The following is a 57,671-nucleotide window of genomic DNA, read 5'->3' as shown; positions in this document are numbered from 1 at the left end:
TTGGGATGACCGAACAACTCAACTGACAAATCATGAAACTCTGGGGTACCACGATACTCAATCATACTAAGTACGGTTTTATATTCAGTACACATCTTGCTCATGTATTGGGCAATAGGATTTAGCTGCCCTAACTGGCTGATGATATCGCGATTTAAATCAGAAAACGCGCGACGCAACTCGCTTGGTACAAAACCAAGATCACGCTGTTGGTAATAGGCTTGATCAACCGTTGGGTTCTTTTGGCATTTATGCTTAAAAAACTCTTCTTTGATTTGTTTATCCCAGTTGATCGCATCAAGAATACGAATGGGTGTTTGCAATGCGATTAATCGGTCAGATAACTCGCGTGTTTTGGCTAATAATGCCTTATCTATCATGCTCTAGGCTCACTGTTAAATGAGCCTTGAGGATAGGCTAAATTTTCATAATTACAAAGTAAAATTAAGCGGTTTTGAGCTAAAATTCAGCATGCTTAGAAACTAATTTTCCATCGTTGTAGAGAAGTAAACTGGGTACCGAATTAATACTATTTTCGATAAATAAATCATTACCATAATCGATAGAAACCGGCATAGTTGCAGCGAATTTATCAACATACTCTTGCACTGCACTTTGATCAGTCCACAGCTGACTCACTTTAACCTCGACATCAACTCCTTGCTCTGCCAGCTTATTAATGTGTTGCTGTGCTAATACACACTGTTTTGCCATTGCAGGGCGCGTGTCGACTAAGTACCAGTCGCACCACGTTGCGGTGAACAGCACGGCTTTTTTGCCCTGTTTCGGAATAACCAAAGGAGTCGCTTGGCCGTGCTTTTCGCCTAGTAAACGCGCTTTATCAACTTTGCCATTGTGTGATAACAAACGTAACGTGTTATCAAGCGGTTTATCAGCTTCGTGGCCTTGAAAAATCACCTTTTCATCACTATCAATCAACACATGAAACGGGGTGCCCATAAATTCATAATGTTTAGCAACCTGGGCTGTGTGATCAGTAAATAGTGGCATAGTGAGTGAAAAACGCTCTTTAACCTTAGCAACAGCATGTGCGTCATCATTAAGGTCAATATTAATAGCCACAAATTGAATTTTATTACCATACTGCTCATAAGCATGCTGAAAATGCGGCATTTGCTCCATACATGGCTTGCACCAAGTAGCCCAAAACTTTATGTAAACGGGTTTTTCGCCCAAGTAACTGTCAAGCTTGACTATTTTCCCTGCTTCATTTTCTAAAACCAAAGGGGCTGTATTTGCCAATGTGCTTTGGCTTACAAGCAACAAGCCTGTTAGTAGTATCAGGGGTATAAACTTATATTTCATTGTGTGTCCCTCAAATAAAATCTATCTTAAGTTTAAGGTACGAGAAAATATTGTAAATTTTCGACATCTGCTATCTAAATATGATTTTAGTGATTTATCGCAAAGTAAGGTTTTAAAAACACACAGCACGTTTAATACCTGCATAAAATAACACTAAACTTTTTATAGATCTGAAACGTATTACTTCAAAAAGGAGTCATCATGAAAAATGAGCTAGACGGTAAATTAATTCTATCTGTGTATGAAAAAATCATTCAACACGGTGAAGATCATGAAGATGGAAAGCTGTATGAGGGTATTTGCGCTTTTTCGGATATCGATGGTTATACGGTATATCTAAAAGGCAGTGGTGTGTTACTGCGATTTGGCTTTCATAATACCTATCACCTTGACTATCAACATGAAAAGAACAAAGAAGACTTTTTAAAGAAAGTGCTTTATATCGCAGAACAGGAACTGTAAAGAAGTAATGAAACGACGGGTGAAAGCTGAATCAAAGCAACAGCAGGCATTTATCAACCAAGTTATTAATGAACTAAAATCTAACCCAGGTAAGTTAGATATTATTCGCGAAAACCTTAGCTACTATCGCGAACAACAGTTCCTCAAGCGTGGCTTTTTGCTTGCTATTGAGCGCTTTGATTGGGTATTTGAAGCAAGTAACGATGTAGAGCAAATCTGTGCGCAAATTTTAGCCGATGATTACATTGGCAAACGTTTGCGCCGCTACCCCTTGCTATATAAGGGCGTATTGGAACGTACCTATTAGATATCCCACCGCTAAAACATGATCTGTTCGGTAAAAAATGCTAGGTTAGCGCCATTTTGAAATAATGAGAACTGGACATGTCAAAAACTATAAACTCTCACAACACCCATGAGGGTGGCAATAATGGGTTGTTTAACCGATTTTTAGCCACCGTTGAATTTTTGGGTAATATGCTACCCCACCCTATCACTTTATTTGCAATGTTCTGCGTTGCCATTATAGTTTTTAGCGGCATTGCCGATTGGTATGGTTTAAGTGCTATCGACCCACGCCCAGAAGGCGCTGCAGGTCGAGACCCTGATGGTGTTATTGAAGTTGTCAGCCTACTTAGTGCCGAAGGCCTTCAGCGCATCGTTACAGGCCTTGTTACGAACTTCACCAGCTTTGCACCACTTGGTACGGTACTGGTTGCTCTATTAGGCGTTAGTGTTGCAGAGCACTCTGGTTTACTCTCTGCTGCTATGCGCGGCATGGTAATGGGCGCATCTAAGCGTTTAGTTACTTTTATGGTGGTGTTTGCTGCTATTTTATCAAATACGGCATCGGAACTTGGCTACGTCGTACTAATTCCATTAGCAGCCATGATATTCCATAGCCTTGGTCGTCACCCTCTTGCCGGTCTTGCTGCGGCATTTGCCGGCGTTTCAGGTGGTTACAGTGCCAACTTATTACTCGGCACCATTGACCCGCTACTTGCAGGTATCACCACACCTGCAGCACAAATGATTGATCCAAATTACCAAGTTGGCGCTGAAGCAAACTGGTATTTCATGATGATTTCAGTATTTCTAATCGCTACTCTAGGTACGTTAGTTACAGAGAAAATCGTTGAGCCTCGTCTTGGCAAGTACAACCCAGATGAAGCAAGCAATGATTTGCCAAAGAACGACATTGCAGGGCTAACTGATAAAGAAAAGTCAGGTCTTAAGTGGGCAGGTGTTTCTCTGTTAGTGGTTTCATTATTACTTGCTTGGACAATTGTTCCTGAAGACGGCATTTTGCGTAACCCAGAAACAGGCCTTGTTGCACACTCGCCATTTTTAAAAGGCATTGTGGTCTTTATCTTTGTGACTTTCGGTATTCCGGGTTTTGTTTACGGCCGTGTCGTAGGCACCATGAAAAACGATAAAGATGTCATCGATGCCATGAGTAAAAGCATGAGCTCAATGGGGATGTACATTGTGCTGGTTTTCTTTGCAGCACAGTTCGTTGCTTTCTTTAAATGGACCAACCTAGGCACAATTTTAGCTATTAACGGCGCCGCTCTGTTACAAGCATTAAACCTTACTGGCCCAGAAGTATTTGTGCTCTTTATTTTAATGTGTGCTTTAGTAAACTTAAGCTTAGGTTCTTCATCTGCACAATGGGCTGTAACGGCACCAATCTTCGTACCAATGTTAATGCTCATCGGCTATGCACCAGAAACTATTCAAGCGGCGTACCGAATTGGTGACTCGGTAACTAACCTTATCACCCCAATGATGAGTTACTTTGGCTTGATACTGGCTGTTGCCACTAAGTATAAGAAAGACATGGGTATTGGTACATTGGTTGCGACCATGCTTCCATACAGCATGATCTTCTTTGTTGGTTGGGTTGCATTATTCTACTTATGGGTATTTGTTCTGGGCTTCCCAGTTGGCCCTGAATCACCGATTTACTATCAGCCTTAATCTTCTTAGAGAGGTAAAAAGCCAAGCATTAGCTTGGCTTTTTTGTACCTGAGATTGTTGAAAGCTAACTTTACGACTATTATTAAGACATTAATTTTTATTGTTATTTTATATGAAAAAGCTATTTAAGCTGTGGTTTCTATTGCACGCATTAAGTGTATTTAATTTATATGCCAATCCAACAAAGCAACTCGAAACCGCATTTGCAACGTCGTTGGTTTTAACGGATGGGGACAGTATTACCTTAGGTATGGGGGATTTTGATCCGCAAGCACTATTTGACCCGCAACATAGCAGTAAAGATGAAGACAGTATCGCACTTAGGAAGGAGCTTAAACTCTACAGTATTCCTTACACTTGGCAGCTTGATGAGCCAATTTATCAGCACCAACTAAGTGTAACCAGCAGAATAAGTTATTTAAATCAATCAGATTTTATCTCACTGTATGAGAATGTCGCTGACGACTATATTTCAGAAACAGTGTATAACGGGATGCTCGGTTTTAATGCCGAAAAAGCACTTGGCTCTAAATGGTCATATCAATTTGGTTTTAATACTCACTACTTACATTACAACAATGATTACGATTACAACTCCTCTGAATCCAGACGCGACTTGCAGCCTTTAGCTGAAAATCTTTACACCAACCTCAATAGTAATGCACTGGTGTTAAACCCAAATGCGACCATGATCTATCGCCTACCTAGGCATTGGGGCTATTACGAGTACAAGCTTAACTTCAATTACTACTATGGCTGGGCACTCTCTCACCCTGATGGGGTAAGTAATGCAGCACCTGAAACATGGCGCACACTTAATGGTATTAAAGCTAAATTTAACATGTTCAAAATAGGGCTTTTTGAGCAAGCTTTTTACATCAAAGGCCAGCGAATCGATTTAGGCGGCGATAGTCGCGTAGCTTTTGGGACCGATCACTTTTATGAATACGGTATTGGCTTTTTATGGGACAGTAGAAAGTGGACGTCATGGTTTGACAACTTTGGTATCGGCATCAACATTCACAACGGTAGTAGCCTCGATGGTGCAGCTATTGTCTTGTACTTTAACGAAATTTAAGTCCATTTTTTAAAGACAAAATTTTAAAACAGACTATATTCTTAGCATAATCAAAATTCATGGAAGATTTATATGAAACATCACCTCGCAATCGCTTGTTCATTACTTGCATTAACGGCTTGCGATAACCCCCCTGAACAAACAGCTAAAACGCTACCACTGCAAGTGAGTGCTGCAGATACCATTTATTATGGTGGCGATATTCTTACAATGGCTGGCGATGAACCAGAATATGCGCAGGCTATTGCTACCCAAGGTGACAAAATCATCTTTGTGGGTGATAAAACTAAAGCCCTTGAGCATAAGTTTGGCAAAACAAAGCTAATTGATTTGCAAGGAAAAACCTTAATGCCAGGCTTTGTTGATGGCCATAGCCATGTCTATGGTGTTGGTTTGCAAGCCATGGTAGCCAATGTATTACCTAGCCCAGATGGAGATGCCAATAGTGTTGAGCAAATCGTTAATATTCTTACCGCCGCACAAAATAACCCTGACTACACCACATTTATTGAAAAAACGGGTGCTATTTTAGGCTTTGGTTACGATGATGCTGAGCTTGATAGATACCCAACTAAAATGGACTTAGACCGCGTTAGCACCGAAAAGCCAGTGATCATCATTCATACTTCTGGGCACTTAAGTGTTGCAAACAGTAAAGCTTTAGCCATGGCCAGCATCGACGAAAACACAGACAATCCTGACGGTGGGCTAATTCGTCGTATGGCAAACTCACAAGAACCCAATGGGGTGCTCGAAGAAAACGCGCACTTTGGTTTACTGTTTAAGCTCATGCAGTCGTTTGATCCTGACTTACAAGATTTAATGCTGCATGAAGGGCAAAAACTCTACACAAAATACGGCTACACCACAGCACAAGAAGGCCGAGCAACTCAAGAAGCCTACGATTCGATGGTAAGAGCATCCAAAGCCGATAAGTTCGTCATTGATGTGGTTGCCTATGCCGATATGGCCACCAGCAGCAGTTTTATGGACTCACCCTATAACAGTAAAAACTACACAAATCATTTTCGTATTGGTGGTGTAAAACTTAACTTTGATGGCTCACCACAAGGGAAAACCGCTTGGTTATCTCACCCATACTTAAAAGCACCTGAAGGACAAGAGCAAGGCTATGCAGGCTACCCTACTTTTAATGATGAACAAGCTTATCAGTATATTGAAACTGCCTTTGCCAATGACTGGCAAGTGATGACTCATGCAAATGGTGATGCCGCTATTGAGCAATTTTTAAATGCCGTTGAAAATGCCAATAACAAGCTTGGTAAAAAAGACCGCCGCCCGGTACTTATTCATGGCCAAACTATTCGTCAAGATCAGGTAAACCGTCTTAAAGAATTAGGCATATTTCCATCGCTCTTCCCAATGCATACCTTTTATTGGGGCGACTGGCATGTAAATTCGGTGCTTGGTCACCCCCGTGCAGATTTTATTTCACCCACCCATGCGGTTCGCAAACAAGGATTAATGTTTAGCACCCATCATGATGCACCTGTAGCTCTGCCCAATGCACTGCGTGTATTAGATGCAACGGTTAACCGTACGACTCGAACAGACCAAGTATTAGGCCCAGATCAACGCGTTTCTGTGTATACTGCACTACAAGCAATGACGACATGGCCGGCTTATCAACACTTTGAAGAAAGCTTAAAAGGGCAATTAAAACAAGGGATGCAAGCAGATTTAATTATCCTTGATAACAATCCGTTGAAAATAAAGCCTGCAGAACTACATAATTTACAAGTGCTAGAAACCATTAGCCGCGGTGAAACCGTCTACAGCAAAAACTAAACACTTTTCAAGGAGTAACATGAATAAGTTTATACAATTAGCCTGTGCTGCGCTGCTGTCATTTTCAGCGTTAGCAGCACAAACAGCTGCTACAAAACTGGATATTTTAAATCTTAAGGCGCAGTCTGAGCATGTGCTAACTTCTGGGCAGCCAAGTCAAACTGATTTTGCGAAATTAAAACAACTTGGTGTTGAGAACATTATCAACCTTCGTGGTGATAACGAAACGAATTGGTCTGAGCAAGAGTTAGTCACTGAGCTTGGTATGAACTATTACCATATTCCTGTGCAATCTAAAGCTGATATTACCATTGAAAATGCTACGAAACTTCAGGCTTTGCTCAATGAGCACCAACAGCAAACCACCTTACTGCACTGTGCGAGCAGCAACCGTGTCGGCGCTCTTGTAGCGCTATACAATGCCATAACCTTGAAAAAGCCAGTTGATGAAGCTGTTGAGATTGGTAAGCAATGGGGCTTAAAAAGCCTTGAAGGCGTGGTAAGAAGTAAAGTAAACGAAGAAGTTGGTCAGCTATAAGCTGACCAACATGCTGCTTTATATTGCCTTTTTCTGACTTTCTTGTTGTTTCTTAGCTTCAACTTGCTGAAACATCGAATCAACGAGCTCAATGATTTTTTCGTTCGCATCAATAAACTTATCTAAACCACCACCCGTGCGATAGCTTGCCTGAGCAATTGTTTTAGTTTGGTCAACATTAGTGACCCAAATATTGGCATATGCCATATAAAGGGCTAAATCCCAACGCCAGTTAGCAACATAAAACGCAACAGCATCACAACCATCTGTGTTAGCAGTTGAGATGTCTGTTTGATACGTTTGATGTTTCATAACATAGTTGGCTGGTATCACACGCGTTTTCACGTTATGTTTTGCAAAGCCTGATTGTAGTGATGTTACAACACCTTCTTTTACCGCTTGATGCTCTGCAATACACACGGTTTTTGGTTTTTCCGCTTCAAAACGACTTACATCTTGTTTCGCTGCACAACCCGCAAGTACGGTTGCTGCAACTGCAACAGCTGATATTTTTGCAATATTCATTATGATTTTCCTTTTTTATAATTTTTAAAGCTGCCATGCATAGCTTAGCTTAGTGAAGAAGGTACGCTGATCTCGCTCAAGACTCTTCAACGAATCATCTTGATATCCTTTATCAGAATACCCTAAATAAAACAGTGTCTGTGAGTTAATTTTATACGAGTACACTAGCTGACTACCATAATCGCGGTTAGTTTGGCTTACATCAAATCGATAAGCTTCGTTGTTCCGATCTACATCTTCAAACTGTAAAACGAGTTTCAGCATTGAGCGCATATTAAATTTATAATAAACGCGTAGATCCGTTAAGTTTGCAGTATAAACACGTTCATTTTGTTGGTTATCTAAATAGCTGTAGCTGTGCTCTAATTGAACCTGCCAATGATCGTTTATGTCCCACGTCATCTCAGGCTCAATGCGAACCATAGTACCTAAAGCTGCATTACTGTAATCAATTTTACTGCCATATTGAGCATACAATAAAAAGCTAATGTCACGAATGGGTCTAAAACCGCCGTAGATATAACCTATGTTTTGATTAAAAAACTCGCCAGCATAAAACTCATTACGATGGATAAAGCCAATTTCTGTTTGCGACTGCATCTTACCTTTAAAGGTAAAAAAGCCATCGTATTCTTCTTCGAGTAGGTCGCCATTTTGCGCCCATGTTTTATCCCACTCAACATTGTAGCTGTACTCTGTGATTGCATCATCAGCATCGCGATACCATGTTTGCCCACCACCTAATTGTACTTGCTCGTAATCAACTTTAGCTTGGTAACCTAAGTCTGAGCGGTATTCTTTACCTATATTTTCGTAATTAGCATAAACTTCGTAATCACGCTTAGTTCTAGTAAATTCAATAGCATAAGCTTGATCTGATTGATTTTTATCAATGCCATAATAATCAACTAAAAATTCTGAGTTAGTGGTATCTGTGCTTGCTACTTGATACTGCAAACTATCTGATTGATTAAACCAGTAACTACCATCTAAAGATAACACCGTATTATGATAATCATCATTTTCACGGTGCGTACTCATCACACCAATTGTGCCTTTTTGGCCAATATCAAACTGATAACGCCCCGCAACTGCTTGCGTTTTATCTGCCAGATTAGCAAAGCCCGAACCTTGATTTGTCGGAAGTAAGACACTGGTATTCTGATCGTCAGCGTACATAAAGCCATAGCTGTGCGCGCCAGTTTTACCTGTTAATTTTAAACCCACATCAGGTTCAGCAATCATTCGCGTGTATAAAAGCTCTAGTTGGCTGGTATCAAAATAAGACGCACCATCTAAAAAGAATGGGCGCTTTTCAGCATAATAAATTGAGTAGGTGGTATTTACGTCAAGCTCAAGTGAATCAGCCTCGACCTGCGAAAAGTCAGGGTTAATGGTGGCATTAATAACCGCATCTTGCGTCACCCCCCAACGTAAGTCCAAGCCCGCTTCAGTATCAATATCACCATTTTGCCAATCACCCGGCACTTTATCTTTGGTATCATGGCGAAGCGCAGTTAAAGTGGGCGTAAGCTGAATGTTTTGGCTTTCTGTCATGTTGGCAAAGCCTGTGAGTTTATCAAACTGGCAAAAGCTACATTTCACATCTCGGTCAAAACCAACATTCGACATTTGATAATACACATCACGCGGATAATTTCGCCAAACTGCAAAACTCCACGTCAACTCTGTTTGATCTTTTGGAAAGCGAAGTGCAGTGAATGGAATACGCATTTCAACCACATAACCGTCGTCGGTAATTTGCCCTGCACTATCCCAAATGGCATCCCATGATGGATCTTCCACCCAATCATCAATATCCGTCATGCGCATATCGCCTTGCGCACCCAGTGGGTTTACATAAAACTCATAGCCGGTTCGTTCATCATTGAAGGTATCAATCATCAAGGCAACATTGTCGTCTTGCCAAAGCGTATCACGATCTCGAAGGGCGGCACGAATTTGAGAAGGGTCATTATCTTTTGCAATAAAACCAACATACAAGTATTTACCATCTTCATACATGTAGGCATCGGTTTGTACGAGCGGCGTGCCTTTTTCGGTTGGCTCATTCTGATATTTTAATGGTACTTTTGTGGCGTATTGCCAATGCGACTCATCCATCACACCATCAACGCTAATAGACTCTTTAATATGGGCAAGGGAGAACTCTGCTTTATCAAATGCATTGGCAGAAAAAGGCATACAGGCAACACTAAGTAAAAAAGTAGGGGCGACTATTTTATTTATTATTCTTTTTAAGTACTGCATAAACATCCATTTAGACACTGACGCGCTAGAAACGCTACTTGACTGATTTCAAAGCGATTGTAATTCAGTAAGGTACATTTGTTAATCTAATTTTCAGTTTTGTGTCATAAAATTTAACAAAATACTCCATTTGTACTAATAAAAGAGCCAAAAAAGCCCCATTGCCAAACAGCAATGGGGCTTTTCATACGTTTGTTATCGAAACCTATTACTTTTTAAGGCTTAATTTATTGCCTTTCAAAGATTTGCGAACATTTGCGATTCGTGAACGGTTCTTTGCACGCGCTTCACCCGTTGCCTGACCCGAAGCCTTATTTGTACGGCTACGACGTAAGTGCGACGGCTTCTTACCAATTTTATCAATCAGTACTTCACGGCTGCTTACTTCGTAACCTGGTAAAACAACACGCTTGATGCGCTGTCCGATTAGCTTTTCGATATCGAATAAAGTGTTTTCTTCTTCACGGCTGACAAACGAAATTGCTTGACCCGGCTTACCAGCACGACCTGTACGGCCGATACGATGCACGTAGTCTTCTGCAAGCCAAGGTAGATCGATGTTGATCACACGTGGCAACCCTTCAATATCAATACCACGAGCAGCTACTTCAGTTGCGACCAGCACGCGAACTTTACCTTCTTTAAACTCGCGTAAAGCGCGGCGGCGGTTACCTTGGGTTTTATCACCATGACAAACAACAGCAGGAATACCATCAAGGTTAAGCTCTTTTACAAGCTCATCGGCAGTTTCTTTCATGTTTACGAAAACAAGTACCTGCTGCCAGTTTTTCTTACCTATCAATTCAGATAAAAGCTCTTGCTTACGGCGCTCTTCAACTGGATAAACAACGTGTTGCACTGTTTCTGCGGTACTGTTGGTTTGATCTACACGAATAATTTCAGGCTGCTTTAGTACTTTACTCGCAAATTGTTTAATTGCCGCCGGGAAAGTGGCAGAGAACAATAAGATTTGACGCGCTTCATCACAGCCATTAATAACGGTTTGCATATCGCTGATAAAGCCCATGTCTAGCATACGGTCAGCTTCATCAAGCACTAAATGCTTAACATTGGCTAAGCTGATGTTACCTAAACGAAGATGATCAAGTAAGCGCCCTGGCGTTGCAACTACGATATCGACACCTGCTTTCAAATCGTTAGCTTGACCCGCTAGATTAATACCACCAAACAAACACACTGTTTTGAGTTCGGTGTATTTTGCAAACGCTTTAAAATTATTGGCGATTTGCTCAGCTAACTCGCGGGTAGGTGCAAGCACTAATGCACTTGGTGCATTATTTTCACTAACCGCTGATTCTGATAATTTTTGGATAAGTGGTAAAGCAAATGCAGCGGTTTTACCCGTGCCTGTTTGCGCACTAACAAGTACGTCTTTGCCTTTTCTTACCGCAGGAATTGCACTACGTTGAACGGGAGTAAGCGTTTCGAAATTAAGCTCTTCTAATGCCTGTAAAAGCTCAGAAGAAAAACTAAATGATTTAAAATTCATGCTGTATAACCTGCGGCCATCATATCAAGGGTCGCAAATTATACAGAAAAAAAATGACTTTAGTTAGTTATAACTTAACTAAAGTGCCTTTTAATGCCACGCCAGCAACAAATGTGCCCGCACCACATTGATATTCGGTTTGGCTAACGAACTCACGTTTTTTGTAGTACGATTGAATATTTACAACTGCATTCATGCCTTCACGAACAGCACGCTCTTGTAATGCTTTTAAAGCACTCAGCATTACCCACTCACACGCTTCTCGGTCAGTTTTATTAAATGCGTTGGTTTTCTTATTGGTGATCACTTCACCATAATTGGTTTTAATGCTGTTATGACTTTGATCAGCAAAATACAGCGGAACATCTAACAGCGCTTGTTTCGCTTTGGTAGTTTCAAGTAATGCTTGTACAGGTAGCGTTTGTAAATCATCACGTGCAAAACTGTTTGTTGAAAACAAACAAGCTGCTAAAACACAGGCAAGGGTCAATAACTTCATTTAAAAATTCCTTCTATAAAATTTCCATGCAACACCAAAACCAACCGAAACATTATAATCTTGCTTAACGAGTGGGCTTGCATCTTGTTGACTGTTAGCAAGGTGATGATATTTAACAAAACCACCTAACCAATACTTTGGTGTGTCAAAATGTACCCCAATTGATACATCAGCGCCAGAAAAACCTGAACGACTTGAGTATGCTTGGCGAGTTTCATTGCTATGTAAGTCACTCACTCCATAGTAGTAATCAAGGTATTTGTCGCTAGCAAAGTTGATATTGCCACGAAACGCTAATGAAAATTGTGAATCCGCCTGTTCGATGATCGGCACTCGATAATACACACTTGGCCCATAACGCCAGCCAATATCATCAATACCTGAGAAATCTGTCGCAATGGCTTTGCGTGCAAACAGGCTTAAATACAAATGCTGTTTAGCGTTTGGTTCACCTATTAGGTAGTAATTAAGTGAAGGCCCTAATTCAAATACCCAATCTAGATCATCCATACCTTCTCGGGCTTTGTTGTCTTCACTGTCAACTGCAAGACCTACGTTGGCAGATAAATCTAAATGGAGATTTTCTTGTTGCCACAAAAAGCCAGTGAAGTTATTACGGTCGATGGCCATTTTATCACTTTGATAACGAAAATAAGGCACAGGCAATAGGTATTGCTCACTTTCATCTGAACCTAAATAATGCGGGATATCTGCATAAAAAAGGCCTGCACCGAACTCCATTTTTGCAGTGCCCTTTTCTACACTGTCTTCTGCAGCATAAGCATTAAAAGTTAGAATAAATAAAATACTTATGATGCAGCGCTTGATCATGCTTGCCACTTTTTAAAAATTAACGAGGTATTGATGCCACCAAACGCAAAGTTATTACTCATAATGTAATCTGTTTGCATTTCACGGCCATTGCCCTTGATATAGTCTAAATCAGCACACTCAGGATCGACATCCGTTAAATTGATAGTAGGTGCAAACCAACCATCATTCATCATATTGATACTTGCCCATGCCTCAATGGCGCCACACGCTCCTAAGGTATGACCTAAATAACTCTTTAATGAGCTAATAGGTTTCTTGCCAAGGGCATTGAAAGTCGCCAGAGACTCCGCAATATCACCCCGATCTGTTGACGTACCATGAGCATTCACATAGCCAATTTGGTCAGCAGTAAGCTGTGCATCATTAAGGGCCATTTCGATAGCCACTTGCATAGTTTCTGCGGTAGGTTGCGTCACATGTTGACCATCTGAGTTACAACCAAAACCGACGAGCTCCGCATAAATGGTCGCTCCACGGGCTAGGGCATGCTCATACTCTTCTAAAATGAGTGTGCCCGCACCTTCACCAATAACCAGACCATCGCGATTTTGATCAAATGGTCGTGGCGAGCTTTTCGCAGCATCATTTTTTGTGCTGGTCGCGTATAAGGTGTCAAATACCGCAGCTTCTGTGATGCATAACTCTTCTGCGCCACCAGCCACCATGGCTTTTTGGCGACCATACTTAATCGCTTCATAAGCATAACCAATACCTTGCGAGCCTGATGTGCACGCAGAGCTGGTAGTGATCACCCGACCTTTTAAGCCAAAAAAGACACCCACATTCACAGGCGCTGTATGCGCCATCATCTGGATGTAACTGGTGGCCGTTACGCCTGTCATTTCGCCTGTTTCCATCATTTTTGCAAAAGCCAATAATGGTGGCGTTGACCCCGTAGATGAGCCAAAAGCAATGCCTGTAGAGCCGTCGGTTAGACTTGAGTGCTCTAATAGCCCGGCTTCTTCTAAAGCAAGCTCTGTAGTACGGGTCGACATCATAGCAACACGTCCCATTGAGCGAACTTGTTTACGCTTATAGTGGCTTGGTTTAGTAAAATGAGTAACAGGTGCTGCTAGTCGAGTGTTTAATTCTGGCGCCACATCCCAGTCAGTCATGTACTGAACGGCATTTTCACCTTTTTGCAAAGCGGTTTTAAATTCACCCCAGGTATCACCTAATGCAGTAATGGCAGACATGCCTGTAACAACAACGCGCTTCATTACACCATACCGCCATTCACAGAAATAACTTGGCGGGTGATATACGCGGCGTCATCGGAACACAAAAACGACACAGTACCCGCGACTTCACTAACTGACCCCATACGTTTTAATGGGATCATTTTTAGCATTTCATCAACCGGTAAATCGTCTGTCATTTCAGTTTCGATTAAGCCAGGTGCCACGCAGTTAACGGTGATCTTACGTTTTGCAAGCTCAAGCGAAAGCGCTTTGGTCGCACCAATAATGCCCGCTTTAGCGGCACTGTAGTTAACTTGCCCGCGATTACCGGCAATCCCTGACACTGACGCCATAGTGACAATACGGCCACCTTTACGACCTTGCACCATTGGCATCACCGTTGGATGAACCACATTATAAAAACCGTCAAGGCCAGTACGGATCACTTTATCCCAATCATCACCTTGCATCGCTGGGAACGCCATATCATTCGTGATACCTGCATTACAGATCACCCCATAATACGCACCGTGCTCGGCAATATCAGCTTCAATTTGTTGTTTTGCAAGCTCTCTATCGCAAACATCAAATTGCAATAAGCTAGCATGACGACCAAGCGCACTGATTTCTTCACAGGTTTGCTCTGCTTCAGCCACACCACTGCGACAATGAACAGCAATATCAAAGCCATCGTTAGCTAATCTAAGTGCGATTGCTTTGCCAATACCACGGCTTGAGCCGGTGACTAAAATACGTTTTGTCATTGATTTTCTCTTATAAACTGCATTGGGTCTTGTGGTTGAAACACATTAATTTTTGCTTCTGCTAAGCATGTTTCATCGCTATGTATTTGACACTCAAATACGCTTAACCCTGATTCTTCTTGATATAATTTTGTCACCGAGACTTTAAGCGTTTGCTCGTTTTTAAATACCGGTGCATAGGTTTTATATTTGCGTGTACCAATTAAAAAACCAATTTGTACTTCATTTCCTTTGTCTTTTGCTAGCGCACCAGCATACGCTGCGATAGTTTGCGCCATATATTCACAGCCAATATAACTGGCAACGCCATTTAAGCTCTCGTCATAAAACGGGCTGTGTGAACTAATATCCACTTCACAGCAACCTGACTCTTCGCTGAAATTGGATAGGCGATTGAGCAATATCATTGGTTCGCTATGAGGGACTACTTGCTCAATTTTATAGTGATTCATTTAGATGTCCTAGTACTACACTGACATTATTGCCACCAAAGGCAAACGAATTTGATAAACAAGTGTTAATTTCTGCCGTTTCTGGTTGTGTTATTAAACCAATTTCAGCCAATGATTCGTCTTTTATAACCTGATTGCATACTAATTGATTAAATTCTGGGTAAGCCAAATAGAGCCAACATAATCCAGCTTCTAAGGCACCTGCAGCGCCTAAGGTGTGGCCGGTCAAATGCTTAGAAGAGCTCACTTTAGTATCTTTGCCAAATACCTCACTGATTGCCAGAGATTCCATCGCATCATTTTGCGGTGTGGCTGTTCCATGGGCATTAATGTAGTCGATATCTGAAGGCGTTAAATTCGCGTCTTGCAATGCCATTGTCATAGCTGCGATTGCGCCAGAACCATCTGCAATCGGGGCTGAAATATGGTGGGCGTCGGAGCTTTCTCCACCACCTAAAAAAGCAATACTTTGTTTTGTGTGCTGCTCTTTACTCATAACAAATAACGCTGCGGCTTCACCAATATTGATGCCTGCTCTGTCGCTGCTAAACGGCTTACAAATTTCATCGCTAATAGATGATAATGAATCAAAGCCATTGATAGTGAGTTGGCACAAGCTATCTACCCCACCACAAATTACCACATCGGCTAAATCGGCACTGAGTAAGGCGCGCGCACTAATAAGCGCCTTGGCACTTGAACTACACGCAGTTGAAATACTGTAACTTGGCCCCTTCGCAGCGAGTTTTTTGGCAATATAATTGGCGGGTGCGACGAGCGCTTGGTCGTAATAATCAAATTCCTCTGGCCACTTTCCCTCAGCTGCATGGGCAATTCGGCCTCTTTCACCTTCTTGAATTGCAGCAGTACTGGTACCAATCACCACAGCAATACGGCTGCTCGGAATGTCTATGTTTGCTAATGTGTCAGCAAGTTGCGCCAGCGCTAAATCGATTAGCTGATAAAATCGCATTGATGCTGTTAATGGCAGTTCATTAACCAAACCCACAAAGGTTGGGCGCTGCTCAAATGCAAGCGACGTCACCTCTGTGAGTGTTTGTTTAGGTTGTAAGCTGATACTTTGCATTGTTTGTTGATGACCAACCCCCAATGCACTAACAATACCTAAGTCGTTAAGCCAAAATGGCATAATCAATTAACCCTTTGAAATTTAATTTTGTAATCCCGCTGAAAGTTTACAAGTTCTGTTGCACCGTCTAAATAGCGAATTTCACTAATTAACTGTTCACCTTGATATAAACGCCGTGTCGAGCCTTGTTCAACCAAGTTCAAACCATAAAGTTGCGAGTTCAGCACAGTAACCGGCCAGTGTACTAGCATGATATCAGCAAGAATATAGCGAGGATCAACCGCGTTGATAGGGAGCATTTTTTCGCTTTTAATCGGCCCTAGTGGCGCTTTTTCTAACTGAAAGATTGGCATACCTTGAGCCGTCATAACAGCCAAGTTAATACCCGTTTCACTGTTTAAACTCAGCTGCGCTAGTAATGTATGCTGCTCATCGCCATGGTGTACTTCAAGTACTTGCTGCCAATTATCGGCAACTAATGACGGCGGTGGGTCAAGCAAATAAATCCCTGCATTTGGCGCTAAATCAACGCCCGTTTTTACTGCAAATTCACTGGCACAACTTGCCACTAATATGCTCAAAGATAAGAGCAAAGAGCGTGTTAGTCGCGACATAATTCAACCAGTGTATTTAAGCGTTTGTTGCTTTGTTTTACAAATGGGTTTTGTAAATCCCATGCATAACCAGCAAGAATAGCACTGATCATCTCGCGCACTTGTTGGTTTTTCTCACTGTAAAAAATCACGTCCTGAAATGAGCCATCATACCAAGCACTGACGTAGGTTCTAAAGCAATTAACCCCTTGTTGCAAAGGCTCACTGTAATCGTTTTTGAAATCAACTTGCTCACCACGTAAGTAGCTATCAACTAAAGGAGCGACCAATGAGGCTGATTTTAATGCAATCGTCACCCCAGATGAAAATACCGGATCTAAAAACTCACCAGCATTACCAAGTAGTGCAAAATGCTCACCATACAAGCTCGACACATTAGCCGAATAGCCTTTGATAGCACGCGCTTCACCAATAGCTTCTCGATTGGCTAATAACTCACTTAAATAGCTATCTTGTTCAATAAATTCATTTAAACCAGCGAGTGGTTGTTTATCCTCAAGCTGCTCTGGTTTACCAACAACACCAATGCTTGCCGTACCATCACTAAATGGGATCAGCCAATACCAAATATCTTTATGCTCTGGATGAACATTAATTAAGATTTTTTCGCGGTCAAACTGGGGATCGCTAATATTATCTTTAAAATGGCTGAAAAAAGCCCAACGTACAGGGAAATTTGATGCTGACTCTAAATCAAGTAAGCGAGGTAATACCCTGCCAAAACCACTGGCATCAAGTACAAAACGCCCTTTAATTTGATAGCCTTGCTGGTTTTCATCCGTAACATCAAGTAAAGCGCCATCCTCACAATCGGTGAACGCTAACACGCTATGTTGGTAACGTATTTCAGCCCCTTGCTGCATGGCACCATCGGCTAAGCATTTATCAAAGTCAGCGCGTTTTACCTGAAAAGTCGTGCCAGGGCCTTCGCTAAATTTCTCGGTAAAATCGATTGTGGTGTGGTCGCCACGACGCTGAAACGCCGCACCATTTTTAAACTGAAAACCAAGTGATTGTGCCTGTGCTTGCACCGCTTGCTCAAGGCCTGCTTCTGCTAAAAAGCTCATGCACTGGGGTAATAAGCTTTCACCAATCGAAAAACGAGGAAAGGTTTGCTGCTCTAACACCACTACATGCCAACCTTTTTTCATCAGTAAACTGGCAGCCACGGCACCTGAAGGGCCCGCACCAATAATAACAACATCAGCCTGTTGAACTTGATTATTCACCTATTATTTTTCCTTATTTTTAGGTAATGCAATACTGAGCGGCGCCAGGATATAGATACAAACTAGCCCCACTAATACCGTTAATCCGAAACTGAAAATGGCCGGTGTTTTCGAAACGGCCAACATGCCAAATACCCACATCGATGATGCCGCTGACAAACTAATTGCGAGTACATTGCTCGGGCTTAAATTATTGACTTGATAAAACACCAAGTAATCGATTGCCAACGCTAATATCAATAAACAGCCTAACAAATTAAAAATCGATAACTGAGATTGCAGCGCACTGCATAGTAGCAGTACAGCTGCGGTAGTTAGTACAAGTACTAACGTTTGTTTACACGCCGTTTTAAAACCAAATTTAACGCTAAAGAGTAGTAACGCAAAGGTCATCGCAATGGCCAGTGTCACCAGTAACGAATTTGAGTAATGACTTAAACCTTCGCTTATCATCGCGACTTTATCGTAAACAATTAAATCTGGGTCAGCGTTGGCTAAATCCATCAGCTCGGATTTATTTACACCGGTTACCATAAACCAGCTTGCGGTTAGTGTATTGTTTGAGATCACTTGGTTAGCGATTAACGGCGCTAACGGTGAATTAAGTGCCGCGTTTAGATCAAGCATTGATGTTGAGAGCTCAACAGGCATCCCTGTCATTTGGCTAACTACACTCATAGCTTGCTGGGCTGAATGCAACTGCTCATAGTTTTGCTGTTGCAATTGTTTACTAGGCACTAAGTCACTAAGCATCACTGCAGTGCCATTAAGGCCGAGTATAGTTGCTTTTACTGCTTCTTGTTGTACTAATAACTGCTGCGCATTATCGGCAAATAAAATCATGATTTGGCCATTATCTTTACCTAATAAAGACATATGCAAAGCTTCGTTTTGCATTAAGTCAGCAGGACTTGCATTTAACAGCTTTACATCATCATTTATCACAGGGGGTTTTAGTAAAGCAAAAGCACTCAGAAACACTAGCATCAGCATACTGAGTGCGACGCGATAATGCGTTAAGCGTTTTAAATAACCACTTAACATGCTTGCTAACTGATGCGCAGCAGTGTTAATGGTTAAACCAGCTTGCCAATAAGGCAATAAAATACGTGTGCAGAGCCAAGCTGTAACTAGCCCTGCAACAACAAACACGCCCACTTGACTGAGTAACTGCACCGGTGAGAAAAACAAACTCGCGTAACCGAGTGTGGTGGTTAGTAACGACAACAACAGTGCCAGTTTGAGCCCTTGGCTAAAACCTTGTGACTGCTCGGTTAAATCAAGCATGCCATGAAATGCATAATCAATGGCAATACCAATCAGCGTCACGGCAAACACCATGGTTAATACATGGACTTGACTAAAAATACTGATCAGCGCAATGGTGCCGCCAATAGCGGCGCTTATCACGGTTACAGAGGCCAGCCACAATGCATTTATCGAGCGAAACACCCATACCACCATCACAATAAGTGCCAGCAAGCTCACCGAACCAAACAAGGTCATTTCAAATTTGGCTTGCTGCGCATTTGCTGCGGTATGAAATAAAGCACCAGCATAGCGAATTTGTGTATCGGGATAGCGGCTTTCAAGCTCAGCGATATAGGCAACTATCTCATTGCTTAAAGCTATTGATTGATTTATTGAAAAGGCATTGTCAGCACTTTGCACGAATAACATTAAATACTCATCACCTTGATAGCTAATGTTAATTCGGCCATCTTGCAGCTCAAATTGCTGCATGTGTGCCATAGCCTCAGATAAGAACCCCGCTGTGGCAAGCGTAGGGTCTTGGTTGATAGTACTTGAAACAAAAGGATCTGCGACTTTACTCAACTGACTAAAGTAATACTGTTGAAAGCGATTAGCATCGCCAATCGCTTGCTTATATTCCTCGGAAACTAAATGCCCTGCGTACTGACCGTAAAATGCTGCCAACTGGGATATTTCTGGTAACTTAAAACGAGGCTCAATATGTTTGCTAGAAAGCCACTGATGTAAATCATCATAAGCCTTTACTGCATTTTCACCACGAAAAGAAAAGCTCAACTGCTGTTTATTAGCCGCAAAAAAGTGTTCTTCGACTTGCTGTAAACGCGGTTCTGACTTTGGCAACAAAGCCAAAATATCATTATTCAACGTAGGCTGTTTTAGAATAAAAACAACCACTAAGGCGCTAACTAATAGGCTCAGCCAAGCGAGCGTTAGGCCCCATGCTTTCACTGTTTTTGCTCATTGTGAGGATACGCAAAGCGTAATACCGTAAAGTTACCATTTGCTTCTTGCAGACGCACACGGCTCACTTGCTCTGCTGCTACACATAATTCGAACTGACTAAATAGCTGTTTTAGCAAGTCATCTTTAGGCAATAAAGTCTGACAACCGGATTCTGCATGATCTGTCATCGAAAATTGCTCAGCAAGTGCCACTTCATCATGCTTTAAAATCGCTTGCAGTAAATTAACGTAAGGCTCAGCGCCTTTTTGTAGCTGCGGCTCATCTTGATCGTTAAGGGTATATACTTGCCCTTGCTTGATTAATAGCGTGCTTTTAACCGGAGATTCAACCTGCCAAGTGAGGCCATCTTCAGTAAGTTCAAACGAACCTGTTGAAATAAAAGGTTTACTAAATCCTTTAAAATGCTTCTCTTGGCTAAATGTGCCTTGCTCTGTCACCGCGCTTGATGCAATCACAGGGAAAAGAACTAGCACACTCAGTAACAACACGCTTAATCGCATTAAATCACCTTTTGAAGTTTTTCATGTAGCACAGGCGGCGAAACAAACTGCATTTCTTTTTTCTCTATATCAACCGCAACTTGGATAGTCGTTGCTTTGGTTAACTTTTTACCTGTAGCGCAATCAGTGATTACGTAATCGATACGTAATCGTGTTTCATATTCTTTTAAATACGCATCAACGCGGATTTTTTGTGTGAACAAAGCTGAGCCGACGTACTTAATATGCATGTCAATAATCGGCCATGCATAGCCAGACTCTTGCATTTGCACATAATCATAATCAAACAAACGCAGTAATTCACAGCGCGCGACTTCTAAATAGCGCGGGTAATTACCATGCCATACCACATTCATTGGATCGCAATCATGAAAAGGAATTTCAATCTCAACATGAGTGCTCAGCAACGAGCCTCTACTATGCATATAAACTCCAACGTTTTGTTTGAATAGCCTCAACCGTAAAGCGAAGAACCGCCTCTAGAGGACGGTCTTCATCAAGCAGCGGGAAAAACTCGCTAATGTCTTGATACATACTTTGTACATCACTAGTTAAACTAGCAAATTCAAGCTCACCGCTATTAATACGTAAACGCAAACCTTGAATACTCGCAAGCAGCGTACTTGCAACCACTTGCTCAGTTAGCTGCAATATACGCAAACAGTCTCGTGCAGCGATGGTTCCCATGCTAACTTTATCTTGGTTGTGACACTCGGTTGAACGAGAAAACACACTTGCTGGCATGGTCAGTTTTAAGGCTTCAGCCGTGTATGCACTGGCGCCAATTTGGACCGCTTTAAAACCATGGTTAATGTAACGACGTTCATCATTACTCGCCGATAAATTAGAAGGCAAACCATTGTTATAGCGCGTATCAACTAAGGATGCGATTTGTCTGTCTGCTAAGTCAGCTAAATTAGCAACAGCAGTTTTCATGCTATCCATTACCATTGCAATATGACCGCCATAGAAGTGACCACCATGCAGTACGTGCTCACCTTCACCATCGATGATTGGATTATCATTTGCCGAATTTAGTTCATTTTCAATCATTTGCCTAAACCACGGCAAACTATCTTGCAGCACACCAATCACATGTGGAGCACAGCGAATTGAATACCTATCTTGTAAGCGGTCAGCATTACGCGGGTGTTCTACATGGTTTAAGTCTCCACGGATCCATGCAGCTACTTGCTGCTGCCCTGGATGTGGTTTCACTGAAAACAAAATATCATCAAAGTGATGACTGTTACCTTTTAATGCAAGGCTTGCAAGGGCTGTTATACGGCTGGTCAATTTAACTAGATAATCAGCTCTATCATAAGCAAGACATGCCAAAGCTGTCATCACGGCAGTGCCATTCATGACTGCCAGCCCTTCTTTCGGGCGCAGCTTTAATGGCTGTAAGCCAAGTTCTTGCATCACCTCTAGACTGTTTTTAATTTCGCCTTTGTAATACACATCACGCTCGCCAACCATAGCACCAGCTACATACGAAAGTGGCGTTAAATCACCACTGGCTCCTACAGACCCTTCTTGTGGGATCACCGGTACGATATTGTGATTTAAAAAGTCACGTAATAAATTCAACATCTCCCAGCTAACGCCAGAATAACCTTGTGAAAGCGAAGTTAAACGAGTCGCTAAAATAGCGCGCCCTTGGGCTTGATTAAACACATCGCCAAGGCCACAACCATGAAAACGAGTAAGATGCAGTGGTAACTCATTGACTAAATCAAGTGGCACTTTTACGGTTACTGAGTCGCCATAACCTGTGGTAACACCATATATCACGCCATCGTCTTCAAGCAACTTATCTAAAAAGGCCACGGCGCTGTCTATTTTATTAGCAAATTGACGGTCTGATGTTAACGCAACAGCACCTTGCTCTAATGCAATATGAACAATATCTTCGATTGATAAACGCTGTTGGCCAAAAACGGTAGTCGAGTGCTCTGACACCTTAGTTCTCCTTGTTTTGACTACGAGACACTTGCTCGTCATTTTGCCAAAAATCATAAAAATTAAACCATTGATACGGATAGGCCGCAGCATAAAAACTGAGCCTTTGCGCATAATCGCTAACAATTTGTTGTAATGTTTGTTGCCTCGCTTTACGCGGTAAAACGAGTTTGTCGGCGTATTTTTCAAAAATCACGCGGTAAAATGTTTCGCCATTGGGCTTTTTATCTTTTAAACAAAACAGATGAAACACCGGGCAATCTAACAGCGCAGCTAAAATAAATGGCCCTTGTGAAAAAGGGGCTGGCTTACCTAAAAAGTCAGCTTCAATAACTCTTCCTGCGGTTGTGGTACTGGTTCTATCACCGACAATCACCACAATTTCACCCTGCTCGACTTTTTCTTTGAGCATAATTGCCATATCAGGGCCAAGATCGGTTACTTGAATGAGGTTTACTGCAACATCCGGATTAATACTTTTCAGTAATTTATTAAATTCAACAGCATGATGCGTAAACACCAACACATTAATCGTTTTACTGTTTCGGTGTTGGCTAAGAGCTCTACATACCTCTAAGTTACCAAGGTGTGAGCCGATAAAAATAGCCCCTTGCTGTTGCTCATCAAGTTGTTTAAACAGCGCTTCGTTGGTGTAAAGAATATTATGTTGCTGAATTCGTCCAAGCCAGGCATCAATTTTGTCAAAGGCGCTGTCAGCAAAGCAGCGAAAATGACGAAAGCTATCTCGCCAAGTAACCGCTTTGCTATTGCCATTCACTTTACGCGCTTGGGTTAAGAATGCATGTGACGCTTGGCGGGCAGTTTTGCCTGTTAAAAACAAATAAAACACCACCGGAAACAACACCAACCACAGGCCTTTTCGACCAAATACGCGATAACATACGAGCAATATTTGCATGCCTAAGCGATTGCCACGTTCTTGCATTTTTGACCAGTGCTTTACAGCCATTAGCCTGCCACCTTACGCCAAAGTAGCTTAGGTGAGCGTAGCAACATGCCAAAGAATAAACGCGTATGCAGCCAAGAAATTCCCACGTTATCGTGTAAGGCTCGAAAATGAGATACGCCATTTTCAGGGTAAATGACCTGGGTTGGCAAAAACGTGACTTTAACACCTTGCCAATAAAGCCTGACTAAAATTTCAATATCAAAGTCCATGCGCTTGCCAAGCGTTTGCTTAGCCATTAATTGTTCAACGGCTGCTAAGGGGTAAACCCGAAAACCACACATTGAATCAACAATATCAAAGCTGAGCGTTTCTACCCAAACCCAAAAATGGGTGATGTAACGACTTAAATAACGGTGCTTAGGCACGGAGCTGTCATAAATTGGGCAACCACTGATCACCTTGTTAGGTGATGCATTACTCAGTTCAATCAACTTACTAATATCTGCTAACGAATGCTGGCCATCAGCATCAACCTGAATGGCATGGCTAAACCCTTGCTGATAGGCAGCCATCAAGCCAGTTTGAACTGCCCCACCCTTACCTTGATTTTGAGCATGGCTTATCAAGGTTAAAAAATCGTACTTAGCGTTAAGCTTTGCAAATACTTGTTTGGCATCAGCGTCACTGCCATCATCAACCATGATTATCGGCAGCTGTAGCTCTTTTAGCTCATCGAGTACTGCAGCGATAGCATGGGTGTGATTGTAATTAGGAATAACAATACAAAACTGGTTCATGGCTTAATCACAAAATACAATTCGACCAGACGCATGCTGGCCTTTTTCTGATTGATAGCTAAACAAACATTTGCCTTTTGCATTGCGCTCAAGGGTTAGGTTTACCGTCATATCAGGGGTTGTTACTACCTGAAACTTTAACACTTCTAAATCTTGTACTAGTTTGCCAAAACCCAAATATTGCTGAGCATATTTTACAGCCCAATCCAGCTGTACTACGCCTGCTAAAATTGGTGCATTAGGAAAGTGGCCGCGAAAATAATCTAAATCAGCCGCAATGGTTAACGCTAAACTCACGCTAGTTTCTGTTTGTGATAAAACGGCCACCTCTGGGGTCACGTTATTCAGGCTTGGCAAAATACTGCTCCAATGTTTTTAAACTTAATTTAGCTTGGCTGTTAAAAGGAAGTGCATCGATGTAGCGCCATTTACGTGGTAAGCAAATACGTTCAAAGCGGTTTGAGAGGTGTGCTTGTAAAGCGCGGTTAATTGCCAATTTACCCTGTTGTTCAAGCTCTTTATTTGCCTCATCACTGAGTACAACCACCGCACCAATTTGCACGCGCTTAGCTGGAATAACCACCACTTTTGCTTCTTTTACCCAGTCATGGCTTTGCAGATAATTCTCAAGCTCATCAAGGTTTAAACGTTTTTCTTCAATTTTTATCGTTCTGTCTATACGGCCCAACAGTTTAAATTGACCATTTTTATGAATAAGCGCTCTATCATCTAACGGGAAACTCGATTGCTCTAAAATCGCAGAATCTAGCATCAAGCGCCCTTCATGATTCAACGATAAATAATTACCATTAAACGGCTGCCATGGTACATCAACCGCCGCCTGTGTAACTTGTCGATAAGCAATACCGCCGGTTTCGGTACTACCAAATACTTGGGTAGCTGGGCGAGCTAACTGGTTAAATAAAGTTTCGGCATGTTCATTGTTGAGTGGTCCGCCAGAGGAAAATAACCACTTAATTTTGTCGCGTTCAGGAATTAACACATTATCAGCACATAAACGACCAAGTTGCGCAGGGCTTGAAACGAGCGCTGCATAACGAATATTTTTTAGTCTTTGCGCAATATGTTCAGGATACTGAATTTGTTCACTATCAATTATATGGCCTTTCGCCAACGGCCAAAGTAAACGAAATAATAAGCCGTAAATATGCTGATGCGAAACAGTTGCTAAAAACGTAAATTGGCTGGGTAAGTCAAATGACATTGAAAGTACTGCAAGCTCTCGATTTAATACCCGCCACGGTTTCACAATCGGTTTAGATTGTCCTGATGAGCCTGAAGTATAAAATATAACCGCTGTGTTTGTTGGCCATTGTAAACGGTTAGTTTGCAAAGGCGTGTGACCAAGACTTTGCTCAAGGTTAGTAAAAAGCACATCATCATTGATATTGGTCGCATCGCCGGCAAAAAAAGCAGACTGAGCAAGCAATAAGCTTAATGTTTCATGCTGACCATTAGGTGGCAGAATGACATTATGACCACTACACGCTAAGGCAAATAAGCGCACTGCAAATTGGTAAGTATCAGGATGGAATAACACCACATGGCTGCCAGCTTTAAGCGCTGTAAGCTTACTTTGATAAGCCGCAATATCAGCAAAAAACTGTGTTTGTGTTATTGGCTGCCCTGCAACAACAAATGCAGCGTCTGGGTGAAATTTCAGGTTACTCGCTACCATTACTTTTAACCTTTTGTCTTACAAGCCATTCCACAAGGCCTAAGAGAGCTATCAAAATATAGGCTATTAATCCGTTGTACAGAGTCCATGTCTGTAACGAAGTAAATAGGCTAGTGTATAACGCAATACTGCCATTAATAATAAAAAACGCGCACCATACTTTAGTAACTTGGCGCGTGTAATTAACCCCTTTTTCATCAAGATCAGGCTCTTTAATTCGAGCAAAACTTTCAATGACTGTTGGGCCACTTTTCAACGAATAAGCAAAGGTTATGGCCATTACTGTATTTATAATGACTGGGTAAAGCTTTAAGCCCAGATCACTGTTAAAAAACTGCGTCGTTGCTAAAGCGATAATAGCCAAAATAGAGGCTGGCTTTATCCATGGCATAGATGTCAGTAACTTCTTGCTAAGTAAAAGCCTTAAACCTAACAATACCATCAATACCAAGCTCACTTGCCTTAATGAGATATGCTGTAATCCAAAATACACAATAAATGGGTATAAAGATAAGCATACTAAGAGCAGTGTTGTGGTTATCGCTTTGAGCATAGTAATGTTTATGAAACGAGCTTTTCTACTTCGTTTACAACATCTTGCACAGTACGCACTTGCTTAAATGCATCTGGCTCAATTTTCTTACCAGTGATTTCGCGTAGTTTTACAACTAAATCAACAGCATCAATGCTATCAAGATCTAGGTCTTGATACAGGTGCGCATCTAGGCTGATATCATCAGCATCGATCTCAAATTCATCTACTAAAATGCCCTGTAAAACGTTGTAAATGTCAGCAGCGGTTTTCATGCTTATTCCTACTTCTAAGTCTGTATTATGATTGGTGTTGGTTAATAAATTCTGCCAATGCATCTACCGATGCAAAATGGGCTTTTGTTTGTTCTGAGTTTGCGTCAATCTTAACGTTAAACTCTTTTTTAATGGCTAAGCCAAGCTCAAGCGCATCGATGCTATCTAGGCCTAAACCATCAACAAACAAAGGTTGGTCATTTTCAATATCATCCACGGTAATATCTTCAAGATCTAAGCTGCTAATGATTAATTGTTTTATTTTGTTCTTTAGTTCAGTCATAGGTGCCTGAGTTCCTCTGAAAAGTAATGTTGCAAATCACGGGTTAATTGTCGTGCTTGCATGGCGGGTTGTTCATTATTAAATGTGTCGTTAAACGTAAATGGGTCAGTGGCAAAGCGCATCTCAAAATGCGCTTTTGTTGCGGCAACGCAATACCATGGTGTGCCTTTGGTCAAAGTGCTGGGTTTCATACTAATCAGCACTGAGGTAATTGGGGCTTCACAACGCGCAGCAATATTCGCAGCGCCACGCTTAAATTTTAACTGTTCACCTGGGGTTGTGCGGGTGCCTTCAGGAAAGATAATCAGGTTATTTCCAGCAGCGAGTGATGCTTCACAATCATTAAGTAACTCTTGCGGGTCTTCATTACTAATATAACCTGTGCCTTTAATGACACCGCGCATAAATGGATTTTTAAATAGGTGTGCTTTGACCACGCAGTCAGCATTTTTAATCACAGATATCAGCACCACAACATCAATTAATGAAGGATGATTGGCAAGTACTAACTGCCCTTTAAGATCATGAAATTTCTGTTTATCTTGCACAGAGAAATGGATAGCACCGGTGTAATGCATTAAGGCAACAAAGAATTTAAAACTATAGTGAACCGTTAAACGGGCTTTTTGCTTACGTTTCGCTTGGCAAGGTTCAAATAAACGTTGTAAAGGCAAAACCAACAAGGTGAGTACAATACCGCCAAAACCAAATACAGAAAAACAAAACCCGGTTGCCAGTACCCGCCAAATTTTATTCAACTTAATGTAAACGTTAGTCGCCATGGTACTGTAGCATCCAAGCTGATTGTTGATGTGAAAGCAGCGATTGTGATCCTTTGCTTGTTAAAGCAGCTGCTAATTGCAAACTCAGTGGTAAACACGAGTCACTTTGAGTATGTTCTAATTCAGGAAGTTTCGTTAATTCAAAATATGGCTTACCGGTCTGCGCTGTTGATAATACGAACGATACACTATGAGCAATTTGTTGCTCGTCGCTAAATGGTAAGTACTCATCTGGTAATACACTTTCGGCATGAGCAATCAAAATCTGCTGTTCAATACCACTATGAACACGCGCAAAACCGTCTATCATGGCTGAAATAATGCTGTCTTGGTCACCAGCAATAGCATTCATCGGGGCTTTATTTTTTGCAATAATCGAAAATAATCCGGTTGCAGCATTATGTACACTCAAACCAAATGCGGTCGGAGAAAGAGGCTCTTGTTCGACAAGTGAATGTAACAGTTGCGATGTTTTTGGTAAGTCGCCATGACGCGATGAAAAATTAACAGCTAGCTGCTGATACTCACCTTGCGCTTGATGCATAGTATGAAGCGCCATTTTCATAAATGGGCTTAAGCGGCGGCGCTGCATCGGTGCAACCCAGCTTAAATCAAGGTCAGCAAGATTGAGATGGCTTAATTCTGCTATTTGTTGCTCGGGTGCAACCCATAAACTCAAATTATCAACAACAAATTTCACAAATATTATTCTTATAACGCCAAACGATTGCTAATTTTACCTATTAGCTACAAAAAAGTAAAACAATGGCGCTTAATTACAGCCGTAATTAAGCACTCATTCATTTTTATCGTAAAATAACGTCTTTTTCGGTTAAAAGTTGTGCTTTTTCGCCTACTATATCAGCAACATCAAGTTCGTTAATGTAACCTAAACCGATTTCTTGCTGAGCACTTGTTAGTGGTACATAAGGAAGACGGAACACAGGATTTACCGCGCCTGTCATCATAAGTGCCGTATTGATTGCAATTGGGTTAGGCTCGCAGAATAACCAGCCCATAAGTGGCTGTAGTTTTGCATTAAGTGCATCATTTTGCTCATCCATTAACTGACGGAATAAGCCTGGAATAATATTAGATGTAACCGAGATAACACCGTGGGCTTTATGAATGTGTCTTGCATCATGCGCTTCATCGTCGTTACCTGACCAACAAGCAATACCTTGCTGTTCATAATGAGCAATACGCTCATTGCCACCGCACTCTTTTACACCGATAAAGTTTTCGTGCTTAGCGAGTGGCTCAATGATATCGGGTGTTAAGTCTTGGCCTGTACGACCGGCTACGTTGTAGATAAACGCAGGACCAATATCAAGTAAACGGTTAAAGTGCTCTTTCACACCCGCCAGCGACGTACGTCCATAATAAGGGTTAATTTGTAGCGCTGCATCCATACCGGTGGCAAAACCATACTCGGTTGCTTTAATCGCTTCGCGTGTATTATTGCTACCTGTATTACCGACAATTAATAAACGGTCAGAGAATTTGCTAACACTGTGAGCAATTAGCATTAAGTGTTCTTCCCAATTCATTAATTGCCCTTCACCTGTGGTACCACCGACAATAATGCCATCAACACCAGCTGCAATTTGCTGTTCAACAAGGTCGTCATAACATGCAAGATCAATTTCACCATTGGTTAAATAAGGTGTTTTTATAGCGGTGATCAAACTTGCTTGTTTAATTGTTTCTAGGTTGCGCATAACTTTTTTAATGTTTGGAAAATTTGCGCTAGTTGTATCACAAACACAGGCATTTTCCGAGTAGTGTGCTGCAATAAATAAAAATACTTGAGAAAAAATCAAAGTTAAGCCAAAATCAAACACTGTATAAATTAACAGTATTTATTGTGAGTATTTGATAATGCAACTTTCAAAATTTTTGGCAACCTACTTTTATACCACCGAAGAGCTGTGCCATACCCTCTCAATTGATGAGGAAACGCTATCGGCATGGCAACAAAGTAGTTTATTTCCAAAGCCGAGTTACTGTTTGCAGAGTCAATTAGAATGCAGTTCGTATTCGGGCATTTATCAATGCGAAGAATATCAAGACTATTACCCTCGTGGTGCCGCTAGCTGGGGGCAATTAATTATCAAACATGACATAAGCTCATCTTGCCAAGCATTTAATTATTTTGCTCAGCAATATTCAAATCAACTCAGTAAGCTTGCTGAGCAAGGCTTTGCTATCGATGAAGAATTATTTGGCAGTGAAATTGACGAGCACTTACAGCAAGTTTGGCAGCAGTTTTTATGCAGTAAATACGGTGTGCTAACACAAAATGGCTTAGTTGAAGAAGCCGTACAGCTCGATGTGGCTAAGTTATTGATTGATGATATTACTGAACTACGCACTAAAACAGGTCTAAGCGTGGAAGAGCGCCAAAGCTTACATAAAGCGCTCAAATTAATGAACCGCGCGTTAAGTCATGGTACGGGCAACGAAGGTAAAAACACCTTACGCCATCGTTATATTGATGACGTAGTGGCAAAGTACGATCTATCGGTAAAATAACCTCTCATTTTTGCGCTTAAAATGAAGCGAAACTGAATGACCGCACAAAGTTACAACAGTGTTTATTTTGTTATAAATAGGTTAATACAATTTGCTACCTTTGTTTTGTAGGTTTTCATCTGCTTGATCGATAGATTGGTCTGGTTGAGTTATTGCTCTTGTCATATTTGTTATTTTGACAGCTAGCAATAACTCCTTTCTTCCAAACTAATTACATCAAAATAAAGGATGAAAAGATGAAACCTTTTCCAAGGCTTGGTCGCTTAAAGGCGACCTACTTAGCCATGCTCGGCTTATCGATTGCTCAACCAGCAACCGCAGAAGAAACATTTGTTACACAACAAAGTAAAGCGGATGCCCTTACATTCACTTTGATCACTGGGGACAAAGTATCGGCTGTTGTCAATAAAGACGGCAAGCTAGGCGGCATTCGATTAGTGAATGCAGATGGTTCAGATACATTCACCAGTATCTTTAAACGTGCTAACAACACCTATGTTGTTCCAAACCATGCTCAAGCCTTAGTTGATTCAAATGCGATCGATTTAGAGTTATTTAACATTAATAAGTTATATGAATCGGGTTACGATGATGCATCAACCGACGCGCTCCCCGTCATTGTTGAATACCGCGACGGCACCCTTGCAGGACCTGCAGTCCCAGCAACGCTTGCTGGTATGTCATTAACCGGTGAAATTGAGCTAATCGACAGCGCCGCATTTGCAATCAACAAAGACAAAGCAGCGCAAACTTGGCAAACCCTGGTTGCACAAGCTGACGTTGAAGGTATTTGGCTTGATGCTGTCGTTCATGCTCACAAGGTTACCCAGTCAGAAACACTGACTCCAACAGTCCCACTAACCGGCGCATATGGTGAGTCAGCGATTAACTATAATGGCGAAGGTATTAAAGTTGCCGTACTTGATACAGGCTACGACACCGAGCACCCAGACTTACTAGGTCGTGTCGTTGCATCACGCGATTTTACGTATTCGAGCAACGGTGTAGATGACTTAAATGGTCATGGTACTCATACAGCTTCAACCGTTGCAGGCAATGGTCATGAGTCAGCAGGCAAATGGGTCGGTGTGGCACCAGCCGCCGATTTAATTATCGGTAAAGTACTTGGTAATACAGGAGGAGGATCAACCTACGGTATTTTAAATGGCATGCAATGGGCGGTGCTTTCAGAACAAGCTGACATTGTAAATATGTCATTGGGTGGCACAGCAACAACCTGTAGTGGCCCATTGGTTGAGATGGTTGAAGCGCTGAGCGATAAGGCCTTATTTGTTATCTCTGCAGGCAATAGCTTTACCCGTGAAACGATTGGTTCACCGGGCTGCGCGCCAAGTGCATTAACCGTGGGTGCTATTGATCGTGACGGCAATACGGCGTCGTTCTCTTCACGCGGTCCATCGCCAGATGGCCACTCAGCAAAACCAGATATTGCCTCGCAAGGTGTCTCTGTGGTTGCCGCGGCTTCTGGTGGCTTAGGTGATACGGCCTACCGCGTGTATTCAGGTACATCAATGGCTGCCCCTCATGTTGCCGGTGGTGCTGCAATTGTAATGCAAGCTCGCCAAGACCTTACGCCAAAAGAAATTAAAGACGTGCTTACATCATCTGTATTTAGTAGTGATTCCCACGTCCTTGAGCAAGGTGCCGGTGCCATGAATATCGACCGTGCCATTGACCAAGCAATTGTGGCCCCTGCAAACCGTGAACTTGGCTACTTTGATAATGCCAATAGTGCATTTACCGAAACACAGATCACGTTAACAAACACGTCTGATGAAAATATTAAATTAAAATTGAAATTAGATTTAATCGGTGAAGATGGCAAAACACAATTACCGGCGACCTTGGCAGGGTTAGATGTTAAATCTGTAACAATCCCAGCCAAAGGTGTTGCTCAAGTCCCTATATGGATTGACCCTAGTGTGGCACTTAATAACAGTGCTTATGGTGCAATTACAGGTCGTATCACAGGCACAACCGTTGGCAATGCAGATCAGCAAGTGACTGTACCAGTGTCATTTTGGATTGACCAACCTCACGTTAATTTAACAGTAAACCTAACTGATCGCTGGGGTAATCAAGCAGGCTCGCCATCTAAGCTTTACTTAATTAATGAAGAAGATGATTGGGGCAGTCTTGTTAGGCTCACTGGCGGTAAAGCCAATATCGATGTACCTGCTGGTTACTATACGTTGATTGCTAACATTATGACTTACGATAACCCGCAAACCAGCTCTGGTTTAGTTGAATCAGCGGCACAAATGGCTGTATTAAATCGTAAGATTGATGGCAAAACAGAGATTAACTTTGATGCACGCAACGCTCAACCTGTCACCTTTAAAGCTGACCAGCCTCTTGATCCACAAGGTTATTCATTTGGCTTTACTTACGCGATTGACGATCAAGAAGTTGCGAAGCTTGCAGCTATCGAAATGGCTCCTGATTACGTAAATGATATGTATGCTTGGTCACAAGGTCATGACGATCGCTTTCGCTCATTTATCACCACCCGCGCAGTGGCTCCAGAAACAACCGTCACAATGCAAAACGGGGTTGAACTTGATTACATCAAACAAGGTTTAGCACTGTCTTTTCATGGTGAAGGCTCTGCAGAAGTCGTGCCAGTAGGTGATGCTGGTTACAGCACTGACTGGAGCCAATTTGAGTTAGACGGAAAAATTGCGCTTATTGCTAACCCTAATTACCTCACGTCTTACATGGTCGGTAATGCAATGAAAAATGGCGCCAGCGGTGTGATTTTTTATCGTCCTGGTCGTGGCGGCCGATATAAAGGGGCAATCACAGGCACACCAAAAGTACCCGTGATTGGTATTAGTACCGAACAAGGTGAAGCCTTAATGGCAGAAATCGAAGCTGGCAACAATATCATTAGCTGGTCTGGTATTGCGGCTGAACGCTCACCTTATGCTTATTCAATCAACCATATTACTGATGGCCGAATTCAGGCTGGGCAAATCAATGTTGCGGAGCATAAAATGCATAAAATGAGTGCGTCTTATCATTCGCAAAATGATGAGCGCCCGGCATGGACTGATGTTATGGCAATGACCAACAGTACCGGAGAGTTCTACTCAACAGGTAGCTCACAGTTAATTATGTTGCCTCATCAGCGTGATGAATATTACACAGCAAGTACAAAAAATGCATGGACGAATGTCGTTATGCCAAACTATCAAATTCAAAGTGCTGGCGCTTATTTTGATGGTCCACGCGCTATGACTGAAGGTGCTGAGCAAAGCACTACTTGGTTTAAAGGTCCACGTGCTGGTAGCTTAGGCAGCAGTGGCTCAGCGATTATTAGCCGCGATACCAATGTCCTTTATTTTAATCTTGCTTCGTTTGGAGATGCCGCAAACCATGATGGTATCTTTGGCTTTATGGGTAGCTCAGCATTTGGTTTAAAAGTAAATGGTGAGCCAGCCTCTCCGTATCAAGGCACGTTAACGCTTGAACCGGGCTCTCATCAAATTACCTTAGAAATGCGTTCTTATGCCCGTGGTGTTGGTGAGCGCTCTCCAGTCAATGATAAGCTAGGTTCTCTTTACCAAGGTTTCTATACATTTACGGCTGACGAGCAGCAACAAGGTGTTCAGCCAATTTTAGTGCCTATGGTTGATTTACCTGTTGATATTAACAACAGCATGAAATCAGGTGAAGCGGCTCACGTTAAGTTAACGGGTTTATTGGACGGTGTAGGTGAAGTGGCGCTGGCAGATGTACAGTTCCAATATGCGTACGGCCAAGAATGTACGATTGCTAACGTGCCTGCTTATATCTATTGCCCTGTATCAACGAAGTTCTCAAGCGAAAACTGGTTAGATGCACAAGTTGAACACATTGACGGTGAATGGGTAGCTACGATCCCTAATACTGGCAACGTCGGTGACTTTGTCCATATTCGTACGATTGTTTCTGATTATGGTTCAAGCCAAGCTGAGCAAATTACCATGCGAGCTTACATGTTAGATTAATTAGTTAGCGCTAATCAGCAAAGCCGCCTTCGGGTGGCTTTTTTCATGTAAAAACAACATGATCAAGTATTAAGAATCTAAATGCTCGTACTGACCACGATACACTTCGAAAGTCTTCACAACGGTGTGTTGCTCTTTACTTAGATTATCAAACCAGGTATCGAAACGCTCATCATCATCTTGTTCACTCAGAGCTAAATACTGTGCCAACAACTCAATAATATCGTTGTGAGTACACGACAAGGTGTCTACATGATTAGCTAAAACAGAATGGTCTTTATCGCGAAGCGTGTTCATTACATTTTGATCTAGTTCTTCACGGCTAGTTTTATCATTCACTTCCTTATCCTTCTTTAAAATAAGCACGCATACCTAGTTATAACAGCCTTACCGACAATATCCAGCTTTTTAAATCTAACTGCTTATTGATTGTTCAGCTTGTACAAAATTAAGACAAGCCGATATAAATAAGAATCATTTTTATCTTGATCTAAATAGTCAACCACCCCATAATCGCTACATTATCACATAACAAAGAGTTCCATTATGAAGCCAAATATCCACCCTGATTACCAGCAAGTCGCGTTTCATGATACAGCGGCAGACAGCTACTTTATTATTGGTTCGACAATTAAAACTTCGCGCACAATTGAACTTGAGGGCAAAACCTACCCTTATGTGCCAATTGACGTATCAAGCGATTCACACCCGTTTTATACCGGTAAGCAAAAAGCCGTTGCAAGCGATGGCCGTGTTGCTGCGTTTAATCGTCGTTTCAAAAACTTAGCGAGCAAGTAGTTGCTATAGGTAAGAACATGAAAGTATTAAGTTCATTAAAAAGCGCGAAGAACCGCCCGGGCTGCCAAATCGTAAAGCGTAAAGGTCGTGTCTATGTTATTAATAAAGACAATCCGCGCTTGAAGGCAGTTCAGGGTAAAAAGAAAAAGCGTTAAAAAAGGTGCCTCGGCACCTTTTTAAAATTATAGTAAATCTAACTCAATAACTTTACTTACCAAATAACAACTCCCAAAAACCTGGCGGCTCATGTAGCTCATGGTATTTCTTACGTAGCTCATCAATAGATTTAAGCGGCGCTTTTGCAGCTTCAAGGCCACGGGTCGTTGCAAGTTGCTTAGCTTGCTTTGCTTGATTTATGACTTTATCAAGCCCTTCTAAAGACGCTGTTTTATGCTGTTTAAAATCAGCTGTTTTGGCAGTCTCTAATAACTCAATAAATTCATCAATCGCGGTATTAAAGGTGGCTAAATCAGTTGCTCGCACTGAGTTTTTATAAGCAAGCCCCATGTTTTTCATATTGGCCTCAAGATCAATATTATTGGCCGCGCTCAGACTGGAAAAAACGATTAAAAAACTAATAAAAATGGCTTTCATACACTCTCAACCAAATACAAATTATGCACCCATTATAAAGCGAAACGCTACGTAAACCTAATGCCATTAAAATACCGAATACAGCAACAAAGTAAATATTCTGTAATCACCTTTTCACAATAAACAAAAAACACCTGAACCCCACAAAGAACCTAACACACTGTTTAAATTGAAATTAGATGTGTACAAATTGATACGTAGTTTTTGTTTGCAAATAATAGGGACAATGATAAAGTGCACCAAGTTAACATTTTAAGAACAACTGTTAACAACCCTTTAAGGGATAAAATAAAAACTAACAGGTGAAACAATGAAAAAACATAACATCTTAGGTGCAAGTATTAAGCTTGCCCTGTGCACATCTGCACTTGCAATTTCAGGTCAGTCATTTGCTGCTGATGAAGAAGGTGTACAAACAATCGACCGTATCGAAGTAACAGGTTCTCGTATTTTACGTGAAGGTGCTATTGCCCCTGCGCCAGTGACAGTTATCACTGGTGATGACTTAGTTAACACAGGCGCGGTTAATATCGGTGAGGCACTTAATAAATTACCAGCTCTTGGTAATACTTTTTCACTTTCAAACTCTGGCCGTTACATCGGTACTGCGGGTTTAAGTATTCTTGACTTACGTAATATGGGTACTGACCGTACGCTAGTACTTGTTAATGGTAAACGTCACGTTTCTAGCTCTGCAGGCTCTCAATCAGTTGATACAAATACAATTCCAAGCACATGGGTTGAGCGTGTTGAAATTATCACCGGTGGTGCGTCAGCTGTATACGGTGCCGATGCTGTAACGGGTGTAGTTAACTTCATTCTTAAAAAGAATATCGAAGGCTTTAGCGCAAGTGTAACTCGAGGCGAATCAGACCTAAGCGATTACAGCAACGAAAAAGCAACACTCTCTTACGGCACAAACTTCGATAATGATCGCGGTAACGTGGCATTCTCTGTTGAGTATTCGGGTCAAGATACTTTAAATGCGTTAGACCACCCTTGGACTGATGGCTCTTACCGCAATATGCGCAACACAGCTCAAACAGCTGAAAACAAAGATGATCCAGCTTTTCCTGACTACATTTATACGCCAAATGCAGGTTACTATGCGATTAATAACGCAGGTGTGTTTGCGCTAAGTAATGGCTTTGTAAATTCATTTAACCCAGATGGTACTTACCGCGAACTTAACATTGGTGACCAAGTTGATGGCCTTGCATGTGCTAACTGTGATTCATTTAACCTAGCACAGTTTAACCAAATTCAACCTGAGTTTGAACGCTACAACATTAACTTCAAAACGAACTACGATATCGCAGAGGGCATGAATGCGTATCTTGAAGCAAAGTATGTTAACAGCGAAGGCCAAAGCATTGGTCAGCCTGCATTCTTCTTCTTTAACCCAAATAACAGCATCAAGATTGATAACCCTTACCTTGACTCAAGCGTTAAAGATCTAATGGAACAAGAAGGTGTTAGCTCAATCATGGTTAACCGCATGATGACTGACTTAGGTCGTCGTGTTGAAAACAATACACGTGAAACAACCCGTTTTGTTGCAGGCTTAAAAGGCACGGTATTCAATGACTGGGAATTAGATGCGTCAGTTGTATATGGCCAAACTGATTTAGAGCGTGTTAATGGCGCTAACATGATCATGGCAAACTACTACAATGCCCTAGATGCTATTGATGATGGTTCAGGCAATGTTGTTTGTCGCAGCGAAGAAGCACGTGCTGAAGGGTGTGTACCTGTTAATATCATGGGTTTCGGTGCACCAAGCCAAGAAGCGATTGATTACATCAATACTGTTTCAGTAGGTACTTCAAAGATTACCCAAACAGTTGTGTCTGCTTCACTTGCAAATTCAGCAATTTATGAATTACCAGCTGGTTACATTGGTTTTGCAGCGGGTGTTGAATACCGTAAAGAAGAAAGCGAAACTGAAGAGCCAGACAACGCAGCCGGTACCTTCTTTAACGCGCTTGGCGAAGACAAAGGTGAGTTTGATGTAAATGAAATTTACTTCGAAGCATCAATCCCACTTCTTTCTGACTTACCTCTTGTTCAAGACCTAGTACTAGATACAGCGGTACGTTACGCTGACTACAGCACAATTGGTGATGCAACAAGCTGGAAACTTGGTTTAGATTGGACTGTAAACGATCAACTACGTGTACGTGCAACGCAATCTGAAGCACTTCGTGCTCCAAACATTGGCGAAATCTTTGGTGCACCGAGCCAAACATTCTACAGTGTTGACGATCCATGTTTAGCTGATAACTTGAATGATCTACAAAATTCAGAAGTACGCCGCGCGAACTGTGCAGCTCTTGGTGTACCTGCTGATTTTGAATCAGACTACGATGCGCAAACACTTGAAGGTTTAGTAAGTGGTAACCGAGATGTGAAAGGTGAAGAGTCAACCAGTACAACAATTGGTTTTGTTTACCAACCTTCATTCATTGAAAACGCTGTAGTGACAGTTGACTACTGGAAAATTGAACTTGAAGACGCGATTTCGACCATCGGTTCACAAGACATTCTTGACCGCTGTGTAGATGCAGAAGGTGGTATTAATAACCAATACTGTAACCTAATCACGCGTGATAGCAGCTCACATGAAATTACACTTATTCAAAACTCAGTTCTGAACGTGTCTGGTCAAGAAGCATCAGGTGTTGACTTTGAATTAGGTTATGACTTTGATGCACTAGAAGGCAACTTCTCAACACGTTTAATTGGTACGTACTTAATTGAGCGTAAAACTTTCCCATTCCAAGACCAACCGAGCGACTACTATGAGTACGCAGGCACAACTGGCGAAGCGAAATGGCAAGCAAACCTTTCAATTTCTTATAAGCGTGATGGCTTCTTTACAACGTTTGATACACGTTATCTAGATGAAGTAAGCCTTTACACAGACCAAGAACTTGCAGATAACCCGAATCCAAATAGCTTAATGACATTTGGTACTTACGTTATCTCTGATGCAACAATTGGTTATAACTTTGAAAATGGTTTTGGTGTGAAGCTGGGTGTAGATAATATCTTCAACCGCAAACTTCCATACGGTACGTTAGGTACAGGTTCTGGTAGTGCAAGTTACGACAACATCGGTCGTTTCGGCTACTTAAGACTATCTTACGATTTCTAATCGTAAAATATTTGATTCTCTTGGGGCTGCACATTTGTGTAGCCCTTTTTCTATCAGATATTTAAAAACTATCCTATGCCAATCATTTACTTAAAACCTGCAAATTCAAGCTATACTCTTCCCTATCGGCCTTTTAACTTAATAAGACTATGCTCAAAACGGTATTTATCATTATCTGCCTATTTTGCTTACCGAGTGTTTTTGCCAAGCAAAGAATTATTTTTATAAACCCAGGTCATGCCGATACCAATGTCACAGGCCCGTTTTGGTTTGAAGTGTCGCAGTTGATGCGTGATGCTGCCAAAGACTTTGATCTCGATTTAACAATTCATTATGCCAACCGAAATCATATTGAAATGAAGTCATTAGTGGCTAATGCGATTAAAGCAAAGCCAGATATGCTGATTTTAGTTGATGAGAAAAGTGTGCTTACCCAACAACTTTTAAGCTTAAAGCACATCTCTACGCCCATCTATTTTTTACTTAACCGCCCATCAGAACAAGAACTAAACCGTTTGATTGATCATGGTATTAATATCGCAGGTAGCGTGGTGCCCGATAACAAACAAGCGGGTCAATTATTAGCTGAAAAACTGATTGAAAAAGCTCAGCACACGGCAAATATTCTCGCGATTAATGGTGATTACACGACCCATGCAGCACTTGATAGAGAACAAGGTTTAGAGCAAAGTGTTCAAGCGTATGATAATGCTACTATTACCGCTAAAACAGTTGCCAACTGGTCAGCAACACAAGCGTATCGCCAGAGTCTTGGCTATTTTAGCCATCAACCAAGTATTAATATGGTTTGGGCTGCCAATGATGCCATGGCATTAGGGGCGATTGCAGCGCTTGATGAGTTAAATAAACGCAAAGATGTATTGGTTGGCGCAATAAATTGGCCACTCAGAGTTGTGGCAGAAAAAATAGACGTCACTATCGGCGGTCATGTCACACTAGGAGCTTTAGCTATAGTAAATGTTCATGATCTACTCAATAATTACGCAACCGGAACTATGCATCATGAAGTGGCCATTTTCAGCCAACATAGCGAACAAACGCTTAAGCTAGTTGAACAAATTCACAGTGATAACTTAGCAATTAACTTTCGCGTTTTCAGTAATGCGAATAAAAATGCCCTTCCCTTCAGTGTTGAATCACTTCTTTTAGAGGTAACCAATAGCAAACTGTAAAGGGCATTTACATTATTTATTGCTGAGCCATACAGCTTGGTATGGGGTTAGCGACATTGTTTGTGTTTGCTCAGTAATTTGCTCACCGCTGATCAAATCTCGCCATTGCTCAGTACCAATCAAATTTAAGTCGGCAAGCGTAAGCGTTTGCGGCTCGTCACTAATGTTATAAACACAAAACATACTTTGCGAACGGTTGATACTTTGTCGCCAAAAACCAAAGAGCCCTTCGCTTAAATGTAACGTATATTGCGTCGCATTAGGGTGAAATGCACTTTGCGCCTTACGAATAGCCATTAGGTTTTTCATCGCTTTAAACACAGTACGATGATGGGCATTTTCATTACTCAGCTTTGCTAGTAAATCTGACTCTTGCCAGCGATGTCGGTTAATCGCTCGGTTATGTTGGCTGTTTTCAAAGCGTTCATAATCATTGGTGGTACCGAGTAAGCTATGAATATACAAACCTGGAATACCTTCAAGCGCGAACATAATGGCATGCGCACATAAAAAGCGTGCAACACCCCATTTATCTGGGCCTTTATGGGTACCTTGCAACGCATCAAATAAGGCAATGTTTAACTCATAAGGGGTATTGGTGCCATCTGGGGCGGTACGTAATGAAACTTTTCCGCCATATTTAGCCGTAGTATTGACCATTTCGGCAATTTCACTTTGCTCTAACAAGCCTTCAACAGGGCGCAAGCCAATACCATCATGTGAAGCTATAAAGTTAAAGTATGCCGTCCCTTCTTGAGGAGGTGGCATACTCATCATCCAATGTTTTAATGCGGTGCTGTCACCACTGAGTAAGGTATGTAATAACAGCGGTGGTAATGAAAAGTTGTAAATACAATGCGCTTCGTTGGCATTACCAAAGTACGATAGGTTTTCGCGGTTCGGGATATTAGTTTCTGTGATAATAATCACATTAGGCTCAAAATGCTCAATAAGGGTGCGAAGCAGCCTGATCACTTCGTGCGTCTCAGGCAGGTTAATGCAGCGGGTATTGAGTTTTTTCCATAAAAAAGCCACCGCATCAAGGCGGAATATACGCACACCGTTATCTAAATAATGACGAATAATGCTGACAAATTCATTGAGCACATCTGGGTTAGCAAAATCAAAGTCGACTTGGTCATGACTAAAGGTACACCACACATGTTGCAAACCGTCTTTAGTTTCAACCGCCTGTAAAAGGGGTGATGTTCTCGGGCGAACAACTTGCACAAGGTCATCACTCTGGCTTGCCGTTTTAAAATACCCTTTTCCCGGCTCTTTGCCCTGAATAAAGTTTTCAAACCAAACGCTACGGCTAGAGCAATGGTTGATCACCAAATCTGCCATCAACCTAACATCCGCTGAAATATCGCGGATATGTTGCCAACTACCTAACGCTTCATTCACTTGCACATAATTCATTACCGCGAAGCCTTCATCTGAGCTATATGGGTAAAACGGCAAGATGTGCAGTGCATTAAGTTCAGGTAAGCATTGGTTTTTTACAAAGCGATGTAACGTTTGCAAAGGCGGCTCTTCAGGCTTAGCAACGGCTTCATCCGTATTAGCATGACGAATAATCGAATCACCATAGGCAATTAAAATCATATCTTGCTCATCCCAACGGTTTTTATGCGGCGTTGGGTCTCGAACAGGATCATCACCTAACATGGTATTGATTAATCTATCTGCGAGTTGTTCAAGCGTTGTTGATAGCTCAACCTCGCCGTAGATGCAGGTTAAATGCTGAATAACCCTTTGTTGCAAAAGCTCTAAAGTCACGTGCCTTCCCCGTTAAATATATTCTTTGTTATCAAGCTCTACGGCTTCTTCTAAGCGAGCAAACACCTCCGGCATTGCCGAAGCTACTCGGTTCCAACTCGGCACAAAGGGTGCTTCCATTGGGTTTTCTAAAAAGTGCTGACCTGCATTCATAATATTTTGAGCAAACATTTCAACGGCTTTTTCTTCATGATGAATATCAAGTGTTAAGCCATTCATTAACGCATCGTTGTGATAAGTTTCAATAAAATCGAGAGCAATACGGTAATAGGTTGCCTTTAATGAGCGAATCGTTTCTGTCGTAAAAGTCACCCCTTGGGTAGCCAGCTTTCTGAATAAAGCTTTGGTGATATCAATCGACATTTTCGACAAGCCCGCCGCTTGGTTTTCTAGCGATAAGTCTTGGTGTTTGTGATCATAGTTATCAGCAATATCTACCTGACATAAACGGTTATGCGAGTAATTACGATACATCTCTGATAGCACGCCAATTTCTAAGCCCCAGTCACTTGGAATACGAATATCATTAAGTACATCACGACGGAATGAAAACTCACCCGCTAGCGGGTAACGAAACGAATCCATATATTCTAAGTAATCGTTGCTGCCTAAAATTGTTTTAAAAGAACGCAATAACGGCGTTACCAGCAAACGTGACACGCGACCATTAATTTTGCCCTCAGCGGTGCGCGGGTAAAACCCTTTACAAAATTCATAGTTAAAACGAGGGTGAGCAACGGGGTAAATTAAACGTGCTAATAGCGCTCTGTCGTAAGTCAAAATATCGCAGTCATGCAGTGCAATTGACTCTACTTTTGAGGTTGCCAACTTATAGCCCATGCAATACCAAACATTGCGACCTTTACCTAGCTCTCGTGGCGCAACGCCCAATTTTTGTAGTTCTTTATCAAGAGCTTGTAAACGCGGGCCATCATTCCAAAGTACCTTATGAGGCTGATCAAGCTCCGCAAAAAACTGCAGTGCATGGCGATATTGGCTTTCATCAGCGCGATCTAGACCAATGGTAATTTGCGATAAATAAGGCACATGTTTCAGCTCAGCAATAATATTTTGCAGAGCGGGTCCTTCTAACTCACTGTAAAGCGAAGGCAAAATCAGGCCCATTGGGCGTTGTTTTGAAAAGCCCAACAACTCTTTTTCTAGTTCTTCTACTGGGCGGTCAGCAATATTGTGTAAAGTCGTGATAATGCCATTTTGATAAAAATCAGCCATGAGATTGCTCCTGTTTTGCTGCAAAACGCGCTTTGATGATAGTTAACGCAGAAACTTCTTGAACCCAACCTGCTGGGGCTGGTTTTTCGCTGAGCTGCCATGCTTTTTGTAATATTTGTGATTGTACTTGGCTGCCAGGGTTATTGATTAAAATAGCGGTGTCGGCCGCTTTTAGCATAGCTACATCGTTTTGACTGTCGCCAAGCGCTATCACAGTAAATGGATTGCGATAGGCTTTTTTGAACTGATTTAACAGCCATTTTTGTGCAAGTCCTTTATTGTTACCTTTGGTTAAATGGATAAAACGCCCGCCAACAAGCACTTCGTAGCCTGCTTGGCTCATTGCATCTATCAAACCTTGCTTTTCTTCATCACTGCCCGAAAAACAAACCGGATCTGAGTACTGTCTTTGTAGAGCCAATCCACTTTTATCGACGGGGAGTCCTGTTAACTCGGCTATTTCTTGTGCACTAAATTGGCTAAACAAACGTACACAATGACTAAATTGGCTTGCATATTGTTTAAGATCTTCATGCAATTTATCGGTACTTTGCGTCATGGCAAAGCGCCAATAACCTTTATATTCATCACAGCCAATTGGCTTTACTTTGAAATAGTCTTTCGGGATATAAACAGCAGCACCATTTTCCACAATAAAGGGCTGGTGATGATCCAAACCTTTTTGAATATCAGTGACTTCAGCAAAGGTTTTGCTGGTGTTAAAAATCACATTGACACCGGTATCATTCAACTTTGCCAAAAATGGTTTGATCACCTCACATTCGTAACTATCGTGATCGAGCAATGTGCCGTCTAAGTCAGTAAAAATAAGTGGTTGAGCAATCTGGTCAGCGAGAAGTTCCATCTTGGTGATATCACGCTCGGTATCAAGCAATAATAACGCATCCACGCTGTGCGCAAGAGTGGCTAAGTTTTCCCGCGTAATACGTTCAAAATGAGAGATAAAACGCTTTAAACTCACTTCGTCAAACGTGCCCTGCCCCTGACCTTTTTTGGCAATTAGTTTATGCTCTTGCTCTAAGCGCCACGCATACACATCTTCAAATGAAGGCGCTTTTAACATGATGGTGTAATCGGCCATTGCAAATACATTTTGATATTCATTCGCTAAGCAACTATTTACGCAGCGACGCCAAATGCCGTCGGCATCTTCTAGTTGCTCTAATTCATTTACCGGAGTTTGCAGTTGATAAGGCTGCTGAGGTGTACTAGCTACACACCAGCCTTCAAAAAACACGATATCAATCGGCTTTTGATTACTAGACCACTGGTCTTTTGGCACCGGATCATCAGTTAGTTTATCAAATTGAGGTAATGGCACATCCACTTTACCTGCCAACAAAGCTGATAAGGTTTGTTCCATTAATTGCGTATCATGCGTACCCGGTACACCACGACTCGCAAACAAAGGATGAACATCTTTAGCAAGCTCGTTGCGTGCATCTCGACTTAAATAAAAGTCATCGATTGATAATGACACGCTATTAAATTCGGTATTGCTATTAACCCAGGTCACTAAGAAATCAGCGAGGGTCGTTTTACCTGACCCTTGGCAGCCGTTAATCGCCACCAGCATAGGTTGGCCGGTCATTTTTGCGCTCAAGATATCGTGCGCGAGGGGTATAAAAAACTGCTCACTTAAGTATTGATACTTGAGTGGTAACTGATGCTTCGCTAAAAACGGGGTAATATCCACAACATTTGCCTCTTGCATAATCGCTCCTACCAGTATGACATAGAGATAAATGCAGTTAGTAGACCAGTTTTATAATTCCTTAAATTTTAGTTAGTTACAAAAAAAGCGCATATTTAATGCGCTTTTTTGGTGCAATATTCAAGCAGTTTTTAAGTTCTAATCAGCTTGTTGCACTGCTTTGGGGAGAACAGCATTTAAGATAATCCCCAAAATTGCGCATAAGCTCACACCTTGCAAACTAAACTCATCACCACCGATATGCATACCACCAATACCAAACACTAAAATCAGTGCGATGATAGTCAAGTTGCGAGGCGCGGTAAGGTCTTCACCTGATTTTACTAAGGTATTTAAACCAACAACGGCGATAGAGCCAAATAGTAAAATCATGATGCCGCCCATCACAGGTACCGGAATCGTTTGTAAACCAGCACCCATTTTTGCCACAAACGCCAGCACAATAGCGATGATTGCGGTCCAAAGCATCACGCGAGGGTTGAAGTTACGTGTAAGCATTACCGCCCCCGTTACTTCAGAGTACGTTGTATTAGGTGGACCACCAAAAACCGATGCCGCAGAGGTTGCTAAGCCATCACCGAGTAAAGTGCGGTGTAAACCCGGTTTCTTTAAATAGTCTTTACCTGTTACTTGGCTAATAGCCATCATGTCGCCAATATGTTCAATTGCTGGCGCAATGGCCACAGGCACCATAAATAAAATAGCCTGCCATTTAAACTCAGGATAAGTAAATGCCGGTACCGCAAACCAGTTTGCTTCGGTGACCGCATTAAATTCAACAATACCTATAAATAACGAAGCAAGGTAACCTGCTACCACACCAGCAAGAATAGGAATAAGTTTAAATACACCTTTGCCCCATACCGCAAAAATCAGCGTAACCAGTAATGATAAACCAGATACCCAAATGGCTTGTTCATAAGGAACTAATTGTGCACTGCCATCCCCTGCTTTACCCATAGCCATATTCACAGCGACGGGTGCTAAGGCTAAACCTATTACCATAATCACAGGGCCAACAACCACAGGCGGTAACACTTTATGCAGCGCATTCACGCCTTTAAATTTTACTATCAAGCTAAGCGCAAAATAGCAAAAGCCTGCCACCATCAAACCGCCCATAGTTGCGGGAATGCCCCACATTTGCACCGAGGCGATAATAGGTGCGATGAAAGCAAAAGACGATGCTAAAAAGATGGGAACTTGGCCTTTGGTAACCACATGAAACAGTAAAGTTCCTAAACCTGCGGTAAATAAAGCCACATTGGGATCAAGGCCTGTTAGTAACGGCACAAGTACTAGTGCGCCAAATGCTACAAACAGCATTTGCGCGCCAGTTAGAATGGTTTTTAACGAAAATGTTTGATGATTTTCCACGTGAGCGCCTTACACTGTGCCAAAAATCTTGTCACCGGCATCTCCTAAGCCTGGAATGATATATCCTTTTTCGTTTAAATGACTGTCTAAAGATGCTGTGAAAATTTCAACATCTGGGTGGGCTGCAAGGGTTTTTTCTACGCCCTCTGGTGCTGCTACTAATACAATCACTTTAATATCTTTACAGCCTGCTTTTTTAAGCATATCGATAGTTGCAATCATTGAACCACCGGTTGCAAGCATTGGGTCAATAACAAGGCTTAAGCGCTCATCAATTTTACCAACCAACTTTTCAAAATAAGGCACTGGCTCCAATGTTTCTTCGTTACGCTGAAGACCAACAACACTTACTTTTGCAGCAGGTAATAACTGCATAACACCATCCATCATACCAAGGCCGGCACGAAGAATAGGCACAACAGTAATTTTTTTACCTTTGATATGTTCTACATCTAATGTTGAACCATCCCACCCTGTGATTTGAACACTTTCTAATGGTAGGTTTTTTGTTGCTTCGTAAGTAAGCAAAGTACCTACTTCAGACGACAGCTCACGAAAACTTTTAGTGCTAATACCTTCTGCACGCATAAGGCCAAGTTTGTGTTGAACTAACGGATGAGTAATTACATGGATAGACATAAGTAGAACCTAAATGAGATAAATTACGCCTATTTTAGCGCAAAATAGTCTTCTCGACTGCAAAAAATGCATGTTCATCGCATTAATTCTTTAAATTGGTCTAAAATTACACTATCAGCTGCAAATATTAATTTTTTTGCAACAACACGCACCGGCAATGTTTAACATTTTATTTATTTTGGGCCTGCAGTAATGAAAACGTTTATCTTCACTTCGATACTACTTTTGTGTATTTGCCTACCGGTCCACAGTGAAACACTCGATATTCAAGTTATGGCAGACTTTGTTCCGCAAGATGGCGGTAACCCTGAAAATGAGGCCACCACGTTTTTGCTGGCTGCCGCAGCTGAATTAGGCGATGAAATCAGCCTACATTTTATACCTGCAAGCCGCTTAAGAGAGTGGCAGCAATTAAGAAAAATGAACAATGTTTGCTTGTACAATAAATTAAAAACTCCAGAGCGTGAAGCTCATGCTGTGTTTAGTCAGTACCCTCTGATGGCATTTCCTTCAAATAAACTGGTGGTATTTAATAAGCCCACCATTCCAGACGCTATTACCCTACTACAAGCTATCTATTACTATGACTTAACAATTGGCGTCACTAAAGGCCGTTCATACTCAGAAGAGATTGATAAGTTTGTCCGTTTAAATGATGAGCACTTTTTTATACTCGATGGGGCAACAAATGCACCAAGGCTCGGGCAAATGTTATTTCAAAATAAAATTGATGCCGTTTTAGAATACCAAACTGTATTTAGCAACCGTTATAAACGTTTCCCCGGTCTGAGTAGTATTCGTTATATAAGCCTTAAACCAGAAAAAGCCGCCGTGTTTGGTTATATTGCTTGTTCACCAACAGAGGTCGGCAAACAAGCAATCGCGCTGTTCAATAAAGCGCTTAAAACTGAAAAGGTACGCACATTAATTAGTGAGCGCCTGATGGAGTTATTTCACGAAGGTGAAAACACACAAATTGTAAATGCCTTCAATGCAGCGTTTGAGCACTAAGCCGATAAAATCTGCTCCATAACCCAACTTGTGTGTAGTGCGCTCTCACCAGTTGATGGATGAGGTTGCTGAGCATGAAAATAGTTCGCCATGTTTTCAACATGATATTGTTGAATATGCGCAGGGTTATCAATTACGAACTGTTGTTTGCCCTGTGCGTTGTTAAGCACAATCGGTTTTTCGTCAAACACACTAAAGCTAAGCTCGCCTTCACTGCCATAAATCATCACATCATCAAAACGATTTGCTGAAGCAAAGTTCCAGCTCCCGGTGCCGGTAACACCAGATTGATGCTGCCAGTGCGCGGTAATAGCATCGAATGCTGAATATAAGCCCTGTTGATTAGCACATAAACCATGCACCTTATTAAAGTCACCTAAAAGGTAGGCAAGTAAATCAAGACCATGGCTGGCTAAATCGTCGAAGTAACCTCCTCGTGCCACATTTTGATCTGTGCGCCAGTTGTACTCACCCGATAAATCAAGGGCGTTAGCTGCTTTACTTAAATGCCAACTTACATGACGAGGCTTCCCAATCGCACCTTGCTCAAGTAATTGTTTAACGTGATTAAAGCGTGGTAATGAACGGCGATAATAAGCCACAAATAGCGGCTGTTTAGCCTCTTTAAACGCTGCGACAATATCAAGGCTGTCTTGATAACTTGGCGTCAGTGGCTTTTCAATACAACACGGTTTACCTGCCGCAGCAACCTCAAGAGCATACGCTTTATGGCTATCTGGCGGTGTGGCAATATACACTGCATCAACACTGGTATCGTTAATGAGTTCGCTTGGCGATGCGAACACCTTTGCGACATTATGGCGTTTAGCGTAATCATGGGCTTTTTCTAAGTCGCGGCGTGTCACCCCAATAAGCGCAATACCTTCTGCTTGTTGATAAGCAGGGCCGCTTTTCACTTCGGTTACAGCACCACAGCCGATAATGGCAAATCGCATTGGCTTATTCATTGCTAATCCTTTATTTTTAAATACGTTACAAATTGCTGCTGCATGTAGCCGTTTATTTTTGCATGATCAGGGCTCCAACCTGCTAAAAAGCGATAAAAATCGCTCCATGCGTAACACCAAAGCGCTCGCCAACTGCTAACAACATGCGCTGGGTTTACATTCGGTTGATAACGTTTTAGTGCCTGTATGAGGGTGTCAAAATAGCGATTTAAATAGTCATCTGCAACTGATTTTAATGCCGTATCATCTAAGCAACTGCCTAAAAAATACATTACATCAATCACCCCAACACCCTTGCCAACATATTGAAAATCATAGCCAAGAACATGCTGGTTTTGTGGCGCAATCGCAAAATTGGCAAGCTTAGCATCACCATGAATTAACGTTTGATATGGTGACTCACTCAGCGCAATATCAATAGCGTGCGCCTGCGCTTTTAAGCTTAAATCGCTCATGCGTTGTAGCTCATCAGGCCGCGTTGCTAAATGCCAATAACTACCGCGCGGCCAAAGGCCATCGGCAGAGCTTGCTAAATGAAAAGCATGAAAGTGTGCAAGCCAGTTTATAATTGCTTCAATGTCATTGTGTGTAGCACTTGCAGGCTGGTAGCCAAGCGCACTGAAATCACTAAATACCAGCGCTTGTTTACTGCCCTCTTGTATTGCCTCAATACAGTGGATAGCCGCAGCTTCATGGGGTAATTGCTTAGCGTAATGCCGATACCAATTAAATTCGACTAAGTAAGATTGGCGCTTTCTGGCAAGTGCAAAATCACTTTGTTTTATACGACTATGATTGATCTGACTAGGCACTTCAATCGCTTTAATTACCGCAGCAGCACCATTCATTTGGCAACGAATAATCTCACCGCATCCACTCCATACTGATGCAGCTTGCTGTAGCTCTGTAATATTTGAAAAGTGACAAGTAACGAATTGCCTAAGATCCATAACGCTCTGTAATTTATATAAACCGATGGCAATGGTAGGTGATATTGGCTATTGGCACAACGGCCTATAGGCAATAAAAAACCCGTGCTAAGCACGGGTTTTCGAAGATAAAGTCCTAATACTGCTCAGGACTTGCATTGTTGAATTACTCGTTTACCACACTTTTAAGTGGGTTAACTGGCTTTGCATTGTCATCCAGTAGGTTCATATCAAAGTCAAACTCATCAACACGAATCGCTTTTTCACGCTTCTTGTTGTAATCAATCAGTTTTGCATATTCTTCTTCGTTGATAACACTTGCAACAAGTGCATTATCAAGCGTTTCTGCAAAACGAACGCCCGGCTTAATAGTTTTAGCACGCAGAGCTTTTTTAACTTTCTTAAGTAAATCAAGGCACGCCATTTTCGCTTTGTACGCTTGCTCATTGATGTAATGACCATCACCTTCAATTGGGTTAACCAAGTGAGTGATTTGCGCTTTAAATGCCGTATCCATTTGCGCTTGAGTCGCAAGTTCACGGATTAAATCATCGCTGATCTTAGGCATTTTCATTGAGTAGTTCATCGTAATGAAACGCATAAACTTACGAGTACCACTTGCAGGGAAGTTATCTAAGAACTTATGCAATGCTTCTTCAGCGCTTTGTAGTGCAAAGCGAGTCGCATAGTGGAAGTAAGGCGCAGCTTGCTCACGTTCACTGCTTGCTACTTTTTGCTCGTAGTATTTAATCGATGCCATAGCAGCGTATAAGAAGCTCATTACGTCGCCTAAACGTGCAGATAACATTTCTGCTTGCTTAAGTTTGCCACCTAGTACCAATAACGAGAAGTCAGCGTAAACTGCAAGTTTTGCAGATAATTTATGCGCTGCTTTTTCGTATTCACGTACTTCTGGTAGTGACGATTTAGCACCCGCAGTAAACGGTAATACGCCTAAACGGAAAGCTCGTAAGCTATTAGCTACGCTGTAACCCACTGTTTTACGTAAGATGCTGTTGAATTCTTTATCTGCATTTTTGTCTTCGCTGTGGATAGACTCAACCATAGATTGCAGGTAAGGGTGACAACGCATTACACCTTGACCAAAAATCATAAGGTTACGAGTAAGAATGTTTGCACCTTCAACCGTGATTGCGATTGGTTGTGCAACATAACCACTTGCTAATGTATTTTGCGGACCATTTTGAATTGCTTTACCTGCTTGAATATCCATTGCTGAATCAAGCACGTTACGACCAATTTCAGTCATGTGGTATTTAGCAATCGCAGTAACTACTGATGGTTTTAAGCCCATGCCTAAACCTTCTGTTGTTAATACACGCATTGCTTCTTGAAGGTAAGTTTTACCTGCGATATCAGCAAGCTTCTCTTGGATACCTTCGAATTGACCAATCGCCAGACCAAACTGCTCACGCACTGCTGCGTACTCAGAAGCACCTTTGAATGCCACTTGTGATGAACTAACACCAAGTGCAGGTAATGAGATACCACGGCCTGCACCTAAACAGCTAACCAGCATTTGCCAGCCACGACCGATGTTCTTTTGGCCACCAATGATGAAGTCCATTGGTACAAATACTTTTTCGCCGCGAGTCGTACCGTTGTAAAAACGGATGCCCATAGGATCATGACGATTACCTAGTTCAACACCTGGGTGATCTTTAGGAATAAGCGCACAGGTAATACCTAGGTTTTCTTTGCCACCTAGTAAACCGTCAGGGTCAACTACTTTAAATGCTAAACCTAATACTGTCGCAATTGGCGCAAGTGTGATGTAGCGTTTGTCCCAGGTAATTTCTAAACCTAATACTTCTTCGCCATTGAACTGGCCACGTTTAACAACACCGATATCTGGAATACCACCCGCATCTGAACCCGCTTCTGGGCTAGTTAGTGCGAAACATGGAATATCACGACCATTTGCAAGACGTGGTAAGTAGTGATCTTGTTGCTCTTTAGTACCAAAGTGAAGTAATAGCTCACCAGGGCCTAATGAGTTAGGAACCATCACGGTTACCGCAACCGCAGAACTCTTAGTCGCGATAGTCGCAACGATTGTAGAGTTTGCATAAGGGCTAAATTCTAAACCGCCGAATGATTTAGGAATGATAAGCGAGAAAAAACGCTCTTTTTTCAAGAAATCAAGAATGTAGTCAGGAAGATGAACACCGTTTTGAATTTCAGAATCATCAATCATTGATAATAATTCTTTCACTGGGCCATCTAAGAATGCTTGCTCTTCAGCGCTCAGCTTAGCTGCTGGCACGTCACGAAGTGCATCGAAGTCAGGTTTACCTTGGTAGATTGAACCTTCTAACCAAACATCACCCGCATCTAACGCTTCTTGTTCTGTAATTGAAATACTAGGTAATACTTTTTTTAATTTTGTACGTAAGCTCATAATAAACTCATCCGACCAGATAGTAATACCTACATTACGTCATAAAACGAGCAATAGATCAATTGGTCCAACCAGTTTTTTTAACATTTTTTTATATTTATTTTTTCTTTGCACGCTAAGCACTTGAATACAATGGGTTTACACGTGTACGCTCAAACGCCTTTTTTTATCCCGAAATGGTTAACAACTAAAGGCTGAAAACAAAAAGCCCAACTAAAAAGTTGGGCTTAGGTATAAATACTGAAGGAATGGCTTATAGCTCATCTTCGATAGGGAATAACGAAATAAACCACACTTGAAAGCGTCGCCACGAAGACGTTTGTGGTTCTTCATCAAACTGCTCATTACTCACGGTATCGAGCCAAACTAAGTCATTATCTTTGAGCTCAACTTTCCAGGCATATTCAGGCATTTGCGTATCAACCCAATGGGCCAAAAAGCGGCTAAGCTTTTCGCTTTCGATTAATACGCCCATCTCGGTATTTAAATCAAGCGAGCGAGGGTCGAGGTTCATGGTGCCCACAAAAATCTTTTCATCATCAAAGGTCATGGTTTTTGCGTGTAAACTTGCTTGTGATGACCCAGTTACTTTACGCCCCGCTTTGCGCTTAATGGCCATTAAGTCACTGGGTTTTAACTCCCACAGCTTAACCCCACCTTTTACGAGATCTTCTCGGTACTTTTTATAACCAGCATGCACCGCGGATACATCGGTAGCTGCTAAAGAATTAGTCAGTACAGTGACATCAACGCCCTGCTTTGCCCAATTGGTTAGTAATTTAACGCCCTGCTCACGAGGAATAAAATAAGGCGACACAATAATTGCTTTTAGTTTCGGCTCACCCATTTCTTTAAACAACATTGGCGACATATTGGCCGATTTTTCACTGACGTCGTTCATCACCTTATCAGGGTGATCATAAAACAACACAGACTTTTGCCAATCGAATTCTATTTCATCGTGCAATAAGCGTTTTACAAAGGCGCTTTCGCGTAACTGTTCAACGTAATTACTCTGCTGATTTTGCTCAACATAGGTCGATAAAGTTTTAGTGATATCAATAAGTGATTGCTCATCACGCTCACCGTGTAAATCTTCAACAGGGTAAGACAGCTGATGATTCCAATATAGATCAAATGCTTTTGATGCCTCTGGCACAATCTCGCCAACACTCATCACATCTAAGTCAATAAATTCAGAATGATCTTCAGCCGAGAAATACGCATTACCTATGTTGCGCCCACCGGTGATAAAAATCCGATTATCAACGATAAAGCTCTTGTTATGCATGCGTCTAGAAAGCTGGCTAAAGTTGGTAACAAAACCAAGCGCTCTAAAACGACGGTTAGGAAATGGATTAAATAATCGAACTTCAATATTAGGGTGAACAGCCAGTGCTGCTAAATCAAGCTCACTGTCGGCTTGCGATAAGTCATCAAGCAACAAGCGAACTCTTACTCCCCTATCTGCGGCTTTTAATAAAAAGGCCGTAAATAAAATGGTGGTTTGCTGTCTGTGGTATAAATAGTACTGCACATCAATAGTGTGCTCTGCAGAATCAATGAGTGCCAACCTAGCTACAAAGGCATCGACCCCATCTGCTAAAGGATAAAACCCTGATAACCCAGGATGATTATTACCCACTGCATCTCCTATGGTACTGGGTGTATCCGCTGCAATGGCATAGCTTGGTTGAATGGACTCTCGTGAAGGTAACTGCGCACAGCCCGCGGTGATTAAAATGAGTACTGCACAAAAAAGTGATTTTGAAGAGTCTATTATCATGGCTTCCTACCAATGACCGTGTGATACACGTATCTGCTTTGTTATAACCCTAATAAATGAAGGGGTTAAAAGCAAATAAAAACTCGTAAGTATGGGGATAAATTAGAAGAATTAAACGAAGGAAAAATTGTTAAGCACGCATGCTTAAGAGCAAGTAATTAAGCTACTTGCTCAGTGATATCTGCAATTTCGATCAGTTTGCGATTAAGTATTTTTTTACAACAACCACAACACTTGCCGCACTGGCTACCCACTTGCAGCTCTTTAGATAAATCGCGCATCGTCATAGCGCCATCATCAATTGTTTGTTCGATTTTTTTATCAGTCACACCATGACATAAACAGATATACATGAATGCAAACCACTCTCATTTCTCTTGATGGTCAGCATATTAATCTAAACGGTAATAGTTCGCAATAGTGTTATAGACAATATTTGCATAACTTTTATACCAAAATTTCCTAAATGGCACACAGCTAAAAATTTTCCCTTACGATTTGGGCAGTTAGTTAAAGGCGGCTAAAGAAAAAATTTTTAACTTTTTTGAGAGGGTTTAGTTTGGAGTTGAATGAAAAAGAGGGGATGGCTCAGATACAGAGCGTTGGGCGATGTAAAAACAGAGTCGCCAACGCTTCAGAAACTCGTAATCGTCAGGAACATATCTGGTTTTTCTCAATAAGCAAAAGGCGAAAAGAATGACCTGAGCCTGTTGTTCTTTTAGCTCAATAATTATGAGAAGTTCCAGCTATTAATTTTAAATATAACGAAAATACTTATGACTACTTGATCAAAATATCAATCCCCTGCTAATGTAAGTTTGTAGTAATTGACCAATATAAGAATAAATTAAGAACAGGTTAAGGCTAAAAAAAGTACAATATATTATCTGTTTTTATCAATTTACTCTTGTTTTCTGTCTCAATACATGGATAATTCGCGCACCTCAGTTACTATGTAACCCAAGTAACTTTGGATAGTTTAATGCGCTATACTAGGAGTATCGCTATGATTAAGGGGACTGTTATGTTGTTAGCAACTTTGGTTTCCAGTGCTTTGAGTGCAGCTACTGCACATGACGAAGCCGAGTTATTTAATTCTACCGCTGTTGTAGCTCAGGAAGAGGTTTGCAACGTAGATCTAAAGCATAAGTTTGAAGTGAAATTAGCTCATTTGGACGAGACACTTTTAATTGCTAAGAAAGCTTACTTTGAAATCGCTAATGCCGATGATCTAGAAGCTGGTACTTTTGAAAATATGGCTGATTTGGAATCGGCAGATGCTGTATTGAGAGCTATCTCACAGTTTTTAAAAAGAAACTGGGCTCAGCATAATGAAGATATCTACGCAAATTATGGCGCTGATATTCATCAAAGTATCAAGTCGCTCGTTGCAAAAACGGCTCAACTTCGTAAGAACATCTCGAACATATTAAGAGTACTGAAAGCAGCTCAAGGCCAAGTGGTGGCCTCTGATAGTAATGAATTCAATGCTTCAGTTGAATTTTTTACAGCTGCAGATTCAGTTACGAATAATATTTTTAATATCCACTAAAGAGTTAAACATGGAAGTAAGCGTTGAATTTAGTGCAAAGCTTGAAGCTGGCATCGAGCAATATGGATTTAAACTTGAGCCTCTTCGAGCTGACCTTGAAGCTTATTTCTCTGGGATTAAACAGCCACACTACTTAGGTAAAGACGCACCATTTGAAAGACCAGATGGTATCGAAGAAGCAGAGGTTCATCATTTACACGTTTATGTAGAAGGTATTTCTTGCCCTGACACTTGGGAAAAAAAGAAAACGTCAGACTCTTATATCGTTTATACTTATGGATTTATGAACGAAGATGCTCATCTGGTAATGGCAATAATTAAAGATGACGCACATGAGAAATGCCGCAATCACAGCACTATGAGGGACTTTAAAAAAGTTGCCGAAGACTTCAGAGAGAAGTGCTGAACTAGCATTGTTAATCATAAAACCATAGGGTTAGCTCTTTCTTTTTGCCACTACATCATACTTACACGTGAATAGTGTAATTGAAAATAATCACCCAACTCTTTTCTTTGCTCGACAATTACAGCTAACTTACGCCTTGATGTTGCTTTAGATTTTCCCAATAAGGGGTAACATTTTATCGATTTAAGGCCATTCTGGAGCTTGTGCTTGCCCCATTAGTAGCACCGACATAAATTGCACAGTCTGCTGTTAGCAAATGCGCAGTTCTACTGGGATTAACAGCGCATTTGATAGCTTTTTATTGAGAAAGAAGGCCGAGGCGCCAATACTGTTTATTTACTTAAATTTTCATTTATCACCTTAAGCATATCTGAACTTATTGGTAAAAAATTCTTTCACTACCTTTAAATCTGATTTCAAGAGTTTCTTCAGAGTTTACTTTACTCTCTACACAGAAATCCCTGTTTAGACCAACGGTTTTAATAGTGCCCCAAGGTATAATATATACATGGAAATAAGGGATAGTCATCGGGTAAAATGCAATACCTTTTTCTACTACTTGAGTCTTATAAAGACGTGTAAAATGGTCAATATAACCATAACCATGAAACCAATTTTCTTTCAAAATACCAAAGTCTTTCACTTCATTCGAAAAAAATAAACTATAGGTATCAATAGCAAAATCCCTTTTCTTTAACCTTACAATACTTCTTTTAACAGCAAGGCTTACAGGACCAAAGAAATTCCAATAAGAAAATATGTACAACAAAAGACCACCACTAATTGAATATACATAACTTCCTGTAAAATAATAAATAATAGCCCCAATAGTCATACCTATAACTATAAAGGCTCGCTTTGACATTATGATATAGAATACTAACTTTATAAAATTCATATAAGAACCATAGAGATCAGGTCTTGCTTTTTGCCACTATCATACTTCATGCTTGAATTGTGCAGCTTGAAATAATCACCCAATTATTTTCCTTGCTCGACAAATAGCGCAAACTTTCGGCTTGCTATCGCTTTAGATTTTCCAAATTGGAGTAACACTTTGCCGATTTAAATCCATTCTGGAGCTTGTGTTTGACCCATTAGTAGCACCAACATAAATTGCACAGTCTGCTGTTAGAAAATGCGCAGTTCTACTGGGATTGGCTGCACACTTAATAGCTTTTTTTCCGCAATAATTAGGAAAAAGGTAAGACGCGACCCTATTTTTCTCATTCTTTACGATAAATGATAAGTGCATCAAGCTCTTTTCTTAGCTTCCTCAACATAGGGTCTGAATTCTCTTCATCTAAGACAACTCTTTTTTTACCATCGATATCGAAATACTGGCAGAATTCTTGGTTCTCTGTAATCGGACTACTAACTTTATAGCTTGTACTTTTTATC

At 41.5% G+C, this 57,671-nt stretch carries 56 protein-coding genes (2 of these 56 cut by a window edge); 15 read left to right on the top strand and 41 right to left on the bottom strand.

From position 1 onward, the window contains the following. On the bottom strand, nt 1–380 hold the 5' end (the start) of the coding sequence (locus tag WA256_RS06890) for a flavohemoglobin expression-modulating QEGLA motif protein (protein ID WP_058584118.1). The gene continues 901 nt to the left of window position 1, outside the view; only the first 380 of its 1,281 coding nucleotides appear in the window; its start codon is at nt 378–380; the stop codon falls past the left edge of the window. Nucleotides 381–459: 79 nt separating this feature from the next. Continuing rightward, nucleotides 460–1,326 carry a TlpA family protein disulfide reductase gene (locus tag WA256_RS06885; RefSeq protein ID WP_335990080.1) on the bottom strand — a complete coding sequence of 289 codons (867 nt, stop codon included), beginning with the start codon at nt 1,324–1,326 and terminating at the stop codon, nt 460–462. A 201-nt stretch (nt 1,327–1,527) separates the two neighbouring features. Between WA256_RS06885 and WA256_RS06880 the strand changes: the two genes are divergently transcribed. The 6 genes from WA256_RS06880 (at nt 1,528) to WA256_RS06855 (ending at nt 7,193) form a co-directional block, all read left to right on the top strand. Then, the gene (locus WA256_RS06880) at nt 1,528–1,788 is read left to right on the top strand and encodes a DUF3081 domain-containing protein (RefSeq protein WP_054554528.1); all 261 of its coding nucleotides are present in this window, start codon (nt 1,528–1,530) and stop codon (nt 1,786–1,788) included. A gap of 7 nt (nt 1,789–1,795) precedes the next feature. Then, nucleotides 1,796–2,095: a hypothetical protein gene (locus WA256_RS06875; protein ID WP_055021085.1), complete on the top strand. Its 300-nt coding sequence runs from the start codon at nt 1,796–1,798 to the stop codon at nt 2,093–2,095. A gap of 77 nt (nt 2,096–2,172) precedes the next feature. Continuing rightward, complete coding sequence (locus WA256_RS06870) at nt 2,173–3,768, top strand: AbgT family transporter (RefSeq protein WP_054562399.1); 1,596 nt, start codon at nt 2,173–2,175, stop codon at nt 3,766–3,768. A 112-nt stretch (nt 3,769–3,880) separates the two neighbouring features. Beyond that, the gene (locus WA256_RS06865; protein ID WP_335990075.1) at nt 3,881–4,846 is read left to right on the top strand and encodes a Solitary outer membrane autotransporter beta-barrel domain; all 966 of its coding nucleotides are present in this window, start codon (nt 3,881–3,883) and stop codon (nt 4,844–4,846) included. A gap of 72 nt (nt 4,847–4,918) precedes the next feature. Continuing rightward, nucleotides 4,919–6,655, top strand: a complete 1,737-nt coding sequence (locus WA256_RS06860) for an amidohydrolase (protein WP_335990073.1) — start codon at nt 4,919–4,921, stop codon at nt 6,653–6,655. Nucleotides 6,656–6,674: 19 nt separating this feature from the next. After that, a complete protein-coding gene (locus tag WA256_RS06855) occupies nt 6,675–7,193 on the top strand; it encodes a protein tyrosine phosphatase family protein (protein WP_062565706.1) in 519 nt (172 codons plus the stop codon). A gap of 18 nt (nt 7,194–7,211) precedes the next feature. Here WA256_RS06855 and WA256_RS06850 read toward each other — a convergent pair whose 3' ends face one another. From WA256_RS06850 to dapA, 25 genes are all read right to left on the bottom strand, one after another. Beyond that, entirely contained in the window at nt 7,212–7,718 is a 507-nt protein-coding gene (locus WA256_RS06850) for an Sbal_3080 family lipoprotein (RefSeq protein ID WP_335990070.1), read from the bottom strand. A 24-nt stretch (nt 7,719–7,742) separates the two neighbouring features. After that, a complete protein-coding gene (locus WA256_RS06845) occupies nt 7,743–9,989 on the bottom strand; it encodes a carbohydrate binding family 9 domain-containing protein (RefSeq protein ID WP_335990068.1) in 2,247 nt (748 codons plus the stop codon). A gap of 208 nt (nt 9,990–10,197) precedes the next feature. Then, nucleotides 10,198–11,499 (bottom strand): DEAD/DEAH box helicase, encoded by a 1,302-nt coding sequence (locus tag WA256_RS06840; protein ID WP_062565709.1) that lies wholly within the window; start codon nt 11,497–11,499, stop codon nt 10,198–10,200. Between the two features lie 67 nt (nt 11,500–11,566). Then, nucleotides 11,567–11,998 carry an excinuclease ABC subunit A gene (locus WA256_RS06835; RefSeq protein WP_335990066.1) on the bottom strand — a complete coding sequence of 144 codons (432 nt, stop codon included), beginning with the start codon at nt 11,996–11,998 and terminating at the stop codon, nt 11,567–11,569. Beyond that, entirely contained in the window at nt 11,999–12,829 is an 831-nt protein-coding gene (locus WA256_RS06830; RefSeq protein WP_335990064.1) for a MipA/OmpV family protein, read from the bottom strand. Further along, a complete protein-coding gene (locus WA256_RS06825) occupies nt 12,826–14,052 on the bottom strand; it encodes a beta-ketoacyl-ACP synthase (RefSeq protein ID WP_335990062.1) in 1,227 nt (408 codons plus the stop codon). Before WA256_RS06825 ends, WA256_RS06830 begins: the two co-directional genes overlap by 4 nt. Next, nucleotides 14,052–14,777, bottom strand: coding sequence for a 3-oxoacyl-ACP reductase FabG (gene fabG, locus WA256_RS06820; RefSeq protein ID WP_054562409.1), 726 nt, complete (start codon nt 14,775–14,777; stop codon nt 14,052–14,054). The genes WA256_RS06825 and fabG overlap by 1 nt, the downstream gene beginning before the upstream one ends. Next, nucleotides 14,774–15,229 (bottom strand): hotdog family protein, encoded by a 456-nt coding sequence (locus tag WA256_RS06815; protein ID WP_335990058.1) that lies wholly within the window; start codon nt 15,227–15,229, stop codon nt 14,774–14,776. Before WA256_RS06815 ends, fabG begins: the two co-directional genes overlap by 4 nt. Then, nucleotides 15,216–16,379, bottom strand: a complete 1,164-nt coding sequence (locus WA256_RS06810) for a beta-ketoacyl-ACP synthase (RefSeq protein ID WP_335990056.1) — start codon at nt 16,377–16,379, stop codon at nt 15,216–15,218. Before WA256_RS06810 ends, WA256_RS06815 begins: the two co-directional genes overlap by 14 nt. 2 nt (nt 16,380–16,381) lie before the next feature. Continuing rightward, nucleotides 16,382–16,933 (bottom strand): DUF3261 domain-containing protein, encoded by a 552-nt coding sequence (locus tag WA256_RS06805; protein ID WP_063527232.1) that lies wholly within the window; start codon nt 16,931–16,933, stop codon nt 16,382–16,384. After that, nucleotides 16,921–18,162, bottom strand: coding sequence for an NAD(P)/FAD-dependent oxidoreductase (locus WA256_RS06800; RefSeq protein WP_335990052.1), 1,242 nt, complete (start codon nt 18,160–18,162; stop codon nt 16,921–16,923). The genes WA256_RS06805 and WA256_RS06800 overlap by 13 nt, the downstream gene beginning before the upstream one ends. Before the next feature lie 3 nt (nt 18,163–18,165). Next, on the bottom strand, nt 18,166–20,385 hold the full coding sequence (locus tag WA256_RS06795; RefSeq protein ID WP_335990050.1) for an MMPL family transporter: 2,220 nt from the start codon (nt 20,383–20,385) through the stop codon (nt 18,166–18,168). Further along, nucleotides 20,382–20,900, bottom strand: a complete 519-nt coding sequence (locus WA256_RS06790) for an outer membrane lipoprotein carrier protein LolA (RefSeq protein WP_335990047.1) — start codon at nt 20,898–20,900, stop codon at nt 20,382–20,384. The genes WA256_RS06795 and WA256_RS06790 overlap by 4 nt, the downstream gene beginning before the upstream one ends. Then, nucleotides 20,900–21,325 carry an acyl-CoA thioesterase gene (locus WA256_RS06785; protein ID WP_054554548.1) on the bottom strand — a complete coding sequence of 142 codons (426 nt, stop codon included), beginning with the start codon at nt 21,323–21,325 and terminating at the stop codon, nt 20,900–20,902. The genes WA256_RS06790 and WA256_RS06785 overlap by 1 nt, the downstream gene beginning before the upstream one ends. Beyond that, entirely contained in the window at nt 21,318–22,862 is a 1,545-nt protein-coding gene (locus WA256_RS06780; RefSeq protein WP_332393334.1) for an HAL/PAL/TAL family ammonia-lyase, read from the bottom strand. Before WA256_RS06780 ends, WA256_RS06785 begins: the two co-directional genes overlap by 8 nt. A 1-nt stretch (nt 22,863) precedes the next feature. Beyond that, nucleotides 22,864–23,832: an LpxL/LpxP family acyltransferase gene (locus WA256_RS06775; RefSeq protein ID WP_335990041.1), complete on the bottom strand. Its 969-nt coding sequence runs from the start codon at nt 23,830–23,832 to the stop codon at nt 22,864–22,866. Then, nucleotides 23,832–24,569 (bottom strand): glycosyltransferase family 2 protein, encoded by a 738-nt coding sequence (locus WA256_RS06770; protein WP_335990038.1) that lies wholly within the window; start codon nt 24,567–24,569, stop codon nt 23,832–23,834. The genes WA256_RS06775 and WA256_RS06770 overlap by 1 nt, the downstream gene beginning before the upstream one ends. 3 nt (nt 24,570–24,572) lie before the next feature. Continuing rightward, a complete protein-coding gene (locus WA256_RS06765; protein ID WP_335990033.1) occupies nt 24,573–24,926 on the bottom strand; it encodes an ApeI family dehydratase in 354 nt (117 codons plus the stop codon). Further along, on the bottom strand, nt 24,910–26,268 hold the full coding sequence (locus tag WA256_RS06760; RefSeq protein WP_335990030.1) for a class I adenylate-forming enzyme family protein: 1,359 nt from the start codon (nt 26,266–26,268) through the stop codon (nt 24,910–24,912). Before WA256_RS06760 ends, WA256_RS06765 begins: the two co-directional genes overlap by 17 nt. Then, nucleotides 26,255–26,821, bottom strand: a complete 567-nt coding sequence (locus WA256_RS06755; RefSeq protein ID WP_054562420.1) for a hypothetical protein — start codon at nt 26,819–26,821, stop codon at nt 26,255–26,257. Before WA256_RS06755 ends, WA256_RS06760 begins: the two co-directional genes overlap by 14 nt. Before the next feature lie 8 nt (nt 26,822–26,829). Further along, nucleotides 26,830–27,075 (bottom strand): acyl carrier protein, encoded by a 246-nt coding sequence (locus WA256_RS06750; protein WP_054554554.1) that lies wholly within the window; start codon nt 27,073–27,075, stop codon nt 26,830–26,832. Nucleotides 27,076–27,100: 25 nt separating this feature from the next. After that, entirely contained in the window at nt 27,101–27,358 is a 258-nt protein-coding gene (locus WA256_RS06745) for a phosphopantetheine-binding protein (RefSeq protein WP_054554555.1), read from the bottom strand. Beyond that, nucleotides 27,355–28,140 (bottom strand): lysophospholipid acyltransferase family protein, encoded by a 786-nt coding sequence (locus WA256_RS06740; protein ID WP_062565723.1) that lies wholly within the window; start codon nt 28,138–28,140, stop codon nt 27,355–27,357. The genes WA256_RS06745 and WA256_RS06740 overlap by 4 nt, the downstream gene beginning before the upstream one ends. Continuing rightward, nucleotides 28,130–28,840 (bottom strand): beta-ketoacyl synthase chain length factor, encoded by a 711-nt coding sequence (locus tag WA256_RS06735; RefSeq protein WP_335990021.1) that lies wholly within the window; start codon nt 28,838–28,840, stop codon nt 28,130–28,132. Before WA256_RS06735 ends, WA256_RS06740 begins: the two co-directional genes overlap by 11 nt. A gap of 106 nt (nt 28,841–28,946) precedes the next feature. Continuing rightward, a complete protein-coding gene (gene dapA / locus WA256_RS06730) occupies nt 28,947–29,861 on the bottom strand; it encodes a 4-hydroxy-tetrahydrodipicolinate synthase (protein ID WP_054562639.1) in 915 nt (304 codons plus the stop codon). A 160-nt stretch (nt 29,862–30,021) separates the two neighbouring features. Here dapA and WA256_RS06725 point away from each other — a divergent pair, with 160 nt between their 5' ends. Further along, nucleotides 30,022–30,675, top strand: a complete 654-nt coding sequence (locus WA256_RS06725; RefSeq protein WP_063527485.1) for a DUF6058 family natural product biosynthesis protein — start codon at nt 30,022–30,024, stop codon at nt 30,673–30,675. Between the two features lie 236 nt (nt 30,676–30,911). Next, on the top strand, nt 30,912–34,688 hold the full coding sequence (locus WA256_RS06720; RefSeq protein WP_335990017.1) for a S8 family serine peptidase: 3,777 nt from the start codon (nt 30,912–30,914) through the stop codon (nt 34,686–34,688). Between the two features lie 69 nt (nt 34,689–34,757). Here WA256_RS06720 and WA256_RS06715 read toward each other — a convergent pair whose 3' ends face one another. Continuing rightward, nucleotides 34,758–34,985, bottom strand: coding sequence for a hypothetical protein (locus WA256_RS06715; RefSeq protein WP_220095044.1), 228 nt, complete (start codon nt 34,983–34,985; stop codon nt 34,758–34,760). 249 nt (nt 34,986–35,234) lie between these two features. Here WA256_RS06715 and WA256_RS06710 point away from each other — a divergent pair, with 249 nt between their 5' ends. Beyond that, the gene (locus WA256_RS06710; protein WP_058584106.1) at nt 35,235–35,486 is read left to right on the top strand and encodes a type B 50S ribosomal protein L31; all 252 of its coding nucleotides are present in this window, start codon (nt 35,235–35,237) and stop codon (nt 35,484–35,486) included. Between the two features lie 17 nt (nt 35,487–35,503). After that, nucleotides 35,504–35,641 (top strand): type B 50S ribosomal protein L36, encoded by a 138-nt coding sequence (gene ykgO, locus WA256_RS06705; protein ID WP_058584105.1) that lies wholly within the window; start codon nt 35,504–35,506, stop codon nt 35,639–35,641. Between the two features lie 52 nt (nt 35,642–35,693). Here ykgO and WA256_RS06700 read toward each other — a convergent pair whose 3' ends face one another. Next, nucleotides 35,694–36,080 (bottom strand): cytochrome b562, encoded by a 387-nt coding sequence (locus tag WA256_RS06700; protein ID WP_062565726.1) that lies wholly within the window; start codon nt 36,078–36,080, stop codon nt 35,694–35,696. Nucleotides 36,081–36,390: 310 nt separating this feature from the next. Here WA256_RS06700 and WA256_RS06695 point away from each other — a divergent pair, with 310 nt between their 5' ends. Then, the gene (locus tag WA256_RS06695) at nt 36,391–39,237 is read left to right on the top strand and encodes a TonB-dependent receptor plug domain-containing protein (protein WP_269407192.1); all 2,847 of its coding nucleotides are present in this window, start codon (nt 36,391–36,393) and stop codon (nt 39,235–39,237) included. A 149-nt stretch (nt 39,238–39,386) separates the two neighbouring features. Further along, nucleotides 39,387–40,430 carry an ABC transporter substrate-binding protein gene (locus WA256_RS06690; RefSeq protein ID WP_063528667.1) on the top strand — a complete coding sequence of 348 codons (1,044 nt, stop codon included), beginning with the start codon at nt 39,387–39,389 and terminating at the stop codon, nt 40,428–40,430. Nucleotides 40,431–40,442: 12 nt separating this feature from the next. On the opposite strand, the gene WA256_RS06685 is transcribed toward WA256_RS06690, so the two are convergent. The 5 genes from WA256_RS06685 to upp all read right to left on the bottom strand — a co-directional run bounded on the left by WA256_RS06685 (nt 40,443) and on the right by upp (nt 47,196). Continuing rightward, a complete protein-coding gene (locus WA256_RS06685; RefSeq protein ID WP_058584101.1) occupies nt 40,443–42,212 on the bottom strand; it encodes a sugar phosphorylase in 1,770 nt (589 codons plus the stop codon). Between the two features lie 12 nt (nt 42,213–42,224). Further along, nucleotides 42,225–43,445, bottom strand: a complete 1,221-nt coding sequence (locus WA256_RS06680; RefSeq protein WP_054562434.1) for a hypothetical protein — start codon at nt 43,443–43,445, stop codon at nt 42,225–42,227. After that, nucleotides 43,438–45,180, bottom strand: a complete 1,743-nt coding sequence (locus WA256_RS06675; RefSeq protein WP_063528669.1) for an HAD-IIB family hydrolase — start codon at nt 45,178–45,180, stop codon at nt 43,438–43,440. Before WA256_RS06675 ends, WA256_RS06680 begins: the two co-directional genes overlap by 8 nt. Nucleotides 45,181–45,318: 138 nt before the next feature. Beyond that, complete coding sequence (locus WA256_RS06670) at nt 45,319–46,557, bottom strand: uracil-xanthine permease family protein (RefSeq protein ID WP_054562436.1); 1,239 nt, start codon at nt 46,555–46,557, stop codon at nt 45,319–45,321. A gap of 9 nt (nt 46,558–46,566) precedes the next feature. After that, nucleotides 46,567–47,196: a uracil phosphoribosyltransferase gene (upp, locus tag WA256_RS06665; protein ID WP_054562437.1), complete on the bottom strand. Its 630-nt coding sequence runs from the start codon at nt 47,194–47,196 to the stop codon at nt 46,567–46,569. Nucleotides 47,197–47,388: 192 nt separating this feature from the next. Between upp and WA256_RS06660 the strand changes: the two genes are divergently transcribed. Continuing rightward, the gene (locus tag WA256_RS06660) at nt 47,389–48,207 is read left to right on the top strand and encodes an ABC transporter substrate-binding protein (protein WP_130167654.1); all 819 of its coding nucleotides are present in this window, start codon (nt 47,389–47,391) and stop codon (nt 48,205–48,207) included. Here WA256_RS06660 and WA256_RS06655 read toward each other — a convergent pair. The 5 genes from WA256_RS06655 to WA256_RS06635 form a co-directional block, all read right to left on the bottom strand. Continuing rightward, a complete protein-coding gene (locus WA256_RS06655; protein ID WP_335990001.1) occupies nt 48,204–49,175 on the bottom strand; it encodes a Gfo/Idh/MocA family protein in 972 nt (323 codons plus the stop codon). The genes WA256_RS06660 and WA256_RS06655 overlap by 4 nt on opposite strands. A gap of 2 nt (nt 49,176–49,177) precedes the next feature. Beyond that, entirely contained in the window at nt 49,178–50,125 is a 948-nt protein-coding gene (locus tag WA256_RS06650) for a phosphotransferase (RefSeq protein WP_335989999.1), read from the bottom strand. 145 nt (nt 50,126–50,270) lie between these two features. After that, complete coding sequence (locus WA256_RS06645; RefSeq protein WP_286260664.1) at nt 50,271–52,526, bottom strand: acyl-CoA dehydrogenase; 2,256 nt, start codon at nt 52,524–52,526, stop codon at nt 50,271–50,273. A gap of 253 nt (nt 52,527–52,779) precedes the next feature. Continuing rightward, nucleotides 52,780–54,312, bottom strand: coding sequence for a phospholipase D family protein (locus WA256_RS06640; protein WP_335989995.1), 1,533 nt, complete (start codon nt 54,310–54,312; stop codon nt 52,780–52,782). Between the two features lie 158 nt (nt 54,313–54,470). Then, nucleotides 54,471–54,665, bottom strand: a complete 195-nt coding sequence (locus WA256_RS06635) for a (2Fe-2S)-binding protein (protein WP_054554573.1) — start codon at nt 54,663–54,665, stop codon at nt 54,471–54,473. Between the two features lie 671 nt (nt 54,666–55,336). On the opposite strand from WA256_RS06635, the gene WA256_RS06630 reads away from it, so the two are divergent. Continuing rightward, complete coding sequence (locus WA256_RS06630; protein ID WP_335989989.1) at nt 55,337–55,864, top strand: hypothetical protein; 528 nt, start codon at nt 55,337–55,339, stop codon at nt 55,862–55,864. A 10-nt stretch (nt 55,865–55,874) separates the two neighbouring features. After that, complete coding sequence (locus WA256_RS06625; protein WP_335989987.1) at nt 55,875–56,270, top strand: type II toxin-antitoxin system YafO family toxin; 396 nt, start codon at nt 55,875–55,877, stop codon at nt 56,268–56,270. Nucleotides 56,271–56,646: 376 nt separating this feature from the next. On the opposite strand, the gene WA256_RS06620 is transcribed toward WA256_RS06625, so the two are convergent. Continuing rightward, complete coding sequence (locus tag WA256_RS06620) at nt 56,647–57,168, bottom strand: hypothetical protein (protein ID WP_335989985.1); 522 nt, start codon at nt 57,166–57,168, stop codon at nt 56,647–56,649. A 328-nt stretch (nt 57,169–57,496) separates the two neighbouring features. After that, on the bottom strand, nt 57,497–57,671 hold the 3' portion of the coding sequence (locus WA256_RS06615) for a hypothetical protein (RefSeq protein WP_335989983.1). 329 nt of this gene lie beyond the right edge of the window; 175 of the gene's 504 nt are visible here — the last part of the coding sequence; its start codon lies off the right edge, out of view; its stop codon occupies nt 57,497–57,499.

The organism is Pseudoalteromonas sp. CH_XMU1449-3, assembly GCF_037027245.1.
GTDB lineage: Bacteria > Pseudomonadota > Gammaproteobacteria > Enterobacterales > Alteromonadaceae > Pseudoalteromonas > Pseudoalteromonas shioyasakiensis.
The sequence above is the reverse complement of the archived record's forward strand: the minus strand, read 5'-3'. Positions and strand labels throughout refer to the sequence as shown.

Coding starts and splice junctions, on each gene's coding strand:
- dapA (WP_054562639.1), bottom strand. CDS start 29,861: ATGCGCAACCTAGAAACAATTAAACAAGCAAGTTTGATCACCGCTATA.
- WA256_RS06700 (WP_062565726.1), bottom strand. CDS start 36,080: ATGAAAGCCATTTTTATTAGTTTTTTAATCGTTTTTTCCAGTCTGAGC.
- WA256_RS06695 (WP_269407192.1), top strand. CDS start 36,391: ATGAAAAAACATAACATCTTAGGTGCAAGTATTAAGCTTGCCCTGTGC.
- WA256_RS06790 (WP_335990047.1), bottom strand. CDS start 20,900: ATGCGATTAAGCGTGTTGTTACTGAGTGTGCTAGTTCTTTTCCCTGTG.
- WA256_RS06660 (WP_130167654.1), top strand. CDS start 47,389: ATGAAAACGTTTATCTTCACTTCGATACTACTTTTGTGTATTTGCCTA.
- WA256_RS06655 (WP_335990001.1), bottom strand. CDS start 49,175: ATGAATAAGCCAATGCGATTTGCCATTATCGGCTGTGGTGCTGTAACC.
- WA256_RS06620 (WP_335989985.1), bottom strand. CDS start 57,168: ATGAATTTTATAAAGTTAGTATTCTATATCATAATGTCAAAGCGAGCC.
- WA256_RS06830 (WP_335990064.1), bottom strand. CDS start 12,829: ATGATCAAGCGCTGCATCATAAGTATTTTATTTATTCTAACTTTTAAT.
- WA256_RS06775 (WP_335990041.1), bottom strand. CDS start 23,832: ATGGCTGTAAAGCACTGGTCAAAAATGCAAGAACGTGGCAATCGCTTA.
- WA256_RS06855 (WP_062565706.1), top strand. CDS start 6,675: ATGAATAAGTTTATACAATTAGCCTGTGCTGCGCTGCTGTCATTTTCA.
- WA256_RS06805 (WP_063527232.1), bottom strand. CDS start 16,933: ATGTCGCGACTAACACGCTCTTTGCTCTTATCTTTGAGCATATTAGTG.
- WA256_RS06815 (WP_335990058.1), bottom strand. CDS start 15,229: ATGAATCACTATAAAATTGAGCAAGTAGTCCCTCATAGCGAACCAATG.
- WA256_RS06850 (WP_335990070.1), bottom strand. CDS start 7,718: ATGAATATTGCAAAAATATCAGCTGTTGCAGTTGCAGCAACCGTACTT.
- WA256_RS06760 (WP_335990030.1), bottom strand. CDS start 26,268: ATGGTAGCGAGTAACCTGAAATTTCACCCAGACGCTGCATTTGTTGTT.
- fabG (WP_054562409.1), bottom strand. CDS start 14,777: ATGACAAAACGTATTTTAGTCACCGGCTCAAGCCGTGGTATTGGCAAA.
- WA256_RS06860 (WP_335990073.1), top strand. CDS start 4,919: ATGAAACATCACCTCGCAATCGCTTGTTCATTACTTGCATTAACGGCT.
- WA256_RS06825 (WP_335990062.1), bottom strand. CDS start 14,052: ATGAAGCGCGTTGTTGTTACAGGCATGTCTGCCATTACTGCATTAGGT.
- WA256_RS06725 (WP_063527485.1), top strand. CDS start 30,022: ATGCAACTTTCAAAATTTTTGGCAACCTACTTTTATACCACCGAAGAG.
- WA256_RS06785 (WP_054554548.1), bottom strand. CDS start 21,325: ATGCATAGTAGAGGCTCGTTGCTGAGCACTCATGTTGAGATTGAAATT.
- WA256_RS06885 (WP_335990080.1), bottom strand. CDS start 1,326: ATGAAATATAAGTTTATACCCCTGATACTACTAACAGGCTTGTTGCTT.
- WA256_RS06810 (WP_335990056.1), bottom strand. CDS start 16,379: ATGCCATTTTGGCTTAACGACTTAGGTATTGTTAGTGCATTGGGGGTT.
- WA256_RS06755 (WP_054562420.1), bottom strand. CDS start 26,821: ATGCTCAAAGCGATAACCACAACACTGCTCTTAGTATGCTTATCTTTA.
- WA256_RS06635 (WP_054554573.1), bottom strand. CDS start 54,665: ATGTATATCTGTTTATGTCATGGTGTGACTGATAAAAAAATCGAACAA.
- WA256_RS06840 (WP_062565709.1), bottom strand. CDS start 11,499: ATGAATTTTAAATCATTTAGTTTTTCTTCTGAGCTTTTACAGGCATTA.
- WA256_RS06720 (WP_335990017.1), top strand. CDS start 30,912: ATGAAACCTTTTCCAAGGCTTGGTCGCTTAAAGGCGACCTACTTAGCC.
- WA256_RS06630 (WP_335989989.1), top strand. CDS start 55,337: ATGTTGTTAGCAACTTTGGTTTCCAGTGCTTTGAGTGCAGCTACTGCA.
- WA256_RS06740 (WP_062565723.1), bottom strand. CDS start 28,140: ATGGCGACTAACGTTTACATTAAGTTGAATAAAATTTGGCGGGTACTG.
- WA256_RS06835 (WP_335990066.1), bottom strand. CDS start 11,998: ATGAAGTTATTGACCCTTGCCTGTGTTTTAGCAGCTTGTTTGTTTTCA.
- upp (WP_054562437.1), bottom strand. CDS start 47,196: ATGTCTATCCATGTAATTACTCATCCGTTAGTTCAACACAAACTTGGC.
- WA256_RS06640 (WP_335989995.1), bottom strand. CDS start 54,312: ATGATAATAGACTCTTCAAAATCACTTTTTTGTGCAGTACTCATTTTA.
- WA256_RS06750 (WP_054554554.1), bottom strand. CDS start 27,075: ATGAAAACCGCTGCTGACATTTACAACGTTTTACAGGGCATTTTAGTA.
- WA256_RS06675 (WP_063528669.1), bottom strand. CDS start 45,180: ATGCAAGAGGCAAATGTTGTGGATATTACCCCGTTTTTAGCGAAGCAT.
- WA256_RS06870 (WP_054562399.1), top strand. CDS start 2,173: ATGTCAAAAACTATAAACTCTCACAACACCCATGAGGGTGGCAATAAT.
- WA256_RS06680 (WP_054562434.1), bottom strand. CDS start 43,445: ATGGCTGATTTTTATCAAAATGGCATTATCACGACTTTACACAATATT.
- WA256_RS06645 (WP_286260664.1), bottom strand. CDS start 52,526: ATGAGCTTACGTACAAAATTAAAAAAAGTATTACCTAGTATTTCAATT.
- WA256_RS06690 (WP_063528667.1), top strand. CDS start 39,387: ATGCTCAAAACGGTATTTATCATTATCTGCCTATTTTGCTTACCGAGT.
- WA256_RS06625 (WP_335989987.1), top strand. CDS start 55,875: ATGGAAGTAAGCGTTGAATTTAGTGCAAAGCTTGAAGCTGGCATCGAG.
- WA256_RS06770 (WP_335990038.1), bottom strand. CDS start 24,569: ATGAACCAGTTTTGTATTGTTATTCCTAATTACAATCACACCCATGCT.
- WA256_RS06650 (WP_335989999.1), bottom strand. CDS start 50,125: ATGGATCTTAGGCAATTCGTTACTTGTCACTTTTCAAATATTACAGAG.
- WA256_RS06745 (WP_054554555.1), bottom strand. CDS start 27,358: ATGACTGAACTAAAGAACAAAATAAAACAATTAATCATTAGCAGCTTA.
- WA256_RS06875 (WP_055021085.1), top strand. CDS start 1,796: ATGAAACGACGGGTGAAAGCTGAATCAAAGCAACAGCAGGCATTTATC.
- WA256_RS06880 (WP_054554528.1), top strand. CDS start 1,528: ATGAAAAATGAGCTAGACGGTAAATTAATTCTATCTGTGTATGAAAAA.
- WA256_RS06710 (WP_058584106.1), top strand. CDS start 35,235: ATGAAGCCAAATATCCACCCTGATTACCAGCAAGTCGCGTTTCATGAT.
- WA256_RS06715 (WP_220095044.1), bottom strand. CDS start 34,985: ATGAACACGCTTCGCGATAAAGACCATTCTGTTTTAGCTAATCATGTA.
- WA256_RS06865 (WP_335990075.1), top strand. CDS start 3,881: ATGAAAAAGCTATTTAAGCTGTGGTTTCTATTGCACGCATTAAGTGTA.
- ykgO (WP_058584105.1), top strand. CDS start 35,504: ATGAAAGTATTAAGTTCATTAAAAAGCGCGAAGAACCGCCCGGGCTGC.
- WA256_RS06845 (WP_335990068.1), bottom strand. CDS start 9,989: ATGCAGTACTTAAAAAGAATAATAAATAAAATAGTCGCCCCTACTTTT.